This window comes from Vibrio sp. YT-19(2023) (assembly GCF_033337395.1).
The window spans coordinates 1-49,147 of the sequence record NZ_JAWOQN010000033.1; the positions used below are offsets into that span (position 1 = coordinate 1).

The following is a 49,147-nucleotide window of genomic DNA, read 5'->3' on the forward strand; positions in this document are numbered from 1 at the left end:
CTGAAACTCAGTATATTGTATAAAAGTCGCTCAACTTTAGGAGGTTTGGTTTCTCGTCTGAATTACGCAACAAAGCCCTAAAGAACTTAAAGACAATGGCCAAGATACCTTATCAGCGATTTTGGAAGCATGTCGTTTACGTCTTCGACCGATTCTAATGACATCAATTGCATTTACCGCTGGTGTTATTCCATTAATGATTGGTACAGGGGCCGGAGCGGAAATGCGACAAGCAATGGGTATTGCCGTATTCTCGGGTATGGTAGGCGTAACGGTATTTGGATTACTACTCACACCTGTTTTTTACATGTTAGTGAGTCGAAACAAAAAACGTCAAACACTATAACCATAATATAAATACTCATTTAAATTCATACTAAAGGGAGCTATTGCTCCCTTTTCTTTTGGTTATTAAGTATATTAATAATTTCTAGACAGAGCAGTAGTTATACATGAAACTAATACGCTAATATCTAACTTGGATAAACATTGTGGATTTAGCAAATAAACTACACCTGCTTTTAGAAGTCTCTAAAGCTGGATCTTTTGCAAAAGCAGCAGATGGGATGAATATCGACCGCTCTGTTTTATCTAAACACATCAAGCAGTTAGAAGAGCACTTAGGCGTTAGGCTATTAAACAGAACAACTCGCTCTCTTTCATTAACGCAAGTCGGCAAGCAAATAGTTGAAAAAGCAGACCAAATATCTCAACTCCTTGATGATACTCAACAAATAGCGGAGAACTTTCAGACTGAGCCTTCAGGGAAAGTACGAATTTCAAGCTCAACATTATTTGGAAAACTCTATCTACAACCTTCGATAGAGAAGTTTTTACATAAGTACCCAAAAGCAAGTGTTGAACTAATGCTAGATGATCTTCATGTAGACGTGATTAGAAGTAATTTTGATATTGCTTTTCGAATCGGACCTATGAGGGATTCATCAATGGTAGCAAGAAAATTAGCAAAAAATACGACTGCAATCATTGCTTCTCGAAAATTAATTGAAAAACATGGTAACCCAGAAACGCCTGATGAGTTAGTTAAGCTACCTTTTATTATTTATTCAAATGGTAATTTTATTGTCGATAAACTTAAATTCTACGACAAAGCAAAATCAGATGGTTTAGATACATACCCAATATCAGGGTCATATATGGTAAATGAAGCTGAGCTAATAATTGAAAGCGTAAAGTCAGGTCTGGGCGCAGCACTTATAGGTCAATTTATGCTTCCTAACAACCTAGAGTCTTCTAATTTAGTTCAACTTTTACCAGAATATGAAACTCAAGATTTTGGTGATATTTATGCCATGTACTCACACCGTCAGCAATCACCATTGGTTAGGGCATTCATTGATATCGTTCAAGAAGAAATTGGCATACCACCAATATGGGAAAAGCATTTCAATAAAAGCTAGGTGATTCTATTTAACCAAAATTAACATAAAATAAAAAATCAAATAAAATCAATAAATTAAACCAGCAACGTTTAATATTCATCGAAGTTTAATGTTAGGTGAATTAAGTTCCATTCTAAATGGCGCTTAATTCACTAAATATAAAAAATTCTTGATTTATAATACTAACAAATCCATCACCTATACAAGTTACGATGTATATTAAAGAAAAACACACCTCGGTCACTAGTTTGTTATTATATAAAATATCTTATCTTATTTTTTTGGTTATTTATACGTTAGCAACGATTTACTTTAGCGTAAAAATGGACAAAAGCACATCGGAGAACTCTCTTATAGAAATGACTCAAATAGCATTTGTGCTTTTTTCATCGTTAATGTGTTTGTATAAATCTAAGGAATATCTTGAACTCAAACACATATTAGTAATAATGTCTTCATTTTTTATGGTTATATTCGTTAGAGAAATGGACTACCACATAGAGCAGTATTTCCCTCACGGTTCATGGAAGTACCCTGCTTGGATTATAATAGTCTCGGTCTGTTATTTTTGTTTTAATAACATAGTTAACATAAAAAATGAGGTAAAATTTTTCATTTCTCATTCTAGCTTCACGACATTAACGATTGGCTTTTTTATTGTTTTCTTATTCTCACGCTTTGCAGGGTATGGTGATTTTTGGGTCGAGTTCATGGGGAACTCATACGATAGAGACGTGAAAAACTTGGTCGAAGAAAGCTTAGAGTTACTAGGTTACGCGATACTTTTAAACGGTGTTTTACTTATTAAAGTAGAAAACCACTAAGTATAAATAAAGGTTCAGAGCTTGTAGTTCAAGCTTTGAACTTTTTTAACCAAAAAAAGCAGCAAATTATATTTGCTGCAAATGATGAAAAAAAAACAATATGCGTAAGTTAACTTCCTAGCAATGGATGCGTTAACGAGTTAATAATAACGAACCGTAACAATTAAGTCTCGTTGAAAATAATCCATAAAGAATGGCATTTATTACACTGTTAATTATGTAACCTTATCTAATCTAGTTATCACACGCCGTCGTTTTGATATCTTATCTCTTTCCGTCAATAAATAGCTCTTCACATCAGATCCCATTTATCATCCCACAACAGTCGGATTCAAAACAAAGCAATAAAAATCAATAAATTAGAAGTAGCCACTTAAAAAATAAAAAGGAGTAAAAACGAAACTATATCAGATAGAACATATTAAAGATCACCAACTCTGAGTAGAAAGCCGTTCATACTCGTTACGCATACAATCAATAAAGACTTCCATCGCCGGCGTCACACACTTCCCAGAATGATAAGCGCAGAGTGGCTTGATCATCTTTGAAAATTCGGTGAACTCAAGCTCTTGTAAACTGCCCTCTTGCAACTCTTTTTCAACCGTAAAACGAGGTAAGTAAGAGATACCAATATTACTCTCAACGCAATTTTTGATCGTATTAATACTGCTAAGTTCGATCATGTTGTCGATGCTAATATCACGCTCTTGAATAATGCTCTCAAACATCTGTCGAAAAAGGCACTTAGGGCCATTGCTTATAAACCCTAAATCAATATGTTGCTCTCTCTTCTTTAAATCTAGCCCTTTTAAAAGCGGTGAAGCAACCAATACCAGTGGCTCCTGCTCAAACTCGTGCACCTTGAGTGTATCGTCATTACCTACTCGATAAAACACACCTAAATCAGCTTTATCCTCTATCAACTCATCTCGAATCTGATAGCAATTTTGTGATTGCAGAGAGAGTCTGACATTGGGCGCTCTGATCCTGAACTCTTTTAAAACATTAGCCATCTTATAAGCAAGTTGAGTCTCAGCAATCAGCACTTTCAATTCACCGGTCGGCTCCGAGTTTTCTTGCTGTGCTGTTCCCTCAATATTTTCCATCACTCGCGCCAGTTCATAGACGTAAGGCAGTATCTTTTCTCCTGCTTGAGTCAAAACCATCTTACGCCCTATTTTTTCGAACAGCTGCAAAGACAGATCTTGTTCCAACTGCTTGATTTGAAAGGTGACGGTTGATTGCGTGCAATAAAGCTTCTGTGACGCTTTTAGAAACGATCCTTCTTCAACAATAGCTTTAAAAGTAAGAAAGCGTTTTAGATTCATGACTAGACTCCACAACCAACAGTTCAATAAATTAAAAGTCTAAGTTTTAATTTATTCAATTTTTTAATCAATTGTAGCGAAGTATAGTGCAGTAAAAACAGGAGAGATAGAGATGACCGCCATCTACACCGCATTTTTTACTTACGTAATCATTACTTCAATTACACCAGGGCCAAACAACATTTTATCGCTCAGCATCGCGACGCAATATGGACTAAAACGCTCAACAAAAGTGATTTCGGGGATGTTTTGTGGCTATGTTGTTTTGATGCTACTTTGTGGCGCTTTCACGTATAACATGATCAGCCTCTTGCCCGTGATTACACCTTGGCTAACATGGATTGGAGCAGCTTATATTGTTTGGTTGGCTTGGGGGCTTGCTACGAGTGAGATCAAAACTTCATCGGATAATTCTAAAGGTATCAGTTTCTTAACAGGTTTCGGTTTGCAGTTCGTTAATGTGAAAATCATTCTTTATGGAATTACCTCTATTTCTACGTTCGTACTGCCCCACACTCAGAATATCTACTGGATCTTAGCGACTAGCCTCATTCTTGCTTTGATCGCACTCCTTAGCAACGTAGTCTGGGCCGTTGCAGGAAAGCTACTTCAATCGCAATTCCAGAGATATGGCAAAGTCATCAATATGAGCTTAGCAGCAGCTCTGATCTATTGTGCGACACAGTTATTTACTTAAGTATATAGTTGATCATCAAGAACAATATTGCTCTTCAACTTAGACGACTACGTTTATGTGAAGAGCAAGTTCTGCTCTACAAATCGCTGCGGTTTCTCGTGCCCTTACTCGCTCTTCCCGCTCCTCCATACGGCAGTTTTTGAAGAAGTAGATTCAACGTCACTTAATCAACCTAAAGAGACGAAATCTTGTTTAGCTATACATACACGGCCTTGGCGACCTCGGTAATAACTAAGTATTACTTAGTATACACAAATCAGAAAAACTAAGATAATCTTAGTCATCCAAGTCCTTCGTATGAACTTTAAGTGTTGTTTAATAACCCACTCCCAGCCCGCCTTAAGCATGCGCGTAAACAAGCGAATCTGTCCCAAAAAGCACTGGGCATCCGTATCGGCATGGATGATAGTTCTGCAAGTGCAAGGATGAATCAATACGAAAGGGAGCGCCATACTCCCGACGTAAAAACGCTCAAACTTATCGCAGATGAGCTAAACGTGCCTCTAAACTATTTTTTTTGTGAAGATGAAATCACCGCTGAACTTGCTGTTAATCTCCACAAGCTGTCAAATGATGACAAGCAAAGAGTGCTTGAGAGCACAGCCCAGTTGATTGCGGACGCAATCGCCACGAACAAGTCGAGTACGTAATAGGGATTAAACGCCTAAGAATACGTATCAATACCAAAGAATCAAAGAGCATAACTAAGGGTTCAACATGGCTACAACAAAAGCACTTGTGGTTTTTTCCGGTGGGCAGGACTCTACGACCTGCTTAATCGATGCATTAAATACATATGATGAAGTTCATGCTATAACGTTTGATTATGGCCAGCGTCATTCAGATGAAATAGATATCGCTATCGAATTAGGTAAGCAACTTAACATCAAAAGCCACAAAGTCCTGGATGTAAAATCAATTAATGAGTTAGCGATAAGCTCTCTGACAAGAGACAACATTCCGGTATCTAATGACTTAAGCGACGCTAACGTACCCAATACATTCGTTCCAGGGAGAAACATTCTCTTTCTTACTTACGCATGTATCCATGCTTACCAGCTTGGCATTCAAGACATCATTACGGGAGTCTGCGAAACAGACTTTAGTGGTTACCCTGACTGCCGAGACAACTTTATTCGCTCTCTAAATCTCTCTTGCAATTTAGGTATGGATAAAGCCTTCAATATTAAGACTCCTTTAATGTGGCTTACTAAAGCCGAGACCTGGGCTCTAGCTGATAAGCATAATATGTTGGAGTTTGTCCAAAACAATACTTTAACATGTTACAACGGAATCGTTGGTAAAGGCTGTGGTGAATGCCCAGCGTGCCTACTGCGACAAAGCGGCTTAGAAGAATACTTAGCGAGCAAATAGTCTTTGTTAGCGGTAATAGCGGTGGATAAAACCTTTTGCGTTAGCTTCTAAACGTTTTATCTCAGCGTGAAACTCCAGCCAACAGAGCTTCATTTTGATGCCGCCAGATTGGTGGCATCAATTAAATGCGAAACGATTGTCGAACCAAAGATAGCACCACACCACAACAGCCAACACTGCTTAGCTTTTACAACGCTATAAATTGTTTAGATATATCGACAATGTTTCGATAGCAAAGCTACCAACGGCATTACTCGCGAAACCGGGATTAGATAGAAAAGCTACCTCGAATGATGACGAGTCTCTCGTCTAAGCAATACTCAAATATTTATGAGTTTGAACAGACAAACGCCAATTGCGGGCAATACACGTATCAATACACAATTGCGTAGCACGAGGCTTCTGGCTAATTGGTTGTAGTGCAATGATAGTCTCAGCCGCCACGTTCGCATTTGCTAAAAGATCATCAAGGTGGTCGATGTCTTTCTGGGTACCGACTGGATGCTTAATCTCATTTGCCCGCTCTAACGCGCTATTAAGCACTGGTAATTTACCTTTCATTGCTACTTTTGGTGACACTGTCACCCACGTATTTTCTGAAGTAATCACTTCTGATGTGCCACTGGTTTCAATTTGGCATTGGCACCCCATATCTTCAAACGCCTTTGTTAAAGGGCGCAGATCATAAATACAAGGCTCTCCACCAGTAATCACGATATGCTTAGCATTAAAGCCTTGCTGTTGATATTGCTCTACGATGTTCTCGGCAGATGCAACACACCACGTCGGAGAATCTTCCGTTTTCACCAGAATATCGCCTATTTGACGTTGATCATTCTCATCTGCATACCACGTTTGTTTGGTATCGCACCATGAGCAACCAACCGGACACTCTTGAAGCCGAACAAAAACAGCAGGGACTCCAGTAAAAACCCCTTCCCCTTGGATGGTTTCAAACATCTCATTTAGCTTATACAACGCAGAACTCACTCAACTCATAACATTTCGAGGCGAAGACCATAATGGACACGCGTGTCTAGGTCAATTTAAACCAAAAATTAATTGTTAAAATAGACCATTTTGTAGTTTCATAGCGTAATGAATATAGGTTTCTGGTTAACGTTAAACCAAGCCTTATTCACTGACAGCTCCCAAAAAACTTTAAGGTAAGAAATGATGTATAAACTGATCGCACTAGATATGGATGGCACGCTACTCAATAGTGATAAAGCCATTTCTGAAGAAAACAAACAAGCGATCGCAAAAGCTCGAGAAGCAGGCGTTACTGTCGTTCTCGCTTCTGGTCGCCCATTAGAAGGAATGCAAGACAAGCTCGACGAACTGAATATCCATTCCGATCGAGATTTTGTTCTTTACTACAACGGTTCGATGGTCAAGAACGTAGGCACAAACGACATCATCCACCAGCAAATCATAGATGGTAAAGCTGCAAAATTGGTGGCGCGAAAAGCCGAAGAGCTAGGTGCGTACGTCCATGCTTTTAGTCAAGTTCATGGTTTAATCACCAACGAACACAACCCTTACACCGATATTGAAGCAAAGATAAATGGCTTAAATGTCACCGAGATGAACTTCGAATCACTAGAAGACGATCATCCAATCATCAAAGCTATGATGGTTGCAGAGCCAAGCAAACTAACAGAAGTTATAGCAGCACTGCCAGCTGAAATGCGCGAAGCGTTTACGGTTGTTCAAAGCGCTCCGTTTTTCCTTGAGTTTCTTAACCCTGCGAGCAACAAAGGTATTGGTGTTGCCGCAATTGCCGAGTATCTGGGAATTAAACCGGAAGAAGTTATCTGTATGGGTGACGCAGAAAATGACCACCACATGCTGAAATACGCTGGCCTTGGTATCGCGATGGCAAATGCAATGGAAGAAACCAAGCAAATCGCTGACTACATTACGGCAAGTAATGATGAGCACGGTGTCGCTAAAGCTATAGAAAAGTTCGTGCTCAATGCATAGCCCTTTCCGCCATGTCTGTTGCGTTAAGCTTCTTACGTTTAACACCCCTAGCCGTCCAAGATAGGCAAGCGGCGTTTTTCGTGGACTAAACGTGTAAAAGCCTTGCTGTAATGCAAGGCTTTGTTTTTACTCAAATACTAATAGATAACAAATACAGCCATCAATCTAGCAACGTTTTGCTCGGTTGGTTTTCACAAGTCAGCTTCCTTGCAAGCAGCATAAATAACAACATTAATAAAGGATAATGTAACGTCGACAAGACTAATGACCACAAACCGCTAAACGATACGATAATAGCCGAGTACAAATAGAGTTGATCAACAAGCAACAATGCCAGCGTTACAAAGATCATCTGCCGAGTATCTAAATGTGCTTTCGACTCTTTAAATGTCATGACCAACGCTGATGCAGTGATTAAAATTGCTAGCCAGCGACCAAACACAGGTAATGGCCAGATGACGGAGATGACCGCTGTTGCCGCAGTCATAATGAACCAGACGCCTTTTGAGCTTAGAACTTGATCAACGTTCACATCTTGATTTGTTTCCAGTCGAAGAACATGCCAAGCCACCAAGCTGCCTAACAGCGCGCCAAATAACATATCTAAAATAAAGGCACTGCCGAGGAAAAACTTACCTAACACCACAGTAAGAGTGATGAACACGAAGACTGCCGTTGTTCCATTCAAACCAAAATACTGGGTTCTATGAAACAAGAACGTCAGCACACAAAACCACACAGCGATAGGCAAGCTAGGAAAACTAAAGCCAAAGCTGTGCGTTAACTCCATCATTGGTATATAGACATGTGGGCGCGGTAGCGAAAAGCCTTGTTGAGCGACAAGCACCATAAGCGACGTTGCACTAATTGCGAAAAAGAGTCGGTACACAAACCGGCTACCAAAGCGCATCATGGCAAAAGGAAATAGAAAGAGTAGTACCGTCGGTTCTGTCAGATCTATAACGAGTTTCGAGATCTGACTAGCTACCTCGTAACTCGTTTCTGACAACGCCCCTACCCAACTCTGTAAATCTATCAGCCACGCCAATTCAACCTGACGAAATGAAGGCGCGGATTCGATCAACTGAGTCACATAAGATACTGATTGCTTGGTAGCTTGATCAAAAAACTGAGTGGCTTGTGGCCATTGCTCAGGATAACGATATAAAGATGATGGTAATTCAGATGGGCTAAGCAACATCGCTGACGCAACTTCTACTCCATAATGAGGGGCAAACCAAATAGGCAGTTCATTTCCACCTAAAGAGTTATTCATAGAAAAAGCGATAATGGCAGAGTCTGATATACAGTCGTAAAAAACCGCAGTGTCCGTTCTGCCAAGCTCCTCTCCAACCGTAACCACTATACCGGTTTCTTCCCACGTTTCTCGTTGAGCAGCAACTTGTGGAGACTCACCATCAATAATGGTTCCGCCAGGTAGAGAAATCTTATCCGTTAATACTTCATGAACTAGCACTAACTTGTCATCAGCGCGAACAATACAGAGCGCTCCTTTAACTTCGCTCGCAGTGGCTTTAGCCGTAGAGATCGGTGAAACAGGTAACAAAATAAAACAAAGGATGAGTAATAACAGCTGTCTCAACACAAAATATGACCTTAAATAAACATAATGATAACCAATGAATCATGGCAGTTAATCTTATCTTTTTCGACAAAAATTAAGTAACGAGTTATGCCAAACTGAGTTGATCGCGTAAAACCTGATCTCAACGCTCACTGGAGAATAATTTAATGCAAACCTGACAAAAATCAGACAAAACATAAAATGTTGATCGCAATTCTGCCAGTTATATAAAGATAACGTCAGGACAAAGTCATACACATTTTGTGGGTTCTCATAGTTGACACAATAAAAAAGGGCTTATTATTCGCAAACAATAAACCCCAGTTATGATAACTATGTACTGATCGTTGAAACCAAGAATGAATCTTATCTCATGGTCAACGAATCAAATTCACTGGCCCGATCGTTAGTTAGACGTGCAATTCGCATCGCCTACTTTTTGCCAAACATCCCAAGGCCCTGAGTCTGCTGGATTATCACCTTGAGTCCACCACTGCGCTTGCCAAACTTTACCATTCCAAGTAACCGTATCTCCTTTGAGATACACTAAGCTGGCTTGCCATGCAGTTGTACAGCTATCTGTGGGAGGCGTTGTCACCGTTTTCGCTTGAGCGGATACTAACGCTTGGTATTGTGTGCTGGTCTTATCAACGTTGAAGTTCAAAGCCACTCTTGCTTCTCCGCTCTGAGTAGCACCAAATTCAACATCAACACGACAACTTGCATTCATTGCTAACGTTGCCTGAGAGCACTGGTCATTGGCAATAACAGCTGCATCAGTAACACCCGAAGCGAACGCGCGAACATTTTCCACAGTGAACGTGGTGTTCCCTGAATTCTGGATAACAAAGCTATGTTGCTGTAACTCCCCAACATAAAATGATGCCAGTGTCTGTTCAGTGGTGTATCCAACAGAAACATTCTCTTTTGGTGGTGTTGCTGTTCCGATAACACCATCGACAAAATTGCGCATAGCAGCGATATCGCTATAAACCCCATACATACCAGGACGAGCACAACCTATTCCCCAACTGACCACACCAAGTTGAGTAATTACACCACTGCGATTAATAACGATTGGACCACCACTATCTCCCTGACAAGAATCTATCCCACCTTGAGGAATACCCGCACAGAATGACACTTCTCCAACCGTTGTGTAGTTGCCACCGGCTTGACGGCAAGTCATATCCGACACAAGTGGGACGTCAACCTCTTGCAATCGAGACGGAGAGCTTCCTCCTTCAGAAGTTCGCCCTAAGCCAGCAACACTAAGCCAATCTCCGATGCTCGCGTATTGCGTTAGACTGCCATTCGCAATCTCAACTGAAGAAACACCTTGAGGCACAGAGTCGAGCTTCAATACCGCGAGGTCATGAGAAAGCGTCGCGCGGCGATATGCCGGGTGCATATGGATCTCACTGACGTTTGCACGAACACCGTCACTACCGTTATAAACAACGCCACCGATTTTAACCGCTATCTGATTCGGAGAATCACCCTCAACACAATGCGCAGCAGTCAGGACGTAACCATTCCCGATATAACTGGCCCCACAATATGATCGGTTACCATAACGACTAACAATTTGGGTGTAGAATTTCCAGTCACGTGGGTCGGCAGTTACTCCGCCTACGATCTGGGGTTGGATAGTATGATTTTGCGTCTGTGACAAATCATCAGCACTTGCGAACATTGGCAAAACGGCTAAAGCAAGTAACGATTTTGTTAGTTTCAAAATATTGTCCTCTTGTTTTTGTAAGCACGATCCTCGTGCTACTAATAAACAAGCAGACAAAAACGCCGATACCAATGTGGGTGCATATCAATTTGTTAACATTGCGAGCAACTTATAGAGAAAAGTCTATTGACGAACTGAATGATTTCAATTCGAATGAACCTAAATCACAATATTAAAGTTAAATACGATTATTCGTTCAGCGGTTTTCTTAAATAGTGGATATGATGTGCAAATCCTTGTTTTTCATACAAAGATATTGCGCCCTGGTTAAAATGCCATACTTCAACAAACATCTGTTTTGCACCGTAATCAGAGAACGTTGATTCAATTTTATTAATCAATGCCTGCGCCGTACCTTGTTTTCGATATTCAGGCAGCACATAGAGCTCATCCACACTTCCCATCATAACTGGCTGGCTGACGGTAGAAATAAGTTCACAGAAGTGACCAGAGATAAAGCCAATAATTTCATCTCCTTGTTTTGCTACGTAAACAAGGCACTCAGGGTCGTCAATATATCGAGCAATGCTTTTTTCTTGTTCTATCTCCTCTGCCGTTTTGAAAAGCTCAGGAGATTGAAGATGATGCTCATCATGAAGCTCGAACATAAGATCGTTGAGCAACTCTAGGTCGCTAAAACACGCAGGTTTAATCGCAAACGTGGTCATACAAAGGGTCACTAAAAATGGAATGGCTGTAGTTTGTGAGGAAAACGTCGTATTGGCAAGTCACAAATGCTTTCACGATACGTTTGTACTGTTTGAACAACAAAAAGGCCCCTGCACTTAATAAACGTACAGAGGCAGAACCAACCAACAGAGTTCGAGGATCAGGGGTTAGTTAGAATTGAGTTTTTATCAGCGTCGTAGCACTCGCTCAATTTCGTTCAAGCTACTTGGGTCATCAATCGTTGACGGAACGGTGTATTTTTCACCATCAGCTATTTGACGTATAGTTCGACGCAAAATTTTACCTGAACGTGTTTTCGGTAAACGGTCTACAACCAACGCATGCTTGAAGCAAGCAACTGCACCTATCTCACTACGCACTTTGCCAACAAGCTCACCTTCAAGGTCTAGCTCATCCACTTTGACGCCGTCTTTCAGTACAACAAAACCAAGTGGAAGCTGACCTTTTAGATCATCGTGGATACCGACCACCGCACATTCTGCAATCGCTGGGTGGCCTCCTACTATTTCTTCCATTTCACCTGTCGACAATCGGTGTCCCGCGACATTAATCACGTCATCAATACGTCCCATAATAAACAGGTAACCGTCTTCATCCAGATAGCCACCATCACCTGACACGTAGTAGCCTGGGAATTGGCTAAGATAACCAGTTTCAAAACGGTCATGATTACGCCAAACCGTTGGCAGACAACTTGGTGGTAGCGGACGTTTTAATGCGACAAAGCCTTGTTGGTTAGGCCCGACAGCCTCTCCAAGTTCATTCAGAATCTCGACCTGATAACCCGGAATGGGCTTCGTCGAAGAACCAGCTTTAACTGGCATCATTTCGACACCTGTCGGGTTGCCCGCGATGGCCCAACCCGTCTCGGTTTGCCACCAGTGGTCAATAACGGGCTTGTCCGCTTTGCTCTGAACCCACTCCAGTGTCGGAGGGTCAAGGCGTTCTCCCGCCATAAAGATGGTTTTCAGATTCGACAAGTCGTACTGTTTTAAGTGCTCACCTTCCGGGTCCTCTTTCTTAATCGCACGAAACGCCGTTGGTGCAGAGAACAACGCATCTACTTTATATTCATCACACACTCGCCAAAATGCGCCAGGATCCGGTGTTCGAACAGGCTTGCCTTCGAATAGGATAGTAGTGCAACCGTGAATCAGTGGAGCGTAAACAATGTAAGAGTGCCCTACTACCCAGCCCACATCAGATGCCGCCCAAAAGACGCCATCTTGAGGAATGTTATAGATTGCGCTCATGGAGTACTTCATCGCGACAGCATGGCCACCGTTATCACGCACAACGCCTTTCGGCTTACCTGTCGTACCTGATGTATAAAGTATGTAGAGCGGATCGGTTGCTAACACCGGAACACAACCATGTGGCAGCGCTTGTTTGTACTCTCGCTGCCAATCTAAGTCTCTTTCTTGGTTTAGCTCAGCGTCGCACTCTGGACGTTGGAAAACAAACACTTTCTCAGGCTTCCAACGGCTGTCCATAATGGCTTTGTCTACCATTGGTTTGTATGGAATGACTTTGTTGATCTCAATCCCGCACGACGCCGTCATGATCACTTTCGGCTCTGCATCTTCAATTCGTACAGCAAGCTCATTAGGTGCAAAACCGCCGAATACTACGGAATGAATAGCCCCCAAACGCGCGCAGGCAAGCATCGCCATTGCGGCTTCTGGGATCATCGGCATGTAAATAACGACTCGGTCGCCTTTTTCAACACCTTGAGCAGACAGCATGCCAGCAATTTTGGCTACTTGGTCACGTAGGTCGCTATAGGTGTACGTGGCTTTACGACCTGTCACTGGCGAGTCATAAATGAGTGCAGTATTATCACCGCGTCCTTGCTCGCAATGGTAATCTAATGCTAACCAGCACGTATTCATTACACCATCTGGAAACCAACGTTCTATGCCGTTTTCATCAGATTTCAAGATAGTTTTAGGAGATTCAAACCAATCGAGATTCTCCGCTTGAGCGCGCCAAAAACTCTCCGGTTCATTCTTCGCCCATAAGTATTCTTTTTCGTATGAAGACATATTGCTTCCTCCAGTATGTCCTGACATTGCTCTCGTTCTACTCAAAGATCGCTCTTTTAATCCAAAGATCGTCTCTTTTAATCGAAGACATAGAAGGGTACACGCACAAATCCCTCCATCAGTATTCTCGCACTTCGGCTCATAATGGCTTTTTGCACCACCCAGCCCTGCTCAGTTTGCTTCGCTTGTGCCCCAACTTTTAACGTTCCTGACGGGTGACCAAAAGTCACGGACTCTTTTTCACCGCCACCAGCGGCTAAATTCACTAACGTTCCGGGCACACACGCAGCAGAAGCAATAGCAACGGCTGCTGTTCCCATCATTGCATGGTGAAGCTTGCCCATCGACAGCGCGCGAACGAGCACATCAATATCCGACTCATTAACGGCTTTACCACTTGAAGACAGGTAACTTTTCGGTTTAGAAACAAACGCTATTTTCGGCGTATGTTGGCGTGTTTGAGCTTCTTCTAAATCAGAAATCAGGCCCATTTTTAACGCGCCATATGCACGGATGGATTCGAACATCGCTAATGCTGTCTCATCGTTGTTGATATCGTCTTGCAGCTCGGTGCCCTGATATCCTATCGATTCAGCATCAATAAAAATGGTTGGAATGCCCGCGTTAATAAAGGTCGCGTTGAACGTACCCACATCCGGCACCACTAAATCATCAACTAAGTTACCCGTAGGGAACATACTTCCTTCGCCATCAGAAGGGTCAACGAAATCGACTTGAATCTCGGCGGCCGGAAACGTCACGCCATCGAGCTCAAATTCGCCGGTTTCTTGAACGAAACCATTGACGATTGGCACGTGAATCAAGATGGTTTTGCTGATGTTCACCTGCCAAACACGCACCGTCACAATGCCATTTTCTGGAATGCGATCTTGTGGGATCAGACCAGCATGAATGGCGAAAGGACCGACAGCGGCAGACAAGTTGCCGCAGTTACCGCTCCAATCGACGAATGGTTTGTCGATCGACACTTGACCAAATAAGTAGTCAACATCGTGATCGGCTCTGCTGCTGCGCGAAACAATCACTGTTTTACTGGTGCTTGACGTCGCGCCCCCCATGCCATCAATTTGCTTCGCGTAAGGATCAGGGCTGCCAATAACGCGTAGCAACAGTTTGTCACGTGCGGCTCCAGCCACTTGCGCTTCTTGAGGCAAATCCTCTAGGTTGAAAAAGACACCTTTACTCGTGCCGCCACGCATGTACGTCGCGGGCACTTTTATTTGGCTTGTTTGATTCGGAGTATTATTTGACATACGCACTCCTTATTGTGCCAAGAAATCTTGCGCGAAACGCTGCAGAACACCGCCTGCGTTGTACACGTGAACTTCGTCAGCGGTATCTAAGCGACAAGTAACCGGAACATCGACTTTATCGCCGTTGCTGCGTGTGATAACCAGCGCTAAATCAGCGCCCGGCTTGATTTCTCCAACCACGTCGTAAAGTTCCGTACCATCCAGCTCTAGCGTATTGCGGTTAACGCCTGACTTAAATTGCAGTGGTAGTACGCCCATGCCAACCAAGTTAGTACGGTGAATACGCTCAAAGCCTTCAGCAACAATGGCTTCTACGCCTGCCAGTCGAACGCCTTTTGCTGCCCAGTCACGGGATGACCCCTGACCGTAATCCGCGCCAGCCACCACGATCAATGGTTGTTTACGATTCATGTAGGTTTCAATCGCTTCCCACATACGAACCACCTGCCCTTCTGGCTCTACACGCGCCAGAGATCCCTGCACGACTTCGCCGTTTTCCTTCACCATTTCATTGAACAACTTTGGGTTAGCGAAGGTCGCGCGTTGCGCCGTTAAGTGGTCACCACGGTGAGTCGCGTAAGAGTTGAAATCTTCTTCTGGCACACCCATTTTCGCTAAGTATTCACCTGCTGCGCTGCTTGCGAGAATCGCGTTGGATGGTGATAAGTGATCAGTGGTGATGTTGTCGCCCAGAATCGCCAATGGACGCATGCCAGACAATGTTCTTTCTCCCGCTAGCGCACCTTCCCAGTACGGTGGTCGGCGGATATAGGTACTCATCGGACGCCAGTCGTACAGCGGGTTGGGATTTTGCTCTTGATCATTCAGCTTAAACATCTGAATGTAAACTTGCTTAAACTGCTCAGGTTTAACATGAGTACCGACAACTGCATCGATCTCTTCATCGCTTGGCCACAAATCATTGAGATAAATTGGTTTGCCGTTTTGGTCCGTGCCCAATGCATCGCGCTCGATATCAAAACGAATCGTACCCGCTAGCGCATAAGCGACAACCAATGGTGGTGAAGCCAAAAAAGCTTGTTTGGCGTACGGATGGATTCGACCATCAAAGTTACGGTTACCAGAAAGCACCGCTGTCGCATATAAATCACGGTCCATGATCTCTTGTTGGATTTTTGGATCCAGCGCACCACTCATACCGTTACAAGTTGTACATGCGTAACCAACAATGCCAAAGCCAAGCTTCTCTAGCTCTGGTAACAAGCCCGCTTCTTCCAGATACAAGCGTGCAACTTTAGAACCCGGAGCAAAAGACGATTTCACCCACGGTTTACGTACAAGACCAAGTTCGTTGGCTTTCTTCGCGACAAGGCCAGCAGCAACCACGTTTCTTGGGTTACTGGTATTCGTACATGAGGTAATAGCAGCGATGATCACTGCACCATCTGGCAACTCGCCTTCTTTCTCTTCCCACGCTCCAGAAATGCCGCGCTGTGCCAACTCAGAAGTTGGTAAACGACGATGAGGGTTTGACGGACCAGCCAAGTTACGGCTAACTGATGATAAATCGAACTCAAGTACGCGCTCGTAAACTGCGCTATCAAGATCGTCTGCCCAAAGACCGGTTTGTTTTGCGTAATTTTCTACTAAAGCAACTTGTTCTTCATCTCGACCAGTTAGTTTCAAGTAATTGATGGTCTGCTCATCAATATAAAACATGCCAGCTGTTGCGCCGTATTCTGGTGTCATGTTTGAAATCGTTGCGCGGTCTCCGATCGTTAGATCACGTGCGCCTTCTCCAAAGAATTCAAGATATGAAGATACCACACGCTCATTACGAAGAAACTCAGTAATCGCGAGGACAATATCCGTTGCGGTAATGCCCGGTTGACGTTTACCCGTCAGTTTGACACCGACAATATCTGGTAGACGCATCATTGATGGTCGGCCAAGCATGACGATTTCTGCTTCCAGACCACCGACACCTATCGCAATAACACCAAGAGCGTCTACGTGAGGCGTGTGACTGTCCGTACCCACACAGGTGTCAGGGTAGGCAATGCCCTGCTTTGCTTGTACCACAGGAGACATTTTTTCCAAGTTGATCTGGTGCATGATGCCATTCCCAGCTGGAATCACGCTGACGTTTTCAAACGCTGTTTTACACCACTCGATAAAGTGAAATCGGTCTTCATTACGGCGCTCTTCAATCGCGCGGTTTTTGTCGAAGGCATCAGGGTCAAAGCCCGCATGTTCAACCGCTAAAGAGTGGTCAACGATCAATTGTGTCTCAACCACTGGGTTCACTTTTGCAGGATCACCGCCCTGATCTGAAATGGCATCGCGCAGACCCGCTAAATCGACTAGAGCGGTCTGACCAAGAATGTCATGACAAACAACGCGTGCTGGATACCAAGGAAAATCAAGATCGCGTTTGCGTTCAATTAACTGTTTCAGGCTATCTGTCAATGTGTTCGGGTCACAGCGGCGGACCAGTTGCTCAGCTAGCACGCGAGAGGTATAAGGGAGTGTTTCATAGGCTCCAGGAGAAATGGCATTGACGGCTTCGCGTGCATCAAAATAATCCAGTTGAGTTCCCGGAAGCGGCTTACGATATTGGGTATTAATATTTGTGTTCATGGTTTGCTTCCATTCAGTCTTTACATCTTGCCTTCATCAAGGTTTTCCATTGCTCCAGAAACACAGTGATGAGAGGATCTCCTTCCTCTGTTAGAGAGAATGACAAAGGAAGGAGGTGGTCAACCAAAGCATATAATGCCCTCGTTGACCTTCGCGCTAGCGATTCTCGATAGGCACCCATTCTTGATGATCTGGGCCCGTATAATCGGCACTTGGGCGAATAATACGGTTATTGGCACGCTGTTCATAAACGTGTGCAGCCCAGCCCGTTAAACGACTCATCACAAAGATTGGGGTGAATAGTTTGGTTGGAATGTCCATGAAGTGGTAAGCCGATGCATGGAAGAAGTCCGCATTACAGAACAGACCTTTCTCTCGCTTCATCACTGATTCAACACGCTCAGAAACCGCATATAGATGTGTATCACCAACTTGCTTCGATAACTCTTTGGACCAGCGTTTTATTAAGGCGTTGCGAGGGTCACTTTCACGATAAATCGCATGACCAAAGCCCATGATCTTGTCTTTATTGGCTAGCATTTTCATGATGTTCGCTTCCGCCTCGTCGGGCGTTTGCCAATCTTCAATCATTTCCATCGCCGCTTCGTTCGCACCTCCGTGAAGTGGCCCACGAAGCGTACCGATTGCCGCCGTGATACAAGAATGAATGTCTGACAACGTTGATGCACAAACGCGTGCTGCGAATGTAGAAGCATTAAACTCATGTTCAGCATAAAGAATGAGCGAGCAATGCATCACTTGTTTGTGCAGCGCAGATGGCGCTTTGTCTGTAAGTAATCGCAAGAAGTAACCACCGATGCAATCTTCAGTCTGATCCTCGGTGTTGATACGCACGCCATCATGACTAAAGCGGTACCAGTAACAGATGATGGCAGGGAACAAGGCTAACATACGTTCGGTTGCTTTCAGTTGCTCCTCGAAGCTCATTTCCTGCTCTAGGTTACCCAATACAGAACAACCCGTGCGCATTACGTCCATTGGGTGTGCGCTTGCAGGAATCAACTCTAAAGCTTGTTTTAGCTCGGCTGGCAAACCTCTAAGGCTGAGTAGGTGTGTTTTGTACGCATCAAGTTCTTGTTGATTCGGCAAGTGACCGCGTAACAGAAGGTGAGCCACTTCTTCAAACTGTGCGTTGTTCGCAAGATCAGTAATATCGTATCCACGATAAGTTAGACCAGTTCCCGTTTTTCCGACAGTACATAAAGCTGTGCTTCCTGCGCTTTGACCACGAAGGCCTGCGCCACCTAATTCTGCTTTCTTTTCTGCAGTTTGAGACATTGTTTGAACTCCTTTTCTGTCTGACTTTTCCCTCTCTGGGGTGTTTTTAGCCAAACGAATTTCACGTTATTAGATGAGATAAATTCCGATTATCTTTTTCTTGGGCTTCCGTCTATTTTTACTTTTCCCCCACTATTTCCCTTCAGAGAATAACTGGTCAAGTTTGTCTTCGTAGTCGTGGTAATTCAGGTGCTGATATAACTCTTTACGTGTTTGCATCGAATCAACCAGTGCTTCCTGATTACCCACTTCTAGCAAATGTTTGTAGACCGTTTCAGCAGCTTTGTTCATGGCACGGAACGCACTTAATGGATAAAGCACCATGTCCACTTTTGCTTTCGCTAGCTCATCACAGCCATACAGCGGTGTCGCGCCAAATTCTGTAATATTCGCCAGAATAGGAACGTGCTTTCCGGTCGCTTGCTCAAGCGCATTTGAGAACTGAAGGTACTGGTCCAGCTTGTTCATCGCTTCTGGGAAGATCATGTCTGCGCCAGCTTCCACACACGCAATCGCGCGCTCGATTGCGCTGTCCATGCCTTCAACAGCTAACGCGTCAGTACGAGCCATAATCACGAAACTTTCATCATTGCGTGCATCAACCGCGGCTTTTACACGATCAACCATCTCTTGCTGGCTGACTATTGCTTTGTTCGGACGATGACCACAACGTTTCTGTGCGACTTGGTCTTCCATGTGCACCGCTGCCGCGCCTGCTTTTTCCATCGCTTTGATCGTGCGAGCAATGTTAAATGCACCGCCAAAACCCGTGTCGATATCAACCAAAAGAGGCAAATCACATGCGTTAGTGATGCGGTCAACGTCAACCAAAACGTCGTTTAATGTTGTGATACCGAGATCCGGCAATCCGTATGAAGCATTTGCGATACCGCCACCAGACAAGTAAATCGCTTGGTGACCCAAGTTTTTTGCCATCATGGCGCAATACGGGTTTATAGTGCCGACAATTTGTAGTGGATTATTTTGTTCAATGGCGAGTCTGAATTTCGCTCCCGGTGTTAAGCTCATGACGAATTCCTTCTAGTCTTTGTCTAAACTTTCTGTATGTATAATTTGAGATTGGATGAGCTTTCGACTTCCTGATATGTGTCTTCTCATCAACATTTCTGCAAGCTCTTCATCGCGATTGCGAATGGCTTCCAAAATGAATTTGTGTTCGGTGAGCGCCTCATTCGGGCGAGATTGCGCACGTGGCGACTGGTAACGATACATCCGTAATAAGTGATAGAGTTCATCACACAGCAGAGATATTAACTTACTGTTTCTGCTCGCTTGGATGATGCGATAGTGAAAATCAAAGTCACCATGTTGATGGAAGTAAGACGCGCCTTCCATTTGGTCTATATGCTTGGAATGTGTCGACAATAGCATTTCCAAGCTTAAGAGCTCTTCTTGCGTAATGTGTCGCGCAGCTAACCTTGCCGCCATGCCTTCCAATGCTTCTCGAACGGCATAAAGTTCTATCAGCTTTTCCGGAGAAAAAGTGGTCACTCTAGCCCCAACATGAGGAATTCGCTCGATGAGCCCTAGCCCCTCTAAGCGCATCAATGCTTCACGCAAAGGCCCACGACTGACTTGATATTTCTTTGCTAGCTCAGGCTCTGATATCTTATGGCCAGGCTTCACGTCGCCATTAACAATGACTTCAATCAGTGTTTCGGTCAGCGTTTCGGATTTGGTGTGTTCTTTCTCAGAACCCAGCACTTTATAACGAGCTTTCAACTCAGAGTTCATATTCAGATACTCTTGTTACCGACATCGAAATGTCTACAATTTCTTAACCTGAATATAAAGTAGTCGATCAAAGTGTCGACAATCAAGTAAATTGTCGACAATTTAGACTAAGGTCGTAATTTAAATGGGCCTAAAATGCCCATTAAGTGCCATTTTTAGCAGAAATAAAGAATAGTGAGTTCATATTGTCGACAACTTATAAACCTTTAAGCTTATGATCTAAAGACTAAAAGCTCAGCTGTCGAACAATAATCGGATAAAAACTATTCTTTAGGTACAAATTGATCAAAGACTTGTTGCGAAGTCATCTTTTGTGAAGCGGAATTGAGGTCATAATAAGCTGGCTTTTCATCGGTAAAAATCTCTAAAGTGAGTTTGAAATCTGGGTTATCGAACAAACCAGCGGAAAGAATGTACTCACCTGTCGGCAACAAATGGTAGAAAAGGTTTGTACCACACTCACCGCAAAACCCCCTCACTCCCCAGTCTGACGACTGATAACGTTTAGGTTCGCCACCTTTAAACGTCACGTTAGGCCCACAATGCACCGCATGAAGTGCGCCACTCGACCATTTTCGACACATAGAGCAATGGCACAGGCTAACCTCATTTTTAACCTCAGCGATGACTTCAATTGCGCCGCACAAACACGTCCCTTTCATTCTCTTTTCCTCGTTCATTTCCGTCATTTTATTATGGCCTACCAAAGCGTAAAGCCGCGTGACCTAACACCAACTTCTCGCCGTGAACTTTATGAACAAAATAACCGAAATGCTCAATATTCTCTTTATATCTCTTTTACAGACAGATATTTAACACTTAATTAACCTTTACACCAAGTTCAGCTTTAACGCTTACAAGGCATGACAACTGAGCAAAAACAATAAGGCTCAACTAAATAGAGTCGCTAACATAAGGAACGTGAACATGTTAAAGGTACTCAAACCAACGCTCGCCGCTTCAATCATCGCAGCTTCATTTTCATTCAACGCTCTTGCTGCAGATATTGAAAAAATGCACTTTCTTATCCCTGGAGGTGCCGGTGGCGGTTGGGACATGACCGCCCGAGGTACTGGTGATGTATTAATAAAGTCAGACATCGTCGAAACCGTATCATTTCAAAACCTATCTGGTGGTGGCGGTGGCAAAGCAATCGCACATTTGATTGAAACGGCTGATCGTCAAGAAGATACACTCATGGTGAACTCAACACCGATCGTCGTTCGTTCGCTCAGTGGGATCTTCCCACAATCTTTCCGCGACTTGACACCTGTTGCCGCAACGGTTGCCGATTATGGCGCCATTGTTACATCAGCCGATTCTCCTTATAGCTCTTGGGAAGATGTCGTTAAAGCTTTTAAAGAAAACCCACGTAAGGTGAAGGTTGCTGGTGGCTCTGCTCGTGGTTCTATGGATCATTTGGTTATAGCAGCAGCTTTCAAAGGTGAAGGTTTTGATGCGCGCAAAGTTCGTTACATTGCCTATGATGCAGGTGGAAAAGCCATGGCTGCCCTACTTTCAGGCGAAACACAACTGCTCTCTACAGGGCTAGGTGAAGTACTCGAAATGTCTAAGTCTGGGCAAGTGAAAGTGTTAGCGATTACAGCACCAAAACGTTTAGAAGCTGCGCCTAACATTCCAACTCTCACCGAATATGGTAATGAAACTGTCTTTGCTAACTGGCGTGGATTCTTTGCAGCACCAGGCACAAGCCAAGAAAAGCTAGATGAATGGAATGCCGCATTTACTAAAATGTATAACACCGACGAATGGCAAGTCGTTCGAGACCGCAATGGTTGGATCGACAACTATAAAGCGGATAAAGCATTCTTCGCGTTTCTTGAAGATCAAGAGCAACAGATGGGTGACTTAATGCGCGAGTTAGGCTTCCTGAAGTAACAGTCGAATTGGGGTCCCTCAGATACCAACCTCAATGAATAACGTAGGTTGGTATTTCCCCATTGTATTTGCACTCTAAGTTTCACCGCATATGGACATTGTCGACAATCGGCATGCACACTCCTTTGTTTATATACCCAAAGCGGATCGACTAGCAGCGAAATGCTTAATTGTTAATGGTTTAGTTTATTCATTGACGTCCATATGCGGTCTTTTTTACTTTTGTTAGGAGTTGAATATGCCTCGTTCAACCAACTTTTTCACCAAAGAGTATTTACTCTGTCGTGACCGCGTCGGCGCAATGATCTTTCTACTCTTCTGTCTTTGCTACGGTTATCAAACCTCGCAGATTCCATTGTTTCCAGGTGATGAGTATGAACCATTCACCGCACGTACTCTGCCAACCATCCTGACTTACGTTGGTGTCGGCCTTTCTTTGCTATTGCTGGTGACAGGACAACCAGATAAACAAAGTGGCGCAGTGCTGACCTTCAATTGGAAGTTACTGATTGCCTTTTTAGTTTTAATGGCACTCTACGGCGTGGGCCTGACGTACTTAGGTTTTGTGATAGCTACTGGCTTCTTTTTATTGGCTGGCTTTTATCTGCTCGGGGAAAGACGTAAACCCGTTCTGTTTGGCGCGTCGTTTCCATTCGTGATCGCGTTCTACTTATTACTCACTCAAGGTTTGGACATCTATCTCGAACCGGGTTTGATTTTCACCATCTGGTAGTCAAAGAAAGGACTGAATTATGTTAGATGGAATTCTACAAGGTTTATCCACCGCAGTAATGCCAATGAACATTATGATGGTGATCGTTGGTTGCTTCGTCGGTACATTTATCGGCATGTTACCTGGACTTGGGCCGATCTCAGCCATTGCTTTGATGATCCCAATTACTTATGGCCTAGAGCCCTCCTCTGGCCTTATTTTAATGGCGGGTGTTTATTACGGTGCGGTATTTGGTGGTTCTACATCGTCGATTTTAATTAACGCGCCGGGTTGTTCTTCAACCGTGGTCACAGCATTCGACGGCTACCCAATGGCTCAAAAAGGCCAGGCAGGTAAAGCATTAGCTTTGGCAGCTTATTCGTCTTTCACTGGCGGTACGCTATCTGCCATTATGTTGCTTGTTGCCGCACCAGCATTGGCTAGCGTCTCCCTTAGCTTCCAATCGTCGGACTATTTTGCGTTGATGCTACTTGGGTTATCAGCAGTCGCGGCTTTTGCGGGGAAAGGTCAGGTAATCAAAGCGTGGATGATGACCATTCTTGGTTTGATGCTATCTACAGTTGGAATCGATAAAGGCGTAGGCGTTGAACGCTTTACCTTCGGTTTAACGGATTTAATGGATGGCTTTAGCTTCTTGTTGCTTGCAATGGCGACATTCGCACTGGGTGAGACACTGATGGGCATCCTTAAACCATCAAAAGACACCAGCGATGAAGAACAAGAAAAGCTGAGCAACATTGGCTCAATGAAAGTGACCAAGGAAGAAATCAAAGATGTTGCGCCTGTTTCAATTCGCTCTTCAATATTAGGTTTCTTCACTGGCGTTCTTCCTGGCGCAGGGGCAACCATTGCTGCTTTTTTAAGCTATGGTATGGAGCGCAACCTCGCACCTAAAGAGAAAAAGGATGAGTTCGGTAAAGGCAGTATCCGTGGTTTGGTTGCGCCAGAGTCTGCGAATAATGCAGCATCTAGTGGTTCATTTGTACCGCTATTAACGCTTGGTATTCCGGGCTCTGGTACAACAGCAATAATGCTCGGTGCGCTGATCGCTTATGGTATTCAACCTGGCCCTCGCCTATTTGTTGAACACCCAGATGTGTTCTGGTCAGTGATCATTTCCATGTACTTCGGCAACATCGTACTTGTGATCCTGAACTTACCATTGATTCCGTACATTTCAAAGCTTTTGGCGGTTCCAAGAACGGTGCTTCTACCGATGATTTTATTCTTCTCAATCACCGGGGTTTATTTGGTCTCTTTTAACACTATGGATGTGTTCGTGATGCTGATTGTGGCTATGGCTGCCATTGCACTTCGGCTCGCTAACTTCCCGCTCGCACCTTTATTACTGGGCTTCATCCTTGGAGGATTAATGGAAGAGAACTTACGCCGCGCATTAATGATTTCAGATGGAGAACTGAGTTTCCTATGGGAGCGTCCTATTACCCTTACCTTTACTGTTTTAGCTGTATTGGTATTGGCAAGTCCACTAATCGTAAAGCTGATTCAAAAGTTTAAAGCACAGCCAGTCAGCGTTGAGCAGTAATCGCTGTCTCTTTCAACCTAGATAAAGCCATCCATCGTGATGGCTTTATCTTCCGCCCTCCAAATCGTTCGCTTATTGTGCAGATGGTATTGACAAATCACTGTCGTTATATGAAGGTGATTGTATGAACACACACTTAGCGCAACTTAACCAACGAATTATCATCATTCCATAGGAATGGTGGGATTTTTTGATGCGCTCAGTATTTATCGAACCCACCCATAGCGGTGGGTTTTCTGTCTCTACCGTATGGGAAAAGCTCTCTTGGAGGCGGTCACAATGCAAAAAATAGCAGTTTTTGGTAAACCCGGCAGTGGAAAATCGACGGTAAGTAAAGCAATCGCGTCTGCTACCGGTCTTCCTCTTCATCAATTAGATTCAATAGTCTATAAACCAAACGGTGATCCCGTCGAGCGTAACGTTTTTGATGAAGCCCATAGCAATATACTAAGCTCAGATCGTTGGATTATAGATGGCCTTGGACCGATCAGCTCTTTCAACGCTCGTTTAGATGCAGCCGATACTCTCATTTATATTGATCTACCATACTCCGTAAGCTATTGGTTTGTGACGAAACGTCTCCTTAAAGGACTATTCATAAAACCTGAAGGTTGGCCTGATGGTAGTTCGGTACTGAAAGGAACGTTACAAAGCTACAAAGTTCTTCAGCAATGCCCCGCATTCTGGAATGATGACTTTATGTATCGCCTCGAAGGGTACTCTCAAAGTAAAGCCGTTCATGTCATCAAAAACGTTACAGAACTGAACAATTTTGTTTTAGAGCGGGTAAAGTAAACCTCATATCAGAACATTAGAGCATGTAGGTTAGATCATCTGAAGCTCTAACAATGAAAAAGAACATAACAAGGATTGTTTATGCTTTTAGAACTCTCACTTTTATTCATTGCTGGCGTAATTGGTGGGATCATTAACTCCATAGCGGGAGGCGGAAGCTTTATTACTTTTCCGGCTCTATTGGCAGTTGGTGTTCCTCCTATTATGGCTAACGCAACAAACACATATGCTTCATGTGCGGGTTACATTAGTGGAGCCGTCGGGTTCAGAGAAGAGATCATGAAGAACAAGCATGAACTGCTGTTCACAGTCTCATTCAGTTTAGTCGGCGGCGCTGTCGGAGCATATCTGTTGCTCAACACGCCAGAATCGCTATTTATGGAAGCCATCCCTTGGTTACTCTTATTTGCCACCGTGCTTTTTCTCACCGGTTCTCGTTTAACAATGCTAATCAAAACTGTCGCGAAAGAGCACAAACATGCTGGCATACTCGGAGCAATCGCGTTGGGTTTACTACTTGTTGGTGTCTCTGCTTACGGTGGTTTTTTCAACGCAGGTTTAGGGGTTATTGTTCTGAGTTATCTGGTAGTAGCTGGTCACCAAGACATTAATTTAATGAACGGTTTGAAATTGCTCGTATCTACGTGTGTTTCACTCATTGCTATCGTGATTTTTGTTGCCAATGGCTCCATTGATTGGCACACAGGTAGTGTTGTTTTGGTCGGTACGTTGGTAGGTGGGTATCTTGCAGCTCGTGTATCTCGTCAACTGAATCCCAATCATGTTAAAGGGTTTGTTGCTCTTTCTTCTATTCTCATCACTCTCTACTTTTTCATTGATGTTTATGTTTAAGCAAAACTTGTACAAGTGGATAACACTCCTACAAAAACACCAGCGCGAAAGATTAATGCAGATAGCTTAACGATTTTTTGTGTCACTCCAGCGAGGTTAGGAATCTAATAGCACTACACTGAGCGGCTAATGAAACCATTTTGATCACAAAGTGCTCGGATGGAAGATCCTGTATCACGCTCCTTCGTCGCTGTACAGGATGACGAGAGATAGAAATATGCCACTCGCAGTTAAACGAGTGGCATTGATCGAGAAAGATGGCGTTTTACATCAATAATAAGAGAAGGTAACGCTTACTTAATCAGCCCTACTTCTTTGTAGTATTTGAGCGCACCTGGGTGAAGAGGCGCAGATAAACCGTCTTTTACCATTTCCTCTTTCTTCAAGTTTGCAAACGCTGGGTGGAGACGGCGGAAATCATCGAAGTTTTCAAATACCGCTTTAACCACGTTATAAACCACATCTTCTGGTACCGCAGTAGAAGAAACAAACGTCGCGCCCACACCAAAGGTTTGAACATCACTATCTGTGCCACGATACATACCACCCGGGACATTTGCGACACGATAGAAGCTGTTGTCTGCAACCAGTTTTTCTACATTAGGTCCAGCTACCGTTACGATATTACTATCACACGACGTAGTGGCTTCTTTAATCGCTCCACTTGGGTGACCAACGGTATAAATCATCGCATCAATTTTGTTATCACAAAGTGCTTTTGATTGCTCTGCTGCTTTTAACTCAGAGACAAGCTTAAAGTCGTCGTTACTCCAACCATACTGGTTCATTAGCACTTCCATAGTACCTCGCTGACCAGAACCAGGATTACCAATGTTAACGCGCTTACCTTTCAAATCATCAAAAGTTTTGATGTTCGCGTCTTTACGTGCAACGACAGTAAACGGTTCTGGATGAACGGAGAATACGGCGCGTAGCTCTTTAAAAGGCCCGCTTTCTTCAAACTTACTGGTTCCTTTGTAAGCATGATACTGCCAGTCTGATTGCGCGATACCGAGGTCCAATTCACCAGCACGAATAGTGTTGATGTTATAAATCGATCCCCCAGTACTTTCTACCGAACAACGGATACCGTGATCTTCTCGCGATTTGTTAACCAAGCGACAAATAGCGCCACCAGTCGGATAATAAACCCCTGTTACTCCACCGGTACCAATCGTGACAAACGTTTCCTCCGCAGACGCAGAAAAGCCTGTTGTGAGTGCAGCCAAAGAAGCCGCAAGTGCGATTTGCTTAAACTTAAACATTGAACATCCCTTTTACTTGTGTTGATGACCGTTTAAGTATAGCAATCGTTAACAATTTGATAACGTTTAAGTTCTCATCCTTGGAGGTTGATTTATAGATATATACTTTTTTATCAACTTAACCTACTGATAAATAGCATTTAGACTTGAATCCCATAAAAAAAGCGTTGTATAAACAACGCTTTGTAGTTAGTGAAACGGATGGTTACACCGTTGGGACTGATGCTCGCCACGCTTGGTTCTGGCTATCTGAGATAGATCGGAACAAGTCACGTAGCTCTTTCAATAAGCCTTCTTGGAAACCAATGTTTTCATCGGCTTTCTGTTTGGCTGCTTGTGCGCGAGTCGCTTGTACTTCATCATCTTTGCTGCGCGCTTGCGCTTTGGTTTGCTCTACATTCGATGCTGAGTTTGCCATCTGGCCCAAAGCTTGAAGAATCGCGTTCTTCGCTTGGTTTGAGCTCATCAACTTATCGAACTTACGGCCACCACTTGTCAGCTGCGCTGTCGTGTCTGCGATATTGTCTTTCGCTAGTGAGTGCGCACGCTTAACCTGATCTTGCTGCGTTTTAGACAAGCTATTGTTATTTAATAACTCTTCTGCTTGATCGAAGCCAGCTTTTTGCGTTTTAAGTACATTATTGCTCGCCATTTCATTCTTGATTTCTTTCCCTGCTTTGAAAGAACCAAGGGCACCAATAATTGCGGTAGCACCCGCTAGTACACCCGAAACGACTGCCATCGCGATCATCGCGCTTGCCGAGTTGTTGAGTTCTGCCGCTTGGCTTTCTAAACTCGCGACGTTTGCTTCAACAGCAATTTCACGTTGTAGCACTTGCTGCTCACGGCTCAGCTTTGATACTTGATACAACAATGTTAATAGCGTCAACGATTGTGATACCGCATCTGATGGTGACTTGATCACCTCCTCACCGTTAAGCGCTTTCATCGTTGTGCTCATTAATGAGCTCACCGTCGGTGCAAGAGCGCTCATTAGGTTTGCAACAACTTGAGCTTGGTTACTCACTGTAGGAGCTTTAGGTGTCTCTAACTGGTAGCGTGCTGCACCAGAAACACCTGACTCACTTTGGCTTTTAACGGCGCCCGCTTCAAGCTTTGTTTCCGGCGCTTTTTCTGCTTTGTTGGTTTTAATGGTGTCGCCTAAACCGTATAGTTCACCACGACCCGTTCCGCCTACTTTATCTAGCATAATAAACTCCTTATACCGTTGCAGGACGGCTTAACACCGTTTGCATAGTTTCACTTTTCGCTTGAATCATTTGCATGATGAGACTCATCAGCTCTTGGAAGTCTTCCATCAACTTACCAATCTCTTCTTTGAGCTTATCAATGACAGCCTGGCTTAACGTCATTTTGGCTCGAAGGTCTGTGATATCAGCCTGAATCTCTGTCACGTGAGCATTGTTAGCAGCGTGGACACTGTCCGTTGCGCCTTTACCCACGTTGACGGCAAGATCGACGGTTTCTGCGCCATAACGAATCGCTTTCGCTGTTGTTGTCGCAGCTTTTGTGCCCATATCCGCCACTTTCGCCATGTTTGCAGCGGCTTTCGTAGCGATTTCCGTGACCTTTTGAGCTACCTTACCAGCACCTTTTGCTGCAAGTTTCGCGATACCGCCAGCAGCTGCACCACCAAACGTCACAACAGCTCCGATAACCGCGACGGCGATTTCTAATGCCATTACGACTTTGTTTAGCACATCGACATTTACGCCCGCTTCTTTTAGCGCATCTTGAACGGCTGGCTCTTGCAACGCCATGCTCACTGCTCCCATGACGCCACCAGCGATCATAAGTGCACCGGCTGCTGCACCAACACCCGTTGCCACCATTACGGCACCAACAACAATAGAAACCACCGCACTGATCCAACCAAAGATCTTCGCTGCTAAGCCTGATTTTTGGGCTTCTTTTGCAGCGGCTTCCGATTCTTTGATTTTGTCTTGGTTTTCCACCATCTCTTTTTCGTGCTTAGCTTTTGCGACCTTCACTTCCTGAATTTTCAGCTCGTTTTGAGCACTTTTCAGTTTATCCGTGATAGCAGCAAGCTCTACTTCAAAATCATCAGCAGATCCTGCGATGATTTTGACGGCAATCGAACCTGTTTGGTCTGCAACTGCATGGAGAGATTTTGCAATGGTATCGACGATCTTTTGCAGCTGTGCCATGGCTTTTAGCGTCAAATCATTCACTTTGTCACTAACAGCTGCGTTAGGTGCATCTAACTGAACTTTTACTTTTCCGGTGTTCAGTACATCTGCATCTTTACTCTTCACGTTTTCTACCGTCACAGAAGGCGTCGCTGTAGACGCCGTTTTCTGCACGTTATCTAACGTGGCTTGGCCAGATTCAGGGCTATAAACCTGTGTCTGGATGCGGTCAAGTGCAATAGAACTCATAGTCTAATTACTCCTTTTTATTTCTCACCGCTTCTAACATGATGCCTGCACGCTCATGCAAATCTGCATATTGTGATTTTCCGGCAGACATCTCCTTCGCGCTGTAAAACCCACTCTCTGCTTCTGTCAGTTGTTCCAGTTTAAGGTGACATTCAGCAGAGTGAAAAGGTGGGCGTGGATCATTTACGTCCACTAGCGCTGCGTAGCTGTAGGCGTCTATTGCCTGCAGATACTCACCCAACTCCTGACGAGCCGCGCCAAGGCCAATGAAAAATCGCGCCTGATAATGATCAAGCATGCTGAGTAATTGAAATACTTTCGCTGCTTGCTCAATCTTTCCCGATTGGAAAAAGTTGTAACCTACGGCATAAATGTGTTCGATGGTGTCCTGAGACACATCGTGCAACATTTTTAGCGTGCCTCCCTCTTCCAAAAAAGACAGCAGTTCTTCTGCTTGCATTTGAGATGGATCGGTCGCGTTTGTTTTAGTCATGGTTGGTTATCCTTAAATGGCTCGTAGGATTTCTTGTAAAATACTGTGGTACTTCTGAACAAACTTGTTCATCGCTTCAACGGTCGAGTTGTATTGAGAACTGGTGTCGTTCAGCTCAGTGGTTTTGATTTGCACTTCATCGTTAAGCAACTTGGATTTAGCACTGACAGAACTAGAAAAATTAGACAGCTTTTTCGACTTCTCTTCGTCTTGGTACGAAGCACCATCACCGATAGTAATACCTTGTGTTTGAAGGAAGTCTCGATGGTTTGTTATCTTATTATCCGTCAAATACTTGTACTCAGGTGAAGCTTCAAAATCCGTTTGATTGCTGTAGTTAAAGTCACTCGCTTTGAAGTTACTTTCTGGATATCCCGGTTTATAAACCCCATCAACACTTTGCGTAGAGTGAATTTTTGATTGCACAACACCAAAAACTTTAAGCTGTATTGTGAGATCCTCTAATGCCTCTTTCTGGTCATTACGTTTCTCTAAACGGTTAACACGACGCTCATTTAGTGCAAGCAGCACTTGCTCATCAAAACGGTCTCCAATGCTGGACTCAACAACGGCCAACAAATCACGAGCCGTTAGAGAGTGCTCTGCTCTCACCTCGCGATCCGCTTTCTCTTTATCGGTGATATTGAGTAGACGCTCTTTCAATGCCCCTAAGTTTTTGCGCAATGCCTCGTATCGCTCAGTAAATGAAGCCCCGGTAGATTCACCTTTTACTATTTTTTCAAACTGTAATCGGATATCTCGTTCGGTGTTTTCTTTGAACAAATTAACTTGAGCTGCCGTTATTTGTGTCTTTTGGACATCGGCTATCGCGCTGTCCTGGTAAAAGTCATCGATTTCTATATTTGTTAAACTCACCGCGAAGTTGGCGAACAGACTAGAAAGGGTCAAAGGCTCAGTTCCACCAATGACAGTATTAAGTGTTGCTTTTAGATTGTTCGTTCCACTCGCCTCACCATAAGCTGCGCTATATTGGCCTTTCACTTGAGCGGCCATTTCATCTAACGCTTCTTTAAGCTGCTGTTTAGAAATACCAGGAGTCCAGGTAATTCTGCTAGCTAGCGCACTTGCGTCATCGGTGCTTAAAGTAATACCAATGCCTTGAAAACTACTTTTTAATTGAGCTGAGACTTGAAGGGCGAAACTCTCTTTAGTCAACAGAAAGTCCGAGCTCTTCAGTTGCGCGAGATTAACGGAACCTAAGCTACTAAAGGCATTGCGAAGAAAAGAAATAGAAGCATCTCTCACTTCACGGGAACCCATTTGATTAGCAAGCTCTGCAACAAAAAGAGAAATTTCTTTGGTGGCATTAGCCAGTTCTGTCTCGGAGAGGTTGGCGATCTGCTCCGCTTGGTTACTCTGGGTGCCCAGATTAAATTGACTAACAAACTCAGTAGATAACGAGCTATCTACGTTTTCCGTCAGTAGCTTACTAAACCAAGCCTGAAACTGATTTGATAGCGTTTGGTTTGTTTGAGCATTAAACTCGGCTGCGGTTAATTCGCCATCTGAGTTAGCACTTTGTAGCGACTTTATCCAAACAGATGCGGTGTCGGTCAATGATATACCAGCAAACGCGTTATTTTTCGCTTTTAGGTTTTCAAGCGTATCAACATAAAGCGCGATGCTTTGTGATTCCGTTTGTCCCGAGATAGTTGGCAATGAAGAGATTATCGAGGCAAGTTGCTGAGTCTCTGCTTCACCCAGTACAGGGGTAAATGCCTCTATCAAGTTTTGTTGGAAAGTGGGTAATGGTGCACTACTCGCAGCTGTGTCTGTTGCTCCTGTCGTAGAGCCAGTCGTTTTCATATTCGTCATTTCCAAACCTCTAAATCATCATGCCGCGCATCACTGTGGGACGCTTTCTGCGTTTACCTGACGTACCTTGTAGCTGAGTTTGTTGTTGCCGGCGGCGCTGGACTTCGTCTATTAGCTCTTGCTCTGCACGTTTCATGGTATCTACTGGCGCTTTTATGCCGCCAAGTAAAACATCCCCCGCAACAGGACCAACACCTAAGCCTTCCAATAGCTCGTTAAAAATATCGGTTCTGTCTTCAGCTTTTCTAATGGCAAGCTCAGCGTTCTCAATCGCATCGGTAAACGGTTGCTTCATCTTGATTCCTATCTTAAAGCGGGTCATCTCATCGGTGCTGTCAGTAACAGTCGTGAGTTTTTACTTTTTCAACTTTTTCAAAGGTCTATAATCTGCTAGGCGTAAACAGTACCAGTCGTCTAGCTCATCATGGCTTGCACCGCATGCTTTTAGATAGAACTGTGCCAATCGCTGGCTGCTCATGTTGCTACCACGTAACACATCGACATTGCCGCGAATGACCCAATCGGAGGGATAAAGTTGAATGGCATGTTCAGCCAAGAGAAATAAGCCGGCAAAGGGGTTACTCAACCCCAATTTTGGACGAACGCGTTTCAGAAGAACGATGATGATTTCACCGTCCTCCACCCGAAAAACGAGCTCTAAGCCTTCAACTTCAATTCGATAACCAAGTTGAATTTCACTTTGTTGCCAAAAGTATGGCGTCACTTCGATCCCCGCTTGCGCCAGCGAGAGTATTAGTTTTGTTTTCATTACATCCCCACCCTTCCAAGTGGCTGAATATTGATTTGCTGGGTTAGTTCTTGAAATGACAAAACGGGCAGATCGTAGTATTCCGATTCAATAAGCTTTCGCACATATCGGCGTACATCCATAGACACAACTAGCACAGGTTTGTTCGGCATGCGGCTTAAGTCACCAATGGTCTGTTTCACATCACTGACAAATTGTTGCGTTACTGACGGATCTAACGCCAAGTAACTCCCTGCTGAGGTTTGACGAATACCGCTGCGTATCGTGTCTTCGAGATTTTGATCCAATAAGTAAGCGGGCAACATGTTTTGTCCGCTCGCGTATTTGTAGCAAATGTAACGTTTTAAGCTAGAACGAATGTACTCCGTCAGCTGTACAACATCTTTCTCTTTTTGGCCCCACTCAACCATCGCTTCCAAGATCACGCGAAGGTTTCGGATAGAAATGTCTTCAGAAACCAAGCGTTGCAAGATTTCCGTCATTTTTTGCAACGGAACAATACGCTGGGCCTCTTTAACGAGCTCCGAATAACTGCCTTCCATCTGCTCCAACAGATAACGCGTCTCCTGAATACCAATAAAGTCTTGTGCGTACTCCTTAAGAACATGAGACAAGTGGTACGTTAAAATCCTGTCGGGTGTGAGAAAACCGACATGACTGGCTACGAGTTTTTGCTCATAACTCTGTGCCACCCAAATGCTAGAAATACCGGGTAGAAAATCTTCATCTTGCTCATAAGGCACGCCTAATAAGTCGATCTGCTCATTCCCTTCTGTCACCAAGAGTTGGTCTTTTACAATTCGTCCTCGTGCAACCGGAACTTCTTGTAACTGAATTAAATATTCGCCATTTTGCATCCCCTCGTTAAAACGCAGGTGGATACCCGGGAAAGGCACGCCGAGGTCGAGATATAGTGCGCGCCTCACCCTTGCTAGCTCTTCATTTAATGCGACCGCTTCCAAGCTTTCCTGAAGGCTCGCGTCAAGATCAATCAACAGCGGGACCGTCATGGCGAACTCTTCTTGCTCACCTAACTTACCTTTACTGTTTCTAGAAGGCGTAGGTTTGCTTGGCTTCGCTGCTGGCGAACCGGCCCCTTGCGAAACAAAGCTTGATAAGTCGGTGCTATCTGATTCCGCTTGTTTTTTCTGTTGATAGAAAAGGAAGAAACCACCACCACCAACCACGGCGGCCAAGACCAGAAAAGTGATTTTTGGAAACCCAGGGATGAGTGCGAACAGCACCAAAAGCACACCACCAATAAGAAGTGCTCGTGGCTGAGCAATCACCTGCCCACCAATATCCGATCCAAGATCAGAAGAGTCTTCATGAGAAACACGCGTCACGATAATACCGGCGGTAATCGCGATAAAGAGTGCCGGGATCTGCGATACCAAACCATCACCAACGGTCAAAATCGCAAACAATTCAAGTGCTTCAGAAGCACTCATGCCTTTTTGCGTTACCCCGATCGTGACGCCACCTAAGATGTTGACCACAATGATGACCAGACCCGCAATGGAGTCGCCTTTAACGAACTTCATCGCGCCATCCATCGAGCCATACATTTGGCTTTCTTTTTCAATCAGTGATCGTCGGTGCCTAGCTTCGTGTACGTCAATTACTCCGGCACGCATGTCACCGTCAATACTCATCTGCTTACCAGGCATCGCATCGAGTGAGAAGCGCGCACTAACTTCTGCTACCCTCTCTGAGCCTTTGGTGATCACCATAAACTGAACAATGGTAATGATCAGGAACACAACAATACCGACCACTAAGTTACCGCCCACAACGAAGTTACCGAATGTATAAACGATTTGACCAGCATCGCCTTGTAGCAAGATCAAGCGGGTTGTCGTGATAGATAAAGACAGACGAAACAATGTCGTGATCAATAGCACCGCAGGAAATGCAGAGAACTCAAGTGGCGTGGTGATGTAAATCGCTAACATAAGCAGCACCACCGCAATGCTCATGTTGGTGCCAATCAGTACATCCACCAGTGCGGTAGGAAGTGGCAATATCATCATAAAGACGATCGCGAGTAACATCACCGCAAGCATGATGTCTTTGCGTTGCCCTACTTTGTTTAGAATATCGATCAACTTATTCATGTGATTCACTATTTAAAGATTGCAGATAGCGTCGGTGCGCTTGGCGTGCCCCATCGACGTCATTTTGTTTCCAACGCGCTTGGCTTAAACAAAACCAGAGTCCTGCCGAGTCAGGATGAAGGTCGGATTTTAATAAGTGCTCACACACCTCAATCGCCCGGGTATATCGACCACTTTGTAAACACGCCACAGCAAGTGTTTGCATCGCCTCTTTGTGCTGCGGTTCTATTTCTAGAACCGCATCGAGAATAGAAATGGCATGCTCTGGCTTTTGGTATTGAACTTGTAGCGCAGCGTGAACAAGTAAGAGTTCAATGTCTTTGGATCTCAACATGTTGGTTAGACCTGGATAAGGAGATTGAGCGCCATAGTGAGGTAACGCTGATCAAGTTGTGTACTTTGTAGCGTTTCAGATGCTTTGATAAAAGAAGCGGAGCCTGAATCCTGTGCAAGAACTTGCAGCTGAGCTAACGTTTCATCAAATTGTTGACGGTATTTTTCTGGACGCAACAACTCTGAGTGCAGCAGCTTGGGCTTAGTTAACGCGATGAGATATTGGTCTGAAGGCCGGAGGTCATAGAGCTTCTCTAAATGTGTAGCGACCGCCTGACCATCAGGAAGCAATTGAAATCGCTCTGGGAAATCGGCCTTAACTTCACTATGAGTAACATGCGTAAAGGCTTCGATGCCTACGTTTAAAGTGCTGACTCGAGTCATGAGCCTGCCACATCGTTATGTAGACGAGCCAAAAGCGTAAACGCTTGCTCTAAGGTCGGAAGTGTTACTTCTTCTCCTTTTAGCCTTGCTGAAAAAACCAGAGTTTGTTCATCTAACAAGCCGGTTTTAATTTCGAAAGGCCAGCCTTGATCGGCATGACACAAACACAGTGCACTTTGAATAATGTCACTGGTTTGATGCCAAGATAACGCTCGAGACAACATCAAGAATAACTGCTCACCCTGTCGCTCAATATGCAGCGTACCACTTTGCTCAAAATCCAGCTGCACCCGTCCAGCTGATGAGAAATCGACGGCATCGAGCCCCATTCCTCGGCAAAATTCATCGACGGATGCATCAATCCAACTCATCTTCCCACGCTTCCTCTTCTTCTATATCAATGGCTTCGTCTAGCGCCTTTTGTACCGCTTGGATTAAATTCTGTCGTTGTTCTTCATCGGCGAATACGTCAATTGGGATTGCGCGAACTAACTTATGGAACTCTCGAAAAAAATCGATTTTTTGTTCTACCGCCGTCAATTCCATTGCGTTGGCGACTTTCCATATCTCATCACTGCTTACCCATCGCTGCTCTACCAACGCAATCACATCAGCCATCAAATTAGAAACTTGATAAGCCATAATTCGTCCTTTCCGGTTTAAACATTTGGAACAGCTGACTCACACGATCTTGCAACGTATTTAGAGTTTTGAGTTTTTGCATATCGGACATCAACCACTGCAACTTAACCGAATCGATACTGCTACCTTGAACACTAAGATCTGCACTCATGCCTTGCAGCATAAAGTCAACAGCGGTCGATACCTCCTGCTCACCAAAGCGCGCCACCACATCTTGATAAGCAGCGCCGAGCCCTTGATAACTATGAACGGTATCGCGGTAGAAGCCGCGCAGCTGATGCAAAGAGCTAAACTCTTGCTCTTGGCTATATTCATCAGCAAAATTTGAGACACGGATTTCCGTATCAATTTGAGACCATGTATCTGGGTTTTGCTCGATTCTTAGAAGTGCTTGGTCAATCAGCGCTAGTAGGTGTTTACTTTCTGGACTCGCACTCAAAAACTTTTTAACGGCTTTTAGCGCGAGGTATTGATGGCTTTTCTCCTCGGAAAACCCATTCAAGTAGGCTTGTAATTGCGCGATGGTCGAGATATTTCCTCCCGCCATTTTTGTAGCCAAATCTTTGATCTTTTGATTCTTTTCAAGATCAGGGACTTTTCTTAAATAGTCCGAAACGAGTTCATGTGCTTCATTAACTCGAACACCACTGTCTTTCACTTTGCGCTTAGTCAGATCTTTCTCTGCTTTTTCGGAACCGAGTGAAGTGAGTTCTTCCATCGCATCAAAAAGTGATTGTGTAGCATTGTGAACACGGACGGTTTCACCGCGATAATTGCCTTTTTGTGAAACGTCGGGGCGAGACGATTCCAACCCGTTTTGGATAGACGCATCAAACTTTGGATTTGTTGCGATATGATTGTTGATAATACTCATTCACTTGCACTCCTTCCGCACAATACAGGCGAATTATAGAAAGTGCGCTTTGTTGAAGCTGTCAAAATCAGACGTGTTTTTTTAGTGCGCTTTCAGTTTTCTAAAAACTCCCGACTGATATTCACTATAAATTGATTCTTATACTTTCTATCCTCTCAACATCAATCATTGCGCATATTTTTACCTTGAACGATTTCTCATACATCACTGATATCCAACAATCTGCGATTAAACACACGCGTTTGATCCAAATTCGCGGGCGCGTTACACAAGTCACCGGCACCATTATCAAAGCTGTCGTCCCTGGCGTTCGTGTAGGTGAACTGTGTGAGTTGCGCAATCCCGATCAAACTCTGTCTTTGTTAGCGGAAGTGGTTGGCTTCCAGCAGCATCACGCTTTGCTCACCCCGTTAGGAAATATGTTTGGGATTTCCTCAAATACAGAAGTAAGCCCAATGGGCAAAATGCACGAAGTGGGTGTTGGCGACCACCTGTTAGGTACAACGCTTGACGGGCTTGGACGTCCTTTCGATGGTACGCAAAGTCAGGAACCAAGTGCTTGGTATCCTGTTTATCGCGATGCGCCACCACCAATGCAACGTAAACTAATTGAAAAGCCAATCTCTCTTGGCGTTCGATCCATTGATGGGCTACTGACCTGTGGTGAAGGTCAGCGCATGGGTATTTTTGCAGCGGCTGGCGGGGGTAAAAGTACCCTACTGGCAAAACTGATTCGCTCCGCAGAAGTTGACGTGACCGTTCTCGCCTTAATTGGTGAACGCGGACGCGAAGTGCGCGAGTTTATTGAGCATGACCTAGGCGAAGAAGGAATGGCCAAATCGGTTTTAGTGGTCGCTACCTCTGATCGCCCAGCAATGGAGCGTGCCAAAGCCGCTTTTGTTGCCACTTCTATCGCAGAATATTTTCGTGATCAAGGTAAACGCGTGCTACTGCTGATGGATTCTGTAACGCGTTTCGCCCGCGCACAGAGGGAGATTGGACTAGCCGCAGGCGAGCCACCAACACGACGTGGCTATCCGCCTTCTGTTTTTGCCGCTTTGCCAAAGCTGATGGAACGAGCTGGACAATCAGACAAAGGATCAATTACAGCACTGTACACCGTGTTGGTGGAAGGTGACGACATGACGGAGCCTGTCGCGGATGAAACTCGCTCAATTCTAGACGGGCACATCATTCTCTCGCGCAAACTTGCGGCAATGAACCATTACCCCGCCATTGATGTACTTCGGTCAGCAAGCCGAGTGATGAATCAAATCGTTGAACCCGATCATCAGGCGTCTGCTGCTCATATTCGCGAAATGTTAGCTAAGTATGAAGAAGTTGAGCTGCTAATCAAAATTGGCGAATACCAACATGGCGCAGATAGTCGAGCGGATTTGGCCATTGCACAAAGTGATGATATACGCGCCTTTTTACGCCAAGGCACTCATGAACCAAGCGATCTTGATGGCGCTATCGCTCAACTTAAAGGGATGGCGAAACAATGATAGAACGCTTATTAGAAATCAAAAAAATTCGCGCTGAACGTGCGGATAAAGCCGTCAAGCGTCAAGAATACCGAGTGTCAAACGCCGCAGCACAGGTTCAAAAGGCCGAACGTTCTGTCGCGGACTATCACGTTTGGCGCCAGGAAGAAGAAGAGCGACGTTTTGCTAAAGCAAAACAACAAACACTCGTTCTCAAAGAGCTAGAAACATTAAGACAAGAAATCGCGTTGTTAAGAGAGAGAGAAGCCGAACTTAAACAACGTGTGGCCGAGTCAAAAAAAGCGCTTGAAATCGAACGCTCGGCACTTAAAGAAAAGCAAAAAGAGGCGCGACAAGCCCATAAAACCAAAGAAAAATTCGTTCAGTTGCAGCAACAAGAAGTCGCGGAAAAATCGCGAGAAAGGCAATACAAAGAAGAACTCGAACAGGAAGAGTTTCGCACTGTCGACATTATCTAAAGGTTCACTATGCGCATTACCCCAACAACTGAAACATCGAATACGCTGCACAAATCAACGCCGGAACAAGTGCCTCTCGAGAAGGAGGCCGAGCTTCAATCACAATTCGAGCATGCAATGACGAAGAAGCCTAGCAAGGGAAAGGAGTCTATCGTTGGGAATCCCCAAAAAAATCATACTGGCGAAGAAGACATACCGCTAAGGCATAAGACATCTCAAAGTCTAGATAAGAAACATAACCTATCGAACCAAGAAGCCAACGCTGACAAAAACATCTCCACTTTAAAAGGCAAAAGTGACGTCGTTACTAAGAGAGACGTAGAGAAATCGCAAGACGACGCAGCAAATAGCGAAGAAATAATTAGCGAAAACAATAAACTGCTTAAAAATGACGGAAAAAGCGATGGCGACACAGTTCTAAGCTCCCCTTCTACCGAGCTTGTTGATCCTCACTTTCAAGCTCATTTGAAAGATGACAAACCGACGCCGATGGATAAACGTATCTCACCGGATTGTCTCTCTACGCTTGAATCTGGCTTGCTCCCCCAAAGTGCGACAGCGACAGAGCTCGCTCAAGATGGGATTAACATTGTTGGCTTAACAGAAAAGCAAACTGAAACAGCGCACAATAAACGCGCAACTCATTCGCTACAGAATACAGGCAAACGATTAGACCAAACTGATGGCCTGCCTGAAACCAAGCCTCTTGAAAAAATCGAGACGAAAAGCGCACTAGTCACCGTTAAAACGGATGAAGAAAAAGTACCTTCTCAGCCCTTTGCAAGTGCGGTAACACAAGGCGATGTCATCCTAAAAAGTGTTGCTTCGCAGGCTCAACCGAGCCCAACGCGAGACGTAAACCAATTACTCCAGCAATTGGTGGATAAAATCTATGTTGCTCTGCCAACCGCATCGGACAACAAAGAGGTTCGGCTGTTTCTAAGTGAAGGACAATTAAAAGGTGGCGAAATCCACATCAAGTTGGACGCTCAAGGGTATAGCGTGACGATTCGACAAGAGCATGCCCTTTCCATTATTAGCCAGCAAGCTAGACAAGATCTTGCTGAACGGCTAAACCGATTCGGTGGTGAGCAGCCACTTCGCTTAGCGATCAGCGAACAAACTCAACAGCTCGATCAACAACAACATGAACAACAACACTCACGCCAACAACGCAGCGTGTATGAAGAATGGCAAGCGGAGAATGACCTATGACACCGTTAATAATACCCAAAGTGGATGCAGAAAGTATCGCGCTCAGCAATCAACTTTGTGCAAAACAGTGCCACTTCCAAGGGACTGATGGTCAGAGCGTATCGATTACTGTTGCTCAAATCCCTTCATTTGAAGGGTTCCGTTTAACCACGTTGATTGGAGGGCAAACCCTACAAGTAGACTTTTCTCGTGCGCAGCTCCAACATTGGCTGAAATCGACCTTAAATGCTACTGCGTTTGAGTCCCTGCCTAACTCCCTCCAGTTAGCACTTTTGAGCTCACAGATAGAACCGCATAGTGAGGCAATCAAAGCGCTATTTGGTCAGTTACCCATTCTTAGTCAACTACAGCCGTTAGAGGCGAGCCAGGCCCAAGAGCATACTTTAATGTTAACCCTCAATAAGCCTAACGGCTCTCTTTGTTTGTGGGTTAGCGAAGGATCAGACGTGTTATTGGATGCGCTACCAAACAGCGCTGCTCTACAAGCTCGACACCTCGCTTTACCTGTGTGGTTAAGTCTTGGAAGGACCCATTTGACGTTAAGCGAATTTAATTCGCTCGAGCTGGGAGATGTCATCTTTTTTGACGATGGTTACATCGCCAAGCAACAAGCCATTTTTCAAGTATCTAACCAGAATCTCTGGCGCTGCCAGCTAGATGACCAAACTCTTCACATTATTGAAAAAGAAACCAATATGAATGACGTAAACACTTCAGAAATGTTAACCGACCACCAGCAACTGCCTGTGGAACTCACGTTTGATATCGGCCATCAAACCATCACGCTAGAGCAGCTTAACCAGCTTCAGCCAGGGTACGTATTCGAGCTAAACCAGCCTGTATCTAAGCCGGTAACATTGCGTGCCAACGGCAAAATCATTGGTGAGTGTGAACTGGTTAATGTTAACGAACATTTAGGTGTGCGCGTACTGGAGCTGTTCGGTGGCACGCAGGAGCCAGCATGATCCAGTTACCCGACGAGCTCAATCTCATTGTCAGCTTAGCACTGCTGGCACTGATCCCATTTATCGCCATGATGGCGACGTCGTTTGTGAAACTCGCCGTTGTATTCTCACTGCTGCGTAACGCTCTCGGTGTACAGCAAATTCCGCCGAATATGGCGCTTTACGGATTGGCTATCATTCTGTCAATTTTCATCATGGCTCCCGTCGGGTTTGAAACCTACGACTACGTAAAGCAGCATGATATCTCCCTTGAAGATTCTGCAAGTGTAGAAGGCCTCATTGAAAGCGGTTTACAGCCTTATCGAGAATTTTTGAAAAAGCATATTCGGGAAACCGAAGCCATATTCTTCACTGATGCTGCACGCACATTGTGGCCACAGAAGTACGTAGACCGTTTAGAGTCGGACAGCTTATTGCTCTTACTGCCCGCATTTACCGTCAGCGAGCTTACTCGCGCTTTTGAAATTGGCTTTCTGTTGTACTTACCGTTCATAGCTATTGACCTAATTGTGTCGAATATCCTACTCGCGATGGGGATGATGATGGTATCGCCAATGACGATTTCCCTCCCCTTCAAATTGTTGCTTTTTGTCTTGCTTGACGGCTGGACAAAGCTCACCCACGGCTTAGTGTTGAGTTACGGTTAATCACGGAGAAAGTATGCATTCTGCTGAAATCATTCATTTCACGACTCAAGCATTAACCCTAGTGTTGTACTTGTCATTACCGCCGATTTTAGTCGCAGCATTGGTTGGTACATTGGTGTCGCTTATTCAGGCGTTAACTCAGGTCCAAGAACAAACGTTAGGCTTTGTGGTCAAGCTTATCGCGGTCATTATTACGCTGTTCGTCACAACGCAATGGCTAGGGGCAGAGCTCCACGCCTTCGCCTCGCTTGCTATGGATAAAATTCCTCAAATACGATGAGTTATCACGACTTACACCAGGCTTTATTTTTGTACAGCCTGACGTTACCTCGGTTAATGGCATGCTTCATCTTTTTGCCTATTTTGAGCAAGCAAATGTTAGGCGGCACCATGGTGAGAAATGGTGTGCTTTGCTCACTCGCACTGTTTATATTTCCGATGATTAATCAGCAAAGCTTGCCCGCAGAAACCGACGGCATTTGGCTGATAATGATTTTGGGTAAGGAGATATTAATTGGGCTATTGATAGGGTTTGTTGCTGCTATCCCTTTTTGGGCGATAGAAGCGGCCGGTTTTCTGGTCGACAACCAACGTGGGGCTGCCATGGCAAGTATGTTTAACCCAACGCTAGGCTCACAATCCACACCAACAGCGGTATTACTGACCCAAACGTTGATTACCCTGTTCTTCTCTGGCGGGGGCTTTGTCACTTTTATCTATGCGTTATTCAAAAGCTATACATCTTGGCCGATCGTGGACTTTTTCCCAACCGTTAGCGACGCATGGGTGAGCTTCTTCTACGCGCAATTTGAACAGCTTATGTGGCTTGGTGTGTTGATGTCCGCTCCACTAGTGTTGGCAATGTTTCTTGCTGAGTTTGGTCTGGCGCTTATCAGTCGTTTTGCACCGCAATTGAATGTTTTTTTCCTTGCCATGCCAATAAAAAGTGCCATCGCGAGTGTTTTACTGATCATGTATCTCGGAATAATGATGGATCACTTTGAAGTACAGTTTTACGGTATTACCCGATTCGCAGAACAACTCAATACCATTTGGCAATAACGCTTAGGATTCTTTATGAGTGCAGAAAAAACTGAGCAACCCACCGCAAAAAAGTTACGCGATGCTCGACAGAAAGGTCAGGTTGCCAAAAGCCAAGAAATCGTATCGTCTGCATTAATTTTGGCGCTCATAATTGTACTGTTTGCGTTCGCCGATTATTACATGTCGCACATCTCAGCGCTTATTCTCCTACCAAGTAAGCTTGCTTATCAGGGTTTCCAAGATGCGCTAGTCGATGTCGCTATCGCCATCGCAAAAGAAATTGCCTATCTACTCGCTCCGATTATTCTGGTTGCTGCACTCGTCGCCATCTTTTCCAATATGGGGCAGTTCGGGTTCCTATTTAGTGGTGAATCCGTTAAACCCGACATCAAAAAGATCAATCCCGTCGAAGGTGCCAAACGCATTTTTTCCCTCAAGAGTGTGATTGAGTTTATCAAGTCGATCCTTAAAGTCTCTCTTCTTTCCTGCATTATCTGGGTGACATTACGCGGTAACATCAACGCTTTAATGCAAATTCCAACTTGTGGGCTAGAATGTGTCCCGACCATTACTGGCGTCATGATTAAACAATTAATGATTATCTCTTCGGTAGGCTTCATCGTCATCGCTGCCGCAGATTTTGCGTACCAGAAGTTTGATCACACGAAAAAGCTCAAAATGAGCAAGGACGAAGTGAAGCGCGAATACAAAGAGATGGAAGGCAGTCCAGAAATAAAAAGCAAACGTCGTCAGTTACACCAAGAGCTACAAGCCTCTAATCAACGTGAAAACGTTAAACGTTCTAATGTATTAGTTACAAACCCAACACATATCGCGGTTGGCCTTTATTACAAGAAAGGCGAAACGCCCCTGCCCGTCATCACTTTGATGGAAACCGATGCGGTAGCCAAACGTATGGTCGCAATCGCTAAAGAGGAAGGCGTGCCTGTGATGCAAAAAGTCCCTCTTGCTCGTGCACTATACGCCGACGGTAACGTCGACCAGTACATCCCAAGCGATCTTATTGAGGCAACTGCGGAAGTGCTTCGTTGGTTGGCTTCGTTAGAGTCCGAGGCGGACTAACAAACCACACCCCATTCAAGATCTGGGCTTACAACTGCCCAGCTTTCAACCTCGATACTTTCAACGCTATAATGCGGTATCCTTTAACTGTATGTTGTTTTTATGAAATCTAGCTTAAGCATTCGCTCCTACACGAAACGTATGAGCCGACATACTCATAGTGATTATCATCAACTGGTGCTTCCTCTCCAGGGCAACATACATATTGATATGGATAGCTATGTCGGAAAGGTGGCGGTTGGCGACTGCATAGTCATCCCCAAAAGTTGTGATCACGGGTTTAATGCCGAAGAGTCATCACGCTTTATTGTTGCGGATATGACCACTTTGCCCACTCATTTGATGGATAATAGTGTGGCTGTGTTTTCGATTAGCCCGCCTCTACTGAGCTTTATCCAGTTTGTCGAAAAGCAACTTGAGTATCAGGTTAATGATGAAATTGAAAACTCAATGGTTGCAACCTTCTATCTGTTGCTGGAGCAGCAAAAGCGGTCTCGCTCCGTGGATTTGCGTATTCGAGATGTACAGGTTGTGATCGCGGAGCAGCTTGATCAGCCACTCACCATTGCCTCATTAGCGAATGCCGCTTGCTTGAGTCCGACGCAGTTTAAAAAGCTTTTTAAAGAGCAGCTAAAAGTGAGCGTCCATAAGTACATTACACTACAACGTATGGAAAAAGCCAAAGCACTACTGACTCATACAGACCTTCCAGTTCAGTTGATAGCTGAACGAGTTGGTTATAGTGACCTTTCCGCGTTTAGTCGACGGTTTTCAATGCATTTTGGTATGTCTCCTAGAGAGTTTTCCCGATAGTCACTAAAATAGTCTTCTGGAACAAGTATTCCGTCTTTTCAGCACAAAAATCTCTATCGCTTTCTTTTATTCTTTCTACCCTAAAACAGCCATTCACTAGGTAGAAATTACAGTGTTAAAAAAACATTTCACCGACTATCAATTAGGAACTTTATCCATACTTTTTGCTTCAACCCTGTGGGGAACGACGGGCACCGCTGCCAGCTTGGCACCGGATGTCAGTGCTCTCGCCATTGGCGCATTTTCTATGGGTATTGGTGGGTTTATGCAAGCATGTCTATCTGCGAAGTCACTGAAGAGAGATTTTCGAAAAGTCGTACATAAGAAGAAAACGTTACTGATTAGTATTATCGCCTTAGCCACCTACCCACTGGCTTTTTATTCATCAATGCGATTCGCTGGTGTGGCTATTGGTACGGTTATTTCTATCTCCACTGCTCCTTTCTTTTCTGCTTTGTTAGAGTGTCTCTTTAGCCGAAATCAGACCATAACCAAGCGCTGGATGATGAGTTTCGCAATCGGGGTCATTGGCATTACCTTGTTGCTGGCTTCTGAGTCATCCGCAAATAGCTTATTTGATCATGATATGAAGCATTGGGGTGTATTACTTGGCCTATTGGCAGGTTTGACGTACGCCATTTACTCATGGGGAGTAAAGGCTATGATTGACCACGGCATTGAATCGCAAACGGCCATGGGAAGTGTTTTTGGTATTGGTGGAGTTTTGCTTCTACCAACACTTTTCATCACGGGTGATAATCTATTTGCATCGTCAACTAATACGACGGTCATGCTCTACATGGCCTTGATTCCAATGGGGTTAGGTTACGTCGCTTTTGGGTTTGGGTTACGATTTGTTACAGCCAGTGGAGCTAGCATACTCACGCTATTTGAACCTGTTATCGCAGCAGCACTAGCAGTTGCGATTGTTGGGGAAGAAATTTCTTTCATTGGTTGGGTTGGTATAACGTTGACACTTGTGTGTTTGTTTCTTCAGTCGAAAAGTTAAATTCAACCGATATTAGCCAGCCCCAAAAAGGAACGCTGACGGTAGATAAAGTAAGGAGCAGCACCTACTCCCTACTTTACCATTTGAAATTACACCCAGCCTTCTGCCAAGTACATCAATCGCAATTGACTTGGTGAGCCTAATTTTTCTAGCGCATCTAACTGGACGTCACTCAGGTTTGGGCATTTATCAAGATAAACTCGTCCGTTTGCTGCATCTAGGGGGAGCTTGTAGGTGAGCTTTTCGTTGATTTTACTTGCTTCCCCTTTATCAATCGCTCGAACAGCTGGCATGAGCCAATCCCAATCTTCTCCTAACAGTTTTTTAAACGCCCCGTTAGCAATAGACTCGGTTTTACTTGGTGCATCCTCTGGGCTTAGCTTCAAGATAGAGTCTACGTCAGGAACCAAGTGCTCACTTGGCTCTGAACCCAACATCTTTTTCAGTGTTAATCGCGCGGCTTCCATCTCTTGTGCCTCTTTAGGCGCTTGAGGAGAAGTCATTGCAGTATTCTCCTTAGGACCAAGGTACGCCATTAATGCGCGGACAGAAGCCGGATCTTGCATACTGAAGGTAAAGTCTCCTTTTGCATTGGAAACTTCAAGTCTAGGTAAAACACCAGACATTTCACCTTGCATAAGTTGCTCTTTTACTTCCGTATTTAACCCGTATGCCCCAGCTTGGTTCGCCACAAAACCACCGCCGCTCATGATAGCAGTCGTTGCCGCAGAACCGATTGCCTCTTTTGCTATCGGTGTGACGCCCACCGTTGCTACAGAGCTAACACCGAACGTGCCCAGGCTCCCCGTCGCCATACCTAACGTAGCTCCAATGCCACCTTCAGCCGACAGTATCGCATGACCTTGAGCCAAGGTTTGCTGCATCGGCATAGAAAGACGTTGATCTCGCCCTGGCAGCTGTGAAATTTGTTCTAACTGATGATGGTAAGCCTCAGCATCACCATTTACGGCCGCTTTGTGCAACTCTCGACCTGTAGAAATCAATAAGCCAACGCCAGGTAATGCCAAGTTAATAACGGCGTTAACACCAGAACCTTTTAGCTTTTCTTTGCCCATCTGTAGCAGTTCAGCAGCGAAGCCATCCATTTTTCCTGGATACTGGGCTTCTAAACTCACCTGCATACGCGGATCTTTGCTGATCGAATCAAACGTATTTTTAAGCTGCTGGTACGTATCGCTGCTCACTTTTATTTCATCCAATAGGCTGACAACTTCTAAGATTTTACGCTCAGTAAGTGGCTCACCGCGATAGCCTGAAGGACTCACTAGGGAGTAAGCCAACAGCGCAACCTCAGGTTTTTCTTGCTTAAGTAGCGCCTGCTTTAAATCAAGGTGAGTTTTGATGTTTTCTTGGAAAAACTTAGTGTATTTGCTTCTCAATACGCCTTCGTGAATAGAAACAAACTTATGACCTTTGTGGAATGTGGAAGGTTCTTTTACTTCACCTCTTTTACTGATCACTCGGTCATCTTTTTGCGCAGCAACTGCACGAAACTGTTCTAGATCAGGTACTGGGCTTTGGCTGATTTTTTGTGTTGTATTAACCATTTTTCTCTCCTACACACGAAGTGATTGAACATGAGCTTGTTCATGATTAGAGGTGGTTGGAATCGCTTGATCCAACATTGCGAAACGCGCTTGCCACAGCTCGGTCTGTTCAATAACTTCGTGAAACCAAGCGGTAAGGTTCGTCGTATTTAGATGCTCAACGGGTTTACGTCCTGCTAAGACAAGCTGTCGACCATTTGGAGCTAAAGCAAGTGCGAGGTTGCCACTACCAATTCCTTGATAGTTAGCATGAGCAAGAAGCTCTAAACCTTTTAGTCGTTGTTCACCGGATTTTTCTAACCCTCCGAACGTTACAGACAACATCAAATCATCCGTATCTGTCGCGATGAAATACAACATGTAGCGATCATCGACCAGTAGCTGACAACGTTCATTTTCTTCAAAATTCAGTTCGGGCAACTCATTGAGTTGGCAAAACTCCAAGAGCAGTTGTTGAATCGTGTTCATAACTTTTTCCTTTTGTTTCAATAACTCTATTGAACAACGATTGCAGATTGAACGATGTCGGTAATGGCTTTATTTTTGTCACTTTTTCGCCTTCATTGTGAGGTTTTCCGCAGAAATCTCGCTCTAAAATCGAGTTGCCAGAGTAATAAAAAAGAGCAGCTCAGAGCTGCTCTTTCAATAAAGGTTAGATGCTTAGCATGGTGTATTTGCTCACTTCTTTTGCAGATTGACTAACCCAGTTTATGGCTATCAAAAATGACTTCTGTTGGCGGGAACATATTCGAAACAGGTGGTCGTTGTGCATCTCCAAACATTGGTGCACCGAATGCAGATGTCGCCCACGGGTCAACAATTTTCACATCCTTACTCCACGTTGATGGATCTTTTATGTCGCTCCCCTCTTGTCGACCAACCAATACATAAAGGTGTGTACCTGAATGACCCTTTTTAAACGCAACCACTTCTACTTTGGGTTCACTTTCAGGTGTTCCTGACATGCCTTGAATCATCTCAGCGGCGGCAGCAAAGGCAAATGTAGTACAGCAGCCGGCTTTCGCGGTTTGTACTGCCTTAGCAATGTTCTGTAGAGTGCTTAATTGCGGTGCGGTTCCTCTTTGTGCTGCAGCTTGAACTCCGTTTGCGGACATCGTCGCTCTGTGATCTTGCATGATTCGCGCTTGATCCGCGTGAAGCTCTTTTAGTCGTGGCTTTCCTTTTGTTTCATAAAAAAAGTACATGTAACTAAAAGTTAGATTAGAAAGTTAGAAAACCATGTAGCGATAAGGCTTACATGCCGATAATCTAACTTT

Annotated in this window: 47 protein-coding genes and 2 pseudogenes; 21 read left to right on the forward strand and 28 right to left on the reverse strand. The window is 44.5% G+C overall.

All coding sequences use genetic code 11. From position 1 onward, the window contains the following. Positions 1-79: 79 nt before the first annotated feature. Both R7E78_RS19575 and R7E78_RS19580 read left to right on the forward strand, forming a co-directional pair. A pseudogene (locus R7E78_RS19575) lies at positions 80-346 on the forward strand (efflux RND transporter permease subunit); the annotation flags it as partial. Positions 347-491: 145 nt separating this feature from the next. Continuing rightward, positions 492-1,421: a LysR family transcriptional regulator gene (locus R7E78_RS19580; protein ID WP_149192495.1), complete on the forward strand. Its 930-nt coding sequence runs from the start codon at positions 492-494 to the stop codon at positions 1,419-1,421. Positions 1,422-2,655: 1,234 nt separating this feature from the next. Here the strand turns inward: R7E78_RS19580 and R7E78_RS19585 are convergent. Beyond that, a complete protein-coding gene (locus R7E78_RS19585; RefSeq protein WP_065274563.1) occupies positions 2,656-3,555 on the reverse strand; it encodes a LysR family transcriptional regulator in 900 nt (299 codons plus the stop codon). 112 nt (positions 3,556-3,667) lie between these two features. Here R7E78_RS19585 and eamB point away from each other — a divergent pair, with 112 nt between their 5' ends. From eamB to queC, 3 genes are all read left to right on the forward strand, one after another. Beyond that, a complete protein-coding gene (gene eamB / locus R7E78_RS19590; protein ID WP_005388201.1) occupies positions 3,668-4,252 on the forward strand; it encodes a cysteine/O-acetylserine transporter in 585 nt (194 codons plus the stop codon). Between the two features lie 308 nt (positions 4,253-4,560). After that, on the forward strand, positions 4,561-4,902 hold the full coding sequence (locus R7E78_RS19595; protein WP_025768136.1) for a helix-turn-helix domain-containing protein: 342 nt from the start codon (positions 4,561-4,563) through the stop codon (positions 4,900-4,902). A gap of 67 nt (positions 4,903-4,969) precedes the next feature. Next, the gene (queC, locus tag R7E78_RS19600; protein WP_005377298.1) at positions 4,970-5,626 is read left to right on the forward strand and encodes a 7-cyano-7-deazaguanine synthase QueC; all 657 of its coding nucleotides are present in this window, start codon (positions 4,970-4,972) and stop codon (positions 5,624-5,626) included. Between the two features lie 309 nt (positions 5,627-5,935). Here queC and queE read toward each other — a convergent pair whose 3' ends face one another. Further along, positions 5,936-6,586: a 7-carboxy-7-deazaguanine synthase QueE gene (queE, locus tag R7E78_RS19605; protein WP_005377296.1), complete on the reverse strand. Its 651-nt coding sequence runs from the start codon at positions 6,584-6,586 to the stop codon at positions 5,936-5,938. Between the two features lie 216 nt (positions 6,587-6,802). Between queE and R7E78_RS19610 the strand changes: the two genes are divergently transcribed. Beyond that, positions 6,803-7,612: a Cof-type HAD-IIB family hydrolase gene (locus R7E78_RS19610; RefSeq protein ID WP_017821691.1), complete on the forward strand. Its 810-nt coding sequence runs from the start codon at positions 6,803-6,805 to the stop codon at positions 7,610-7,612. 160 nt (positions 7,613-7,772) lie between these two features. Here R7E78_RS19610 and R7E78_RS19615 read toward each other — a convergent pair whose 3' ends face one another. From R7E78_RS19615 to R7E78_RS19660, 10 genes are all read right to left on the reverse strand, one after another. Continuing rightward, positions 7,773-9,218: a bifunctional NUDIX hydrolase/phosphatase PAP2 family protein gene (locus R7E78_RS19615; RefSeq protein ID WP_318058171.1), complete on the reverse strand. Its 1,446-nt coding sequence runs from the start codon at positions 9,216-9,218 to the stop codon at positions 7,773-7,775. Between the two features lie 385 nt (positions 9,219-9,603). Beyond that, a complete protein-coding gene (locus R7E78_RS19620; protein ID WP_065274565.1) occupies positions 9,604-10,935 on the reverse strand; it encodes a trypsin-like serine protease in 1,332 nt (443 codons plus the stop codon). A 191-nt stretch (positions 10,936-11,126) separates the two neighbouring features. Next, complete coding sequence (locus R7E78_RS19625; RefSeq protein ID WP_005377290.1) at positions 11,127-11,606, reverse strand: GNAT family N-acetyltransferase; 480 nt, start codon at positions 11,604-11,606, stop codon at positions 11,127-11,129. 189 nt (positions 11,607-11,795) lie between these two features. Beyond that, the gene (locus R7E78_RS19630) at positions 11,796-13,673 is read right to left on the reverse strand and encodes a propionyl-CoA synthetase (RefSeq protein WP_054866169.1); all 1,878 of its coding nucleotides are present in this window, start codon (positions 13,671-13,673) and stop codon (positions 11,796-11,798) included. 77 nt (positions 13,674-13,750) lie between these two features. Next, positions 13,751-14,947, reverse strand: coding sequence for a 2-methylaconitate cis-trans isomerase PrpF (prpF, locus tag R7E78_RS19635; protein ID WP_065274566.1), 1,197 nt, complete (start codon positions 14,945-14,947; stop codon positions 13,751-13,753). Positions 14,948-14,956: 9 nt separating this feature from the next. After that, on the reverse strand, positions 14,957-17,548 hold the full coding sequence (acnD, locus tag R7E78_RS19640) for a Fe/S-dependent 2-methylisocitrate dehydratase AcnD (protein ID WP_318058172.1): 2,592 nt from the start codon (positions 17,546-17,548) through the stop codon (positions 14,957-14,959). 156 nt (positions 17,549-17,704) lie between these two features. Beyond that, positions 17,705-18,847 carry a 2-methylcitrate synthase gene (gene prpC / locus R7E78_RS19645; protein ID WP_005377283.1) on the reverse strand — a complete coding sequence of 381 codons (1,143 nt, stop codon included), beginning with the start codon at positions 18,845-18,847 and terminating at the stop codon, positions 17,705-17,707. A gap of 132 nt (positions 18,848-18,979) precedes the next feature. Next, positions 18,980-19,876: a methylisocitrate lyase gene (prpB, locus tag R7E78_RS19650; RefSeq protein ID WP_005388185.1), complete on the reverse strand. Its 897-nt coding sequence runs from the start codon at positions 19,874-19,876 to the stop codon at positions 18,980-18,982. 12 nt (positions 19,877-19,888) lie between these two features. After that, complete coding sequence (locus R7E78_RS19655) at positions 19,889-20,602, reverse strand: GntR family transcriptional regulator (protein WP_005377279.1); 714 nt, start codon at positions 20,600-20,602, stop codon at positions 19,889-19,891. Between the two features lie 263 nt (positions 20,603-20,865). Next, complete coding sequence (locus R7E78_RS19660) at positions 20,866-21,264, reverse strand: GFA family protein (RefSeq protein WP_017633774.1); 399 nt, start codon at positions 21,262-21,264, stop codon at positions 20,866-20,868. Between the two features lie 265 nt (positions 21,265-21,529). On the opposite strand from R7E78_RS19660, the gene R7E78_RS19665 reads away from it, so the two are divergent. The 5 genes from R7E78_RS19665 (at position 21,530) to R7E78_RS19685 (ending at position 26,427) form a co-directional block, all read left to right on the forward strand. Further along, complete coding sequence (locus R7E78_RS19665) at positions 21,530-22,501, forward strand: tripartite tricarboxylate transporter substrate binding protein (protein ID WP_005388181.1); 972 nt, start codon at positions 21,530-21,532, stop codon at positions 22,499-22,501. 238 nt (positions 22,502-22,739) lie between these two features. Next, positions 22,740-23,234, forward strand: coding sequence for a tripartite tricarboxylate transporter TctB family protein (locus R7E78_RS19670; protein WP_065274568.1), 495 nt, complete (start codon positions 22,740-22,742; stop codon positions 23,232-23,234). Positions 23,235-23,253: 19 nt separating this feature from the next. After that, positions 23,254-24,780, forward strand: a complete 1,527-nt coding sequence (locus R7E78_RS19675) for a tripartite tricarboxylate transporter permease (protein WP_005388177.1) — start codon at positions 23,254-23,256, stop codon at positions 24,778-24,780. Positions 24,781-25,059: 279 nt separating this feature from the next. Further along, complete coding sequence (locus tag R7E78_RS19680; protein WP_054728525.1) at positions 25,060-25,575, forward strand: adenylate kinase; 516 nt, start codon at positions 25,060-25,062, stop codon at positions 25,573-25,575. An 81-nt stretch (positions 25,576-25,656) separates the two neighbouring features. Continuing rightward, positions 25,657-26,427: a sulfite exporter TauE/SafE family protein gene (locus R7E78_RS19685; protein WP_054575024.1), complete on the forward strand. Its 771-nt coding sequence runs from the start codon at positions 25,657-25,659 to the stop codon at positions 26,425-26,427. Between the two features lie 293 nt (positions 26,428-26,720). Here the strand turns inward: R7E78_RS19685 and R7E78_RS19690 are convergent, their stop codons facing one another. From R7E78_RS19690 to sctW, 13 genes are all read right to left on the reverse strand, one after another. Continuing rightward, positions 26,721-27,692, reverse strand: coding sequence for a TAXI family TRAP transporter solute-binding subunit (locus tag R7E78_RS19690; RefSeq protein ID WP_005388171.1), 972 nt, complete (start codon positions 27,690-27,692; stop codon positions 26,721-26,723). Between the two features lie 205 nt (positions 27,693-27,897). Continuing rightward, entirely contained in the window at positions 27,898-28,902 is a 1,005-nt protein-coding gene (vopD, locus tag R7E78_RS19695; RefSeq protein ID WP_005377262.1) for a type III secretion system translocon subunit VopD, read from the reverse strand. Between the two features lie 10 nt (positions 28,903-28,912). Further along, positions 28,913-30,112, reverse strand: coding sequence for a type III secretion system translocon subunit VopB (gene vopB, locus R7E78_RS19700; protein ID WP_005377260.1), 1,200 nt, complete (start codon positions 30,110-30,112; stop codon positions 28,913-28,915). Between the two features lie 7 nt (positions 30,113-30,119). Continuing rightward, on the reverse strand, positions 30,120-30,605 hold the full coding sequence (gene vcrH, locus R7E78_RS19705; protein ID WP_005377258.1) for a SycD/LcrH family type III secretion system chaperone VcrH: 486 nt from the start codon (positions 30,603-30,605) through the stop codon (positions 30,120-30,122). A gap of 12 nt (positions 30,606-30,617) precedes the next feature. Next, positions 30,618-32,441, reverse strand: coding sequence for a virulence-associated V antigen (locus R7E78_RS19710; protein WP_318058173.1), 1,824 nt, complete (start codon positions 32,439-32,441; stop codon positions 30,618-30,620). Between the two features lie 10 nt (positions 32,442-32,451). Further along, positions 32,452-32,736, reverse strand: coding sequence for an LcrG family type III secretion system chaperone (locus R7E78_RS19715; RefSeq protein WP_005377254.1), 285 nt, complete (start codon positions 32,734-32,736; stop codon positions 32,452-32,454). Positions 32,737-32,796: 60 nt separating this feature from the next. Then, positions 32,797-33,210, reverse strand: coding sequence for an LcrR family type III secretion system chaperone (locus R7E78_RS19720; protein ID WP_053304394.1), 414 nt, complete (start codon positions 33,208-33,210; stop codon positions 32,797-32,799). Then, the gene (vcrD, locus tag R7E78_RS19725) at positions 33,210-35,336 is read right to left on the reverse strand and encodes a SctV family type III secretion system export apparatus subunit VcrD (protein WP_086013006.1); all 2,127 of its coding nucleotides are present in this window, start codon (positions 35,334-35,336) and stop codon (positions 33,210-33,212) included. Before vcrD ends, R7E78_RS19720 begins: the two co-directional genes overlap by 1 nt. Beyond that, complete coding sequence (vscY, locus tag R7E78_RS19730; protein ID WP_005377248.1) at positions 35,320-35,661, reverse strand: type III secretion system chaperone VscY; 342 nt, start codon at positions 35,659-35,661, stop codon at positions 35,320-35,322. The genes vcrD and vscY overlap by 17 nt, the downstream gene beginning before the upstream one ends. Before the next feature lie 5 nt (positions 35,662-35,666). Then, positions 35,667-36,044, reverse strand: a complete 378-nt coding sequence (gene vscX, locus R7E78_RS19735; protein ID WP_005377246.1) for a type III secretion system protein VscX — start codon at positions 36,042-36,044, stop codon at positions 35,667-35,669. After that, entirely contained in the window at positions 36,041-36,415 is a 375-nt protein-coding gene (gene sycN, locus R7E78_RS19740; RefSeq protein WP_005377240.1) for a type III secretion chaperone SycN, read from the reverse strand. Before sycN ends, vscX begins: the two co-directional genes overlap by 4 nt. Continuing rightward, positions 36,402-36,686 carry a TyeA family type III secretion system gatekeeper subunit gene (locus R7E78_RS19745; protein ID WP_005377239.1) on the reverse strand — a complete coding sequence of 95 codons (285 nt, stop codon included), beginning with the start codon at positions 36,684-36,686 and terminating at the stop codon, positions 36,402-36,404. The genes sycN and R7E78_RS19745 overlap by 14 nt, the downstream gene beginning before the upstream one ends. Further along, positions 36,667-37,560 carry a type III secretion system gatekeeper subunit SctW gene (sctW, locus tag R7E78_RS19750; RefSeq protein ID WP_017821331.1) on the reverse strand — a complete coding sequence of 298 codons (894 nt, stop codon included), beginning with the start codon at positions 37,558-37,560 and terminating at the stop codon, positions 36,667-36,669. Before sctW ends, R7E78_RS19745 begins: the two co-directional genes overlap by 20 nt. Before the next feature lie 185 nt (positions 37,561-37,745). On the opposite strand from sctW, the gene vscN reads away from it, so the two are divergent. The 10 genes from vscN (at position 37,746) to R7E78_RS19800 (ending at position 46,302) form a co-directional block, all read left to right on the forward strand. Continuing rightward, complete coding sequence (vscN, locus tag R7E78_RS19755) at positions 37,746-39,068, forward strand: SctN family type III secretion system ATPase VscN (protein WP_017821332.1); 1,323 nt, start codon at positions 37,746-37,748, stop codon at positions 39,066-39,068. Beyond that, positions 39,065-39,526 carry a type III secretion protein gene (locus R7E78_RS19760; RefSeq protein ID WP_025768127.1) on the forward strand — a complete coding sequence of 154 codons (462 nt, stop codon included), beginning with the start codon at positions 39,065-39,067 and terminating at the stop codon, positions 39,524-39,526. Before vscN ends, R7E78_RS19760 begins: the two co-directional genes overlap by 4 nt. 9 nt (positions 39,527-39,535) lie before the next feature. Continuing rightward, positions 39,536-40,741, forward strand: a complete 1,206-nt coding sequence (locus R7E78_RS19765; protein WP_213908120.1) for a type III secretion system needle length determinant — start codon at positions 39,536-39,538, stop codon at positions 40,739-40,741. Beyond that, positions 40,738-41,706 (forward strand): SctQ family type III secretion system cytoplasmic ring protein VscQ, encoded by a 969-nt coding sequence (gene vscQ / locus R7E78_RS19770; protein WP_025768125.1) that lies wholly within the window; start codon positions 40,738-40,740, stop codon positions 41,704-41,706. The genes R7E78_RS19765 and vscQ overlap by 4 nt, the downstream gene beginning before the upstream one ends. Further along, positions 41,703-42,353 (forward strand): SctR family type III secretion system export apparatus subunit VscR, encoded by a 651-nt coding sequence (gene vscR, locus R7E78_RS19775; protein ID WP_005377232.1) that lies wholly within the window; start codon positions 41,703-41,705, stop codon positions 42,351-42,353. The genes vscQ and vscR overlap by 4 nt, the downstream gene beginning before the upstream one ends. 13 nt (positions 42,354-42,366) lie before the next feature. Then, the gene (gene vscS / locus R7E78_RS19780) at positions 42,367-42,633 is read left to right on the forward strand and encodes a SctS family type III secretion system export apparatus subunit VscS (protein WP_005377227.1); all 267 of its coding nucleotides are present in this window, start codon (positions 42,367-42,369) and stop codon (positions 42,631-42,633) included. Continuing rightward, positions 42,630-43,415 (forward strand): type III secretion system export apparatus subunit SctT, encoded by a 786-nt coding sequence (gene sctT / locus R7E78_RS19785; RefSeq protein ID WP_318058174.1) that lies wholly within the window; start codon positions 42,630-42,632, stop codon positions 43,413-43,415. Before vscS ends, sctT begins: the two co-directional genes overlap by 4 nt. A gap of 15 nt (positions 43,416-43,430) precedes the next feature. After that, positions 43,431-44,480: a SctU family type III secretion system export apparatus subunit VscU gene (vscU, locus tag R7E78_RS19790; protein ID WP_005387129.1), complete on the forward strand. Its 1,050-nt coding sequence runs from the start codon at positions 43,431-43,433 to the stop codon at positions 44,478-44,480. A gap of 102 nt (positions 44,481-44,582) precedes the next feature. Continuing rightward, entirely contained in the window at positions 44,583-45,293 is a 711-nt protein-coding gene (locus R7E78_RS19795; protein WP_318058175.1) for an AraC family transcriptional regulator, read from the forward strand. 106 nt (positions 45,294-45,399) lie between these two features. Beyond that, entirely contained in the window at positions 45,400-46,302 is a 903-nt protein-coding gene (locus R7E78_RS19800; protein WP_411913761.1) for a DMT family transporter, read from the forward strand. 89 nt (positions 46,303-46,391) lie between these two features. Here R7E78_RS19800 and R7E78_RS19805 read toward each other — a convergent pair whose 3' ends face one another. From R7E78_RS19805 to R7E78_RS19815, 3 genes and pseudogenes are all read right to left on the reverse strand, one after another. Next, positions 46,392-47,870, reverse strand: a complete 1,479-nt coding sequence (locus R7E78_RS19805) for a CesT family type III secretion system chaperone (protein ID WP_318058176.1) — start codon at positions 47,868-47,870, stop codon at positions 46,392-46,394. A gap of 9 nt (positions 47,871-47,879) precedes the next feature. Beyond that, entirely contained in the window at positions 47,880-48,338 is a 459-nt protein-coding gene (locus R7E78_RS19810; protein WP_206958222.1) for a CesT family type III secretion system chaperone, read from the reverse strand. 230 nt (positions 48,339-48,568) lie between these two features. Beyond that, positions 48,569-49,066: pseudogene (locus R7E78_RS19815) on the reverse strand (hypothetical protein); the annotation flags it as partial. Between the last annotated feature and the right edge of the window lie 81 nt (positions 49,067-49,147).

Excerpts from the sequence above, each read along its gene's own strand:
- vscS (WP_005377227.1), top strand. The coding sequence starts at position 42,367 with ATGCATTCTGCTGAAATCATTCATTTCACGACTCAAGCATTAACCCTA.
- R7E78_RS19690 (WP_005388171.1), bottom strand. The coding sequence starts at position 27,692 with ATGTTTAAGTTTAAGCAAATCGCACTTGCGGCTTCTTTGGCTGCACTC.
- R7E78_RS19805 (WP_318058176.1), bottom strand. The coding sequence starts at position 47,870 with ATGGTTAATACAACACAAAAAATCAGCCAAAGCCCAGTACCTGATCTA.
- R7E78_RS19585 (WP_065274563.1), bottom strand. The coding sequence starts at position 3,555 with ATGAATCTAAAACGCTTTCTTACTTTTAAAGCTATTGTTGAAGAAGGA.
- acnD (WP_318058172.1), bottom strand. The coding sequence starts at position 17,548 with ATGAACACAAATATTAATACCCAATATCGTAAGCCGCTTCCGGGAACT.
- eamB (WP_005388201.1), top strand. The coding sequence starts at position 3,668 with ATGACCGCCATCTACACCGCATTTTTTACTTACGTAATCATTACTTCA.
- R7E78_RS19630 (WP_054866169.1), bottom strand. The coding sequence starts at position 13,673 with ATGTCTTCATACGAAAAAGAATACTTATGGGCGAAGAATGAACCGGAG.
- R7E78_RS19685 (WP_054575024.1), top strand. The coding sequence starts at position 25,657 with ATGCTTTTAGAACTCTCACTTTTATTCATTGCTGGCGTAATTGGTGGG.
- R7E78_RS19610 (WP_017821691.1), top strand. The coding sequence starts at position 6,803 with ATGTATAAACTGATCGCACTAGATATGGATGGCACGCTACTCAATAGT.
- vscX (WP_005377246.1), bottom strand. The coding sequence starts at position 36,044 with ATGACTCGAGTCAGCACTTTAAACGTAGGCATCGAAGCCTTTACGCAT.
- R7E78_RS19795 (WP_318058175.1), top strand. The coding sequence starts at position 44,583 with ATGAAATCTAGCTTAAGCATTCGCTCCTACACGAAACGTATGAGCCGA.
- prpC (WP_005377283.1), bottom strand. The coding sequence starts at position 18,847 with ATGTCTCAAACTGCAGAAAAGAAAGCAGAATTAGGTGGCGCAGGCCTT.
- sctT (WP_318058174.1), top strand. The coding sequence starts at position 42,630 with ATGAGTTATCACGACTTACACCAGGCTTTATTTTTGTACAGCCTGACG.
- R7E78_RS19760 (WP_025768127.1), top strand. The coding sequence starts at position 39,065 with ATGATAGAACGCTTATTAGAAATCAAAAAAATTCGCGCTGAACGTGCG.
- vscU (WP_005387129.1), top strand. The coding sequence starts at position 43,431 with ATGAGTGCAGAAAAAACTGAGCAACCCACCGCAAAAAAGTTACGCGAT.
- R7E78_RS19625 (WP_005377290.1), bottom strand. The coding sequence starts at position 11,606 with ATGACCACGTTTGCGATTAAACCTGCGTGTTTTAGCGACCTAGAGTTG.
- queE (WP_005377296.1), bottom strand. The coding sequence starts at position 6,586 with ATGTTTGAAACCATCCAAGGGGAAGGGGTTTTTACTGGAGTCCCTGCT.
- prpB (WP_005388185.1), bottom strand. The coding sequence starts at position 19,876 with ATGAGCTTAACACCGGGAGCGAAATTCAGACTCGCCATTGAACAAAAT.
- R7E78_RS19665 (WP_005388181.1), top strand. The coding sequence starts at position 21,530 with ATGTTAAAGGTACTCAAACCAACGCTCGCCGCTTCAATCATCGCAGCT.
- R7E78_RS19680 (WP_054728525.1), top strand. The coding sequence starts at position 25,060 with ATGCAAAAAATAGCAGTTTTTGGTAAACCCGGCAGTGGAAAATCGACG.
- R7E78_RS19675 (WP_005388177.1), top strand. The coding sequence starts at position 23,254 with ATGTTAGATGGAATTCTACAAGGTTTATCCACCGCAGTAATGCCAATG.
- R7E78_RS19710 (WP_318058173.1), bottom strand. The coding sequence starts at position 32,441 with ATGACGAATATGAAAACGACTGGCTCTACGACAGGAGCAACAGACACA.
- R7E78_RS19745 (WP_005377239.1), bottom strand. The coding sequence starts at position 36,686 with ATGGCTTATCAAGTTTCTAATTTGATGGCTGATGTGATTGCGTTGGTA.
- R7E78_RS19670 (WP_065274568.1), top strand. The coding sequence starts at position 22,740 with ATGCCTCGTTCAACCAACTTTTTCACCAAAGAGTATTTACTCTGTCGT.
- sycN (WP_005377240.1), bottom strand. The coding sequence starts at position 36,415 with ATGAGTTGGATTGATGCATCCGTCGATGAATTTTGCCGAGGAATGGGG.
- sctW (WP_017821331.1), bottom strand. The coding sequence starts at position 37,560 with ATGAGTATTATCAACAATCATATCGCAACAAATCCAAAGTTTGATGCG.
- prpF (WP_065274566.1), bottom strand. The coding sequence starts at position 14,947 with ATGTCAAATAATACTCCGAATCAAACAAGCCAAATAAAAGTGCCCGCG.
- R7E78_RS19765 (WP_213908120.1), top strand. The coding sequence starts at position 39,536 with ATGCGCATTACCCCAACAACTGAAACATCGAATACGCTGCACAAATCA.
- R7E78_RS19810 (WP_206958222.1), bottom strand. The coding sequence starts at position 48,338 with ATGAACACGATTCAACAACTGCTCTTGGAGTTTTGCCAACTCAATGAG.
- vopD (WP_005377262.1), bottom strand. The coding sequence starts at position 28,902 with ATGCTAGATAAAGTAGGCGGAACGGGTCGTGGTGAACTATACGGTTTA.
- vscR (WP_005377232.1), top strand. The coding sequence starts at position 41,703 with ATGATCCAGTTACCCGACGAGCTCAATCTCATTGTCAGCTTAGCACTG.
- vcrH (WP_005377258.1), bottom strand. The coding sequence starts at position 30,605 with ATGACTAAAACAAACGCGACCGATCCATCTCAAATGCAAGCAGAAGAA.
- vscQ (WP_025768125.1), top strand. The coding sequence starts at position 40,738 with ATGACACCGTTAATAATACCCAAAGTGGATGCAGAAAGTATCGCGCTC.
- R7E78_RS19655 (WP_005377279.1), bottom strand. The coding sequence starts at position 20,602 with ATGAACTCTGAGTTGAAAGCTCGTTATAAAGTGCTGGGTTCTGAGAAA.
- R7E78_RS19720 (WP_053304394.1), bottom strand. The coding sequence starts at position 33,210 with ATGAAAACAAAACTAATACTCTCGCTGGCGCAAGCGGGGATCGAAGTG.
- vopB (WP_005377260.1), bottom strand. The coding sequence starts at position 30,112 with ATGAGTTCTATTGCACTTGACCGCATCCAGACACAGGTTTATAGCCCT.
- R7E78_RS19715 (WP_005377254.1), bottom strand. The coding sequence starts at position 32,736 with ATGAAGCAACCGTTTACCGATGCGATTGAGAACGCTGAGCTTGCCATT.
- vscY (WP_005377248.1), bottom strand. The coding sequence starts at position 35,661 with ATGTTGAGATCCAAAGACATTGAACTCTTACTTGTTCACGCTGCGCTA.
- R7E78_RS19660 (WP_017633774.1), bottom strand. The coding sequence starts at position 21,264 with ATGAAAGGGACGTGTTTGTGCGGCGCAATTGAAGTCATCGCTGAGGTT.
- queC (WP_005377298.1), top strand. The coding sequence starts at position 4,970 with ATGGCTACAACAAAAGCACTTGTGGTTTTTTCCGGTGGGCAGGACTCT.